Source organism: Salipaludibacillus agaradhaerens (genome assembly GCF_002019735.1).
GTDB lineage: Bacteria > Bacillota > Bacilli > Bacillales > Salisediminibacteriaceae > Salipaludibacillus > Salipaludibacillus agaradhaerens.
On record NZ_KV917378.1, the window covers coordinates 3236355 to 3294025 of the forward strand.

Consider the following 57671-nt stretch of genomic DNA (forward strand, 5'->3'; position numbering starts at 1 on the left):
TTTTACATTAGCTTTACTAGACCATCTCGAGTATTTGGTTACGTCTTATTCTGTTTCCTTGTTCTTTGTGGGCTAGGGGTAAAAGTGCAAGCAGAAGATGATTCAGTCCCTGTATTCCCAGAAAGGCCAGAAATTTTAAGTACAACACCGAGTGAACAGCCATCTATCTATATCGTGGAAGCTGAAACTGATGCAGAGCTTTTAGCAAAAAGGCTGGAAAATCAAGTGGAGGGTGTAACATTAAGGAAATTATTTTCGACCCTTTATAATGGTTTTTCGATAGAAGTACCTATAAATAAAGTGGATGAGGTTCGTGATATGCCAGGGGTAGTAAGTGTTGATGAACTAGCTTTCTATGAACCTTATGTAGATGAGAGTATTCCTTTTATAGGAGGAACATCAGGTGAAACAAACAGTTTATTTACTCGTGAAGATGACACTTTAACTGGAAAAGGAGTGCAAGTTGCTGTCATTGATACCGGTGTAGATTATAATCATCCTGATTTAAAGCATAGCTTTCAAGGTGGCTTTGATATAGTGGATCAAGATGATGATCCAATGGAAACTGTCAAAACACAAGGTATGCCAACGCTACATGGCACCCACGTAGCAGGGATCATTTCAGCGAACGGAAAATTAAAAGGAGTGGCTCCTGAAGCAGATATTTATGCCTACCGGGCATTAGGGCCATCAGGGATGGGGACTACCGAGCAAGTGATCGAGGCGATTGAAAAGGCGGTTGTTGATGGGGCGGAAGTCATTAATCTCTCCCTTGGTAATACTGTTAACGGTCCAGATTGGCCGACAAGTAAAGCGTTAGATAAAGCAGTAGATAAAGGAGTAGTAGCGGTAACCTCAAACGGTAATAGTGGCCCGAGTCTTTGGACGGTAGGGTCACCAGGAACATCTGCAAAAGCAATATCAGTTGGTGCTTCCACCCCACCTCTATCAATTCCATATCTCATTACGGACACCAATCGTCATCATGAAACGCCTGTCCAGCAAATGCAAAAAGCATCATTGTGGGATATGAAACGGGCCTACCCTGTTGTGGATGTGGGGCTTGGTAGAGAGGAAGACTACGATGAACTGGATGTGAATAATCACATCGTCCTTGCAAAGCGGGGACTTATTAGCTTTACGATGAAGGCTAAAATTGCTAAAGAAAAAGGAGCGAAGGCGCTTATCGTTTATAATCATCTCCCAGGTGAATTTGCTGGTAGACTTGAAGAACCTGTAGATTTACCAGTCGTCAGTATTGAGAAAGAAGAAGGGGAACGTTTAGCTAAACAATTAGAGACGAATGATAACGAATATATAAGAACGATTTATCGCAAAGAGGAAGATCAAATTGCGCCTTTCAGCTCACGTGGCCCTGTGACGCATACATGGGATGTAAAACCTGATATAGTAGCCCCAGGCGTCCATATAGACAGTACTGTTCCAAGTGGTTATTTAGATTTAAACGGGACGAGTATGGCGGCCCCACACGTAGCAGGTGCGGTGGCTTTGATTAAACAAAAATATCCCGAATGGACGCCAGATCAAGTGAAAGCAGCTTTAATGAATACGGCAAAGCCTTTGAAAGATAAAAAAGGAAAAAGCCATCCACCACATGTTCAAGGGACAGGAAGAATACAAATAGATGAGGCTCTTTCAACGGAAACACTCGTATATCCTGGGCAGGTGAGCTTTGGCCAATGGTTGAGAACGGATAGCCGCTTAGAGAAACACGTGACATTCACAATAGAAAATTTATCAGATAAACGAAAAAAATACACTGTGGAACCTCCTTTTGAAGCGCCTGACGGAATCCAGTGGAAAGTCCCATTTTCAACTTATGTAGAACCGGGTGAAAAGAAAGATGTGACGGTGTCAATAGATGTTTTCCCTGCTGTTTTCGAAGAAGGCGTTTACAATGGCGAGATTATAGTGAAGGAAGGGACAGAAGAAATACGTGTTCCTTATATTTTTTTTGTGGAAGAGCCAGAATACCCTCGGCTTATGTCTTTTATGTTTGAGCGTGTGACAGCACCAGATACGTATCATTATGAGGTCTACCTACCAGGGGGCGCTGACGAAATGGGTATTGCCTTATATGATCCCGATACTTTTCGCTTTATCAGTTATTTAGATATGGAAAATGACTTGCACAGGGGAATGTTTGAAAAAAATATTGAAGTAGAAGGCGTGCCTGGCGGTATTTATAAAGCTTTAATCTTTGCTAGTAAAGGCAATAGAGAAGACACGATAGAGCAAATGATTTATTTAGGAGATTGAAGCAGTTTCTCAAGAGGGACTGCTTCTCTCCCTTGTGTAAAAAGATCTTAGAGATTTCTTTAAATTTAGAAAGACAGGACAACCAGATTTATGTATAATATAAAACGTGCGCAATGTCACAGTTTGTAGTTTTTGTGAAATGGCCTGAAAGCGTTTTATTCAATCGTTTCCAAAGTGCTGTTAGACCCCTATCATATTGACACGACCCTTTGCCTGTTGTACGATGACTAAGGATATTAGGCGCCTAAATAATCAGTTATACCAATGAAAAAATGAGTAAAAAGGTGGGGGACAATGACACGACCTTCCAAACAACGCCAATTCATAAGGGCTTTTGCACTAATGTCCACATTGACATCATACATTGTTGGTGCGGTTTTATTGAGTGTGTTTGGTGGTAGATGGTTGGACCAGCGTTTCGATGGAGGTGGGCTGTACCTCGTAATAAGCCTTCTTGCCGGTTTTATTACAGCGGCATATGGAATAGTGAAAGCTGTTCAGCAATTTATGGGAGACGATTCGTCATGAATGAACTGGAAAGCCTTTTAAAGCGCTATACGATCTACTCGGTTATTATAATCGGAAGCTTAATTTTAGGGACTTTGTTCATTTCAGACGCAACGTTTCTTGCTGGTATGGCTGTGGGGGCTATATTCAGTCTGTTGAATTTGTATAGTACATATTTCCAAGTGAAACGTTTGACCTCATCAGTCATGGATAGCAAAGTACGATTCTCGTTTGGGACGATAGGAAGAATTATTGTGGTTCTTTTAGCATTACTCATTGCTGAAGAATTTCCTCAGTACCTCGACCTTACCGGGGTGATCATAGGACTGGCTTTCAAATATTGTATTTTGTTAATTGATCCTATTTTCTACTTTAGAACGAGATCCACAGGTTAGAAAGAGTGCACTGACTGTTAATTCAGAGTACTCTTCGCATATGAGAAAAGAGGTGAAAAGATTGGATAGTCACTACTTGAAAGTTGATCTATTTGGTATTCCATGGATGACTTTAAACGTTCCAAATATGATCATGACCACTGTAGCGATGGTAATCGTTTTCTTCGTCTGCTTTTTTATGTCGAGAAAAATCCAGATGTATCCTAAAGGCGCCCAAAATGCATTGGAGTATCTCGTCCAATTTATTAAAAATATTATTAACAGTACGATGGATTGGAAGCAAGGGAAGAACTTTGTTATGTTGGGTATCACGATCATTCTTTACGTGTTTGTGGCGAATATGCTCGGTGTACCGTTTGAGCTTGCCACTGCTGATCACGATGTGTGGTGGAGTTCACCGACATCGAACCCCGTGCTTACCATCTCTTTAGCAGCGTTTGTTATTGTACTAACCCATATTTATGGTTTGAAACTGAAAGGACCAAAAGAATATGGGAAGGACTATTTTCGACCAGCACCATTTATGGCACCTTTTAAAATTATCGAAGACTTCTCGAACACACTGACATTGGGAATGCGTCTTTACGCCAATATATACGCTAAGGAAATGATTATGGTGATGCTTGTAGGTCTTGGTGTATCAAGTGCTTTTTGGGCCTTTGGTGCATTTGTACCGTTGATTGTTTTCCAAGCATTTAGTGTCTTTATTGGTTCATTACAAGCATTCATCTTCTGTATGCTGACGATGGTTTACATGTCGCATAAAGTAAGTGAAGATCACTAATAAACGTGTCTTCATGAATTTTGTTAAAGTAAAATTCAAACTATTTTTACAAGTGTTATGACTCTAGTGAATAAGAACTCTTTACATCATTTAAAGAGTCCTTTATTTCATAAAAAAACTATCATTTTCAAATATTTAAAGGAGGATTTTATTATGGGTATTGTCGCTATTGCAGTCGCTATTGTAGCAAGTTTTGCAGCTATCGCTGGAGCATTTGGGGTGGCTATCGTTGTTAAGAGTACGTTACAAGGAATTACACGTCAACCGGAGATTCGTGGTCCGCTTCAAACAATTATGTTTATCGGTGTACCACTTGTTGAGGCCCTACCTATCTTCGCGATCGTTATTGCCTTCTTACTTCTTGGTAACATTTAAGACAGAATGTCCTGAATGAACAAATGGCGAAGAACGTAGTTCATACAATCTTCGCCTTTCCTTTTATATTAAATGTGAGCAAAAGGAGGCGAATCCGGTGTTTGACATATATGAAATTGAGTGGATGAATGCAGTGTATCAAATTTTGGCCTTCCTCGTTCTCTTAATGCTTTTGAAAAAATTCGCGTTTGGACCAATCATGGATATGATGGATAAGCGTGAACAGCATGTGGCTGATGAGATTGCCTCTGCGGAAAAAAACCGTAAAGAGTCAGAGAAGTATTTAGCAGAACAACGAGAAGCCATTCAAGCTGCTCGTGAGGAAGCCAAAAAAATCATGGAAAACTCGAAAAAAATGAGTGAACAGCAAGCAGAAGAAGTATTGGCAAACGCTAGAAAAGAAGCAGAGCGAATGAAACAATCTGCTCTTGCTGAAATTCATACAGAGAAAGAACAAGCTGTCTCCGCACTTCGTGAGCAAGTTTCGACCTTGTCTGTCCTCGTAGCTACTAAAGTCATTGAGAAAGAACTTGATGAGAAGGAGCAGGAAAGACTTATACAGGATACGCTTAAAGAAGTGGGCGAAGACGTATGAGAAGGCATCCAGTAGGTTATCGTTATGCCAGTGCTTTGCTTGAGCTTACGCAAGAACAGGGTATATTGGAAACCGCGGTAAAAGAGCTTGATGAGGTGTTGGAAGTTTTCAAGGATACGAACCTTCTTGACGAAGTGTTCAAGCACCCGAAAATGACAGACGATGATAAAAAGTCTATTCTCAGACAGGCTTTTTCTGACAAAGTCAGTGCGGCTGTCTTAAATCTGTTACTACTATTAGTCGATAATAAACGTCTCGATGTTTTTCACGCCATTGTGGATAATTTTAAACAATTGGCTAACGAAGCACGAGGGGTTTCTGAAGCGATCGTTTATACGGCAAAACCTCTTAGTGATCAAGAGCAGGAAGCGATTGCTAATGTTTTTGCTAAAAGAGCAGGTAAAGCCCAACTCATTTTGATTAATGAGGTGGACGCTGATATTATCGGTGGATTAAAGGTTCGTATTGGAGACACCGTATACGATGGTAGCGTGGCCAATCAATTGGCACGGATTCAATCACAAATGATACTAGGAAACGTTAGTAGATAGGGGTGAATGATATGAGCATCAGAGCGGATGAAATCAGCTCTCTGTTAAAAAAACAGATAGAAGGTTATCAATCTGAAATTGAAGTGAATGATGTAGGAACCGTCATCCGTATCGGAGACGGAATTGCAGTGGCCCATGGCTTACAAAACGCGATGGCTGGAGAACTGCTTGAGTTTCAAAACGGTGTCATGGGAATGGCACAAAATTTAGAGGAAAATACCGTGGGGATTATTATACTTGGTCCGTTTATCGATATTCGCGAAGGTGATGAAGTACGACGTACAGGCCGGATCATGGAAGTACCCGTAGGAGAAGAATTACTCGGTCGGGTAGTTAATCCGTTAGGCCAGCCCCTTGATGGTATGGGCCCAATCGAAACAGGCAAAACGCGACCAATTGAGGCTCAGGCTCCAGGCGTAATGGATCGTAAATCTGTACATGAACCGTTACAAACGGGAATTAAAGCGATTGACTCTCTTATTCCTATTGGTCGTGGTCAGCGGGAGCTTATTATAGGTGATAGACAAACGGGTAAAACCGCTATTGCAATTGACACAATCATTAACCAGAAAAATGAAGATATGATATGTATTTACGTGGCAATTGGGCAAAAAGAATCAACTGTTGCTGGTGTGGTAGATACACTTCGCCAACATGGAGCACTTGATTACACTATCGTTGTGACAGCTAGTGCGTCGCAACCGGCACCATTGTTGTTCCTTGCACCATATGCAGGGGTAACGATGGGTGAGGAGTTTATGTATGATGGCAAACATGTCCTTGTCATTTATGATGATTTGACTAAACAGGCAGCAGCCTATCGTGAACTTTCCTTGTTATTAAAACGTCCACCAGGTCGTGAAGCATTTCCAGGGGACGTCTTCTATCTTCACTCACGTCTTCTTGAGCGTGCCGCAAAGCTCAGTGACGATAAAGGAGCAGGCTCTTTAACAGCCCTTCCATTTATTGAAACACAAGCAGGAGATATTGGAGCGTACATTCCGACAAACGTTATTTCCATCACTGATGGACAGATTTTCCTTCAATCTGACTTATTCTTCGCAGGGGTTCGTCCTGCTATTGACGCTGGTCTATCTGTATCACGTGTAGGTGGCTCAGCACAAATTAAAGCGATGAAGAAAGTTGCGGGGACACTGCGTCTTGACTTGGCCTCTTATCGTGAGCTAGAAGCTTTTACCCAATTCGGTTCAGATTTGGATGCAGCAACACAAGCCAAGTTAAACCGGGGAGCACGAACTGTTGAAGTGTTAAAACAAGGTCTGCATCAGCCATTAGCTGTTGAAAAGCAAGTATTTATTCTTTTTGCTTTAACGAAGGGCTTTTTAGATGATGTTGAGGTGGAAAGTGTCAGCCGTTTCGAAACGGAAATGTATACTTTCTTAGAGCACAATTATAAAGAGTTATTGTCTCAAATTAAGGATACAGGGGCGCTTGCAGATGAGGACGCGATGAGGAACGCGATTGACGACTTCAAAAAAACGTTCCAAGGATAATACGGTGTCAATAACTTATTCGTCCAGTTTCATAGTGAAGGTGGTGAAGAACGATGGCTTCTTTAAAAGAGATTAAAACACGCATAAGCTCGACTAAGAAAACAAAACAGATTACGAAAGCCATGGAAATGGTATCTGCTGCCAAACTTAATAAAGCTCAAAGTAAGGCAGAGGCCTTTCAGCCATATACAGATAAAATCCGAGAAGTGGTGACTAGTATTGCGGGTGGTACAGAAGGCTTAAGTCATCCAATGCTTGAAACGCGTGATAAAGTAAAGAAAACAGGGTATATCGTGATAACGTCCGATCGAGGGCTTTGTGGTGCTTATAACAGCGGCCTTCTCCGGGAAACGGTACGCCTCATTAACGAACGCCATGCCTCGCCTGATGAGTATGGAATTGTCGTTATGGGACGTATAGGACGAGATTTCTTCAAAAAGAGAAATATGCCGATTTTTCAAGAAATTACTGGCTTGGCAGATCAGCCGGATTATAATGATATTAAAAATATCGCGTCAACAACTGTTGAGATGTTCGAAGATGGTGTGTTTGATCACGTATACATCCATTACAACCATTTTGTCAGTGCGATTAGTCAGCAAGTGACGGAAACGCAATTATTGCCGCTCACAAGCTTCGATACTACTGGTGAGGCAGAAAAAGAGCCTAATAATTTGGAGTACATTTATGAACCGAATGCGGAATCCATTCTTGAGGATCTGCTACCTCACTATGCAGAATCACTTATTTTCGGTGCGTTGTTAGATGGGAAAGCAAGTGAATTCGGTGCAAGAATGTCTGCTATGCGTTCAGCTACTGATAATGCTGATAATATGATTGATGATTTAACCTTAGTTTATAACCGTGCACGCCAAGCGGCGATCACACAAGAAATTAACGAAATTGTTGGTGGTGCAGCAGCTCAAGGTTAGAATGCTTGTATTACGAAAAATGAGTTCTAATGGCGATACATACAGCGTATCAGGCTCATTTAGAAGGAGGAAAGATGATGAATAAAGGACACGTCACGCAAGTAACAGGTCCGGTGGTGGATATTCAATTCCAACGCGGGCAATTACCTGAAATTTACAACGCGATAAAAATTCAACATAAAGCCCAATCATCTGGGGAAGTAGACGTTGATTTGACATTAGAAGTGGCTTTGCACCTCGGTGACGATACTGTGCGTACGATCGCGATGGCTTCAACAGATGGGCTTGTTCGTGGCATGGAAGCTGTTGATGCAGGTGGGCCGATCTCCGTACCTGTTGGTGATGCTACCTTAGGTCGTGTTTTTAATGTCCTAGGTGATAATATTGATTTAGATGAAGCAATTGGTGCTGAAGTCCAACGTGACCCGATTCACCGAGAGGCGCCTGCCTATGATGAGCTTTCTACACAGACAGAGATTCTTGAAACTGGGATTAAAGTTGTTGATTTACTTGCTCCTTACGTAAAAGGTGGGAAAATTGGTCTATTCGGTGGTGCTGGCGTAGGTAAAACCGTTTTAATCCAAGAGTTAATTAACAACATTGCCCAAGAGCATGGTGGGATTTCCGTATTTGCTGGTGTCGGAGAAAGAACACGTGAAGGTAATGACTTGTATTATGAGATGAAGGACTCTGGTGTTATTAATAAAACAGCTATGGTATTCGGTCAGATGAATGAGCCGCCTGGGGCGCGTATGCGAGTTGCCTTAACAGGGCTTACAATGGCAGAACACTTCCGTGATGTAAAAGGAGCAGACGTCCTTCTTTTTATTGACAATATTTTCCGATTTACTCAAGCTGGTATGGAAGTTTCGGCCCTTCTCGGCCGTATGCCATCAGCTGTAGGTTATCAGCCAACACTATCCACGGAAATGGGTCAATTACAAGAGCGAATTACATCGACGAAAAAAGGTTCTGTTACGTCTATTCAAGCTATTTATGTACCGGCAGATGACTATACTGACCCTGCACCAGCGACAACTTTCGCTCACCTTGACGCTACAACCAACTTGGAAAGAAAGCTTTCGGAAATGGGGATTTATCCAGCGGTGGATCCGTTAGCATCAACGTCACGAGCGCTCTCACCAGAAATAGTAGGAGAAGAGCATTATGAGGTGGCAAGGGAAGTTCAAGTTACGTTACAGAAATACCGTGAATTACAAGATATCATTGCAATTTTAGGTATGGACGAACTATCTGAAGAAGATAAACTAACGGTTAGCCGTGCTCGCCGAATTCAATTTTTCTTATCGCAAAACTTCCATGTGGCTGAGCAATTTACTGGACAGCCTGGTTCGTACGTGCCGGTTAAAGAAACAATTAAAGGATTCCGTGAGATTCTTGACGGTAAGCATGATGATGTTCCAGAGGATGCTTTTAGACTGGTTGGCCGTATCGAGGATGTCCTCGAAAACGCAAAGCAAATGCAATAAATTAAACGATCAGCCTAAAAGTCAGGATGTGAGAGTCATTAGCTCGTCTATGCTAATGACTCATACCACTGACTCCCGGTAAGTCGTCCCATTGATAAGGAGGATGAACCATGAAGACGATGCATACGAATGTCGTCACTCCTGATGGCAGTGTTTTTAACGGAGATACCGAAATGGTGAGTGTAAGAACTTCGGAAGGCGAATTGGGTATCCTCCCTAGTCACCTTCCGCTAGTGACGTCTTTAACGATCGGAGCCATCCGGATAAAGAAAGACTCCAAAGTTCAACTTATAGCTGTCAGCGGTGGATTTATGGAAGTTCGACCTGACGAAGTCACTATTTTAGCAGAGTCGGCAGAATTACCATCTGATATAGACATTACACGAGCTCGGGCAGCAAAAGAACGTGCTGAACGCCGTCTTGCTGAAGCCAAAAAAGACAACATTGATTTCAAACGGGCTGAATTAGCGCTTAAACGCGCTATTAACCGATTGGAAGTGTCCGAGAATAGAATGTAATATGTCTTAAAACAGGTTGAATAGAAAGCGTTACAGTATTTATGTAGTTGCTAATATATGTTGAGAAACGAGACGGGATATTTATCCTTGTCTCTTTTTTTTATGTGATTCTTATAAATAGTAAGACTTATATCTCCTTTATCACAGGATAATCGTCCGAAAATTCTCGCATCAAAAATAGAGAGGAGAGTTAAGTCTATATAGGCGGGAGATAACAGATACTAAAGTCCCGCTTCACTCAACAATCAATAAGTGGGAGAGAAGATTTGTTTTATCCCACTCTTAAGGAGCAGTAAAACCCCCCGCCTCAAAACTTAAGAAGATCGAAAAGTTAAGGTGAGGGATAAACTGCTCCCTAAAGGCCCGATAAGTTAAACTAACAATCAGTGGGGATGAAGGAAAACGCCCACTGATTGAAGCTTAGTTTTATTTTAGATTAATATTAACTAGTATGGACTTTGAAACCCCAACATAAGTATAGAAGAACACTGTTATAAAAGGAATATCAAACTGTTATAGTCATTGTGTAGACTAACACATAAATTAGAAAGTAGAAAACATTACTCCCTCATCGCTTCTCCAACTGAAACTTTTGTAATTTAATATGAACAGTAGAGCCGGCTAGCTATAACAACTATTCACATATTTAAATTTCATTTGTTATTAGGAGATATTTATTATAAAAACAAACAACATTTCAAATGATATAAAAACCTTAATAAGACACACCTCATAACTCATATGGATAAAAAAGGGTTAGTTTAAGCATGTAAAAACGTTAGTTACAGTGTATACTTGGTAATGCAGAATAATATAGACAGTTTTTTAGCAGTTTTGATATAATTTTAGTGAGCAATGGATGGACAATCTTATATTTTAGGAAGGGAGTGAAAGTATGGGGCTTCAAGCCTATTATGACAATTACATTCTCGTTCTGATCTTTATGTTACTTGGTGTGGCGCTTCCTGTTGCTTCGCTTACATTTGGACGGCTATTAAGGCCAAAAAATCCTTATGCAGAGAAGATAACCACATATGAAAGTGGGATTCAACCAGAAGGTGACGCTCAAGTACGCTATCATGTGGCCTACTACATTGTAGCGCTAGAGTTTATCATTTTTGATGTTGAAACCGTTTTCTTAATTCCGTGGGCCGTTGCTCTTGAGCATCTTGGCTGGGTTGGCCTTAACATGATGCTTGTTTTTATTGTTATTCTAGCGTTAGGTATTGCCTATTCTTGGAAAAAGAAGGTGTTAGAATGGAGTTGAGGGGATTTCAGGATTCAGAGAAGTACGATCCGCGTATGATGGAGGATGTGAAAAAAAGTGTTTTCTTTACTAAAGTGGATCAATTAAAGGCGTGGTCCCGGACGAGGTCATTTTGGCCATTGAGTTTCGGGCTTGCTTGTTGTGCCATTGAAATGATGGGAACAGGTGGATCACGTTATGATTTTGATCGGTTTGGGGTTATCTTTAGAGCTTCGCCAAGACATGCTGACGTCATGATTGTAGCGGGAACTGTGACAGGGAAGATGGCGCCTATTTTAAGAACACTATACGATCAAATGCCAGAGCCAAAATGGGTTATTTCCATGGGGTCGTGTGCAACCTGTGGTGGTCCTTACAAGGAGGCTTATAGTGTTTTAAATGGCGTTGATAAGATCGTACCGGTAGATGTGTATGTATCTGGTTGTCCACCAACACCACCGGCACTGTTAGATGGGATTGAAAAGCTTAGAGAAAAAATACGACTGGAAGCAAAGGGAGAGAGGGTGTCAAACACATGAGTCAGGATGTGCTGGATCTTGTTCTGAACAAACTACAAGCGCAACTCGGCCCAGATGCCATAAAAGACGGGAAGCTCAATTTTGAGAAGCCTATGGTAACTATCTCTAGTGACCATTGGGATGAACATACAGGCCGTTTCCTTCGAGATGACAAGGCTCTACAGTTTGACTTTCTTTCATGTGTCACAGGCGTTGACTATGACGAACATATGGAAGTAATATACAACCTTTATTCCACAACTCATGACCATTATTTATATTTAAAAGTAATTGCGTCCAAAGAAAAGCCAATAGTGCACTCAGCAGAGCCTGTTTGGAAATCAGCGGATTACATGGAAAGAGAGACATATGATCTACTAGGCATCGACTTTCCAGGCCATTGGCGCTTAAAACGTATATTACTTGATGACGAATGGGAAGGTCATCCACTTCGTAAAGATTACGTCACAGATAAAAAAGCGCTCGGCTTAGATTAAGGGGGTGACATAATGGCAGAATTAAAAACAGAAACGATGACGCTCAATATGGGACCACAGCACCCAAGTACGCATGGCGTTTTTCGTTTACAGCTGAAAGTGGATGGGGAAACAATTGTAGAAGCAGTACCCATTATGGGATATCTTCATCGAGGTTCAGAAAAATTAGCTGAAGGCTTTTTGTACTCACAATTTATTCCTTATACTGATCGCCTCGATTACTTAAATGCTATGACGAATAATTATATTTACTGTGCGGCTATTGAAGAATTATTAGAGTGGGATATTCCAGAGCGAGCAGAATATTTACGTGTTATTACGATGGAATTAAATCGCATTGCGAGCCATCTTGTTTGGTGGGGAACGTATTTGTTAGATATAGGAGCCATGAGTCCTTTCCTTTACGCTTTCAGAGATAGAGAGACGATACTGGACCGATTAAATGAAATTAGCGGAGCAAGAATGACATTTAATTACCACCGTATCGGTGGTGTTAAATGGGATGCCCCAGAGGGCTGGATTGCGAAAGTTCAAGAAACGGTGAAGGAGCTGTACGAGAATATTCAAACATTTGATACGCTCGTGACAGGAAATGAAATCTTTCAAGCACGAACGATTGGTGTCGGAAGATTGTCAAAAGAAGATGTAATAAATTGGGGCTTATCAGGACCGATAGCGAGGGGAAGCGGGATTGATATTGATATAAGAAAAACAGAGCCCTACTCTCTGTATGACCGTTTTGATTTTGATGTTGTGACGGAAGAGGAGGGGGATGTTTATGCAAGATATAAAGTCCGTATTGGTGAGATGTTTCAATCCTTGAAAATCATTGAACAGGCCTGTGACCAAATTCCTGACGGAGATATTATCACAAAAAAAGGAAAGCGAATTATGATGATTAAGCCACCGGCTGGTGAAGTGTATAAACGGGCAGAAGCTTCCAAAGGGGAGATTGGTGTCTATGCCATTAGTAATGGCAAAAATAAGCCCTACCGCATTAAACTTCGTCGTCCCTCCTTTGTAAATGTCTCTATTTTACAAGCGCTGTTAGTAGGGGAGTCGATCCAAAATTTAGTTGCCATTTTCGGGAGCCTCGATGTGGTGCTTGGAGAGGTTGATGCTTGATGGATTATTTACTGATGTTTTTATATGCTGTTGCCGTTTTGATTGTCTTATTAGGTGGCGTGACATTTGCCATATTAGCTGAACGAAAAGTCATCGGTTACATTCAACTAAGGCCTGGTCCAAATCGTCATGGACCATGGGGGACAGCACAAACGATTGCAGACGTTGTTAAATTATTGCTAAAAGAAGATATTATACCTGCTAAAGCAGACAAAAAAATCTTTGTATTAGCCCCAGTTTTAGCTTTTGCACCAGCATTCTCAGTGATGGCTGTACTCGTATACAGCAGTTCAATAGGTGGAGCAGATATCAATATCGGTGTGTTATATTTTCTTGGTGTATCGTCCATCACAATGCTTGGTGTCTTAATGGGAGGATGGAGTTCTAACAACAAGTATGCCCTACTCGGTTCAATTCGAGGGGTCGCCCAGATGGTCAGCTATGAATTACCTCTAATACTCTCCATTGTCGGTATTATCATTCTCGTTGGTTCACTGAATATGACGGATATCGTCAATTATCAGGCAGATATGGGAATGTGGTTTATCGTACCGCAATTTCTTGCTTTCATTGTCTATATGATTTCCTCTATTGCAGAATTGAATCGTTCACCTTTTGATTTACCTGAAGCAGAATCGGAGCTTGTGGCCGGCTATTTTACTGAATACTCAGGTTTTCGATTTGCTATGTTTATGCTAGCAGAGTATACCTATGCCATTGCCATAGCAGGACTTGCCACAACCTTGTTTCTCGGAGGCTGGCTTGGCCCGGCATTTTTGCCAGGGATCGTATGGTTTTTACTTAAAGTATGTGCCGTTATGTTCATCTGGTTCTGGCTTACAGCTACGTTGCCGCGGGCTCGGGTGGATCAACTCATGAACTTCGGCTGGAAAGTACTTATACCTTTGGCGCTTCTTAACATCGTAGTGACGGCGATTATTAAAGTGTGGATGGGGTGATAAAATGTTTCGATTATTAAAGGGATTTGGTGTGACGTTAAATTATTTAACAAAAAAGAATATCACCGTTCAATATCCCGAGGAAAAAGTTGTGATGCCCGAGCGCTTTCGAGGGATCCATCGCTTCTTTCCAGAGAAATGTATTGTCTGTAATTTATGCGTACAGGCCTGTCCCACCGATGTCATTTCTCTTACAGGCAAAAAAAGTGAAGAAAATCCTAAAAAGAAAGTCATTGAGACATATAATATTGATTTTCAGGGGTGTATTTTATGCGATTTTTGCACTGAAGTATGTCCAACAGATGCCATCGTGATGACAGCGAGGTATGACAACTTAAGTGAATATAATCGCTCGGCTCATTTTAAGGACATGGATTGGCTTACGAACAATCATGTTTACGGAAATTATACAGAAGAGACAGATGAGCCAAAAAAAGAGGAAAAACCGAAACCACATTCTGAAACTAGTAACCCAACTAAACGAAGTGCGAGTGATACCTCCTTAGATAAGGGAAATGAGAACCAAGAGCTAGGGACAACACGCTCAAAGGACACAAAAACAGAGGGAATTGTAGAAAATCGTGAGGCTGTATCGACGCCCAAACCTAAAAAAACAAACTTAAGTAAAGAAGAACCTTCTCATGGGGATCATTCCAAAGATGGGGCAGGAAGAGGTGACCACGTGTGAATGGCCAAATGATATTCTTTACACTATTTGCTGTTATTGCTATTTCAGGGGCTGTGTTAATGATAGCTTTGCAAAAAATTTCACACCGCATTGTGTCTATGGTATTTAGTTTTTTTGCTGTTGCAGGGCTCTATTTTCTTTTAGGTGCTGAATTTATCGGTATTGTCCAGATCATGGTTTATGTAGGGGCAATCACCATTTTATTTGTGTTTGGGATGATGATGACAGAGCACCGCAATATTGGTTTTGGACCGGATCCCCATAAGTGGCAACGGGGGCTAAGCTTTGTGGGAGTTTTAACCTTACTCATTATCATGCTTTACGGCATCTTTAATATGGACCTTCCTAATACACCACAGCCATATATTGGCACGGTAGAAAGCATAGGTATTGAGCTTTATGGTCATTACTTTATCGCATTTCTCGGCTCAGCTTTTCTGCTAACCGCAGCTCTCATTGGGGCTGTCGTCATTGCGAGAAAGGAGGCCGAATAATATGGTTCCTATCACACTATTTTTAGCACTTGCAGCCATTTTATTTTGCGTTGGATTATATGGCGTTTTAACGCGACGCCATCTTGTCATTGTTCTTGCTAGTATTGAACTGATGCTAAACTCAGTCAATATAAATTTGGTAGCTTTCTCAGCTATAGGGCCATTTGCGAACATATCTGGGCAAGTGTTTACTTTGTTTGTTATTACGGTTGCTGCGGCTGAAGCTGCTGTAGGACTTGCCATTCTCATTGCCCTGTATAGAAACCGTCACACAATTGATGTTATTAAGCATGATTTATTGCGGTGGTAAGCGAATAATTCTACTTACTAAACGTTTACTGACTTACTAGTATAGCGTGCATATTCGTTTATAAAACTATGTAAAGAAAAGGTGATGACATGCTACAAAGTGCCTGGTTAATACCGGTTTTTCCACTTATCGCCTTCCTCATTTTGCTATTTGCTGGACGGCTACTTAAGGAAAAGTCGCCATATGTCGGGATAGCAGCTTTGGCTCTTTCATTTATCCTATCCGTAAGTGTTCTAATCGAACGGATAGGCGGAGAAACTTATACGTATGTTGTAAACTGGTTAGCATTTGGTGACTCCTTTGTCACGATGGGATTTGAGGTTACCCCATTAAATGCTATGATGCTGATCATTGTCACTCTCGTCAGTCTAGTCGTGCATATTTTTTCAAAGGAATATATGCATGATGACAGTAGAATCCATATCTTTTATGCTTATTTAGGTTTATTTTCTTTTTCAATGTTAGGTCTAGTTCTTGCTCCAAATATTTTACAGTTATTTATATTTTGGGAGTTAGTTGGCCTTTGCTCGTTCCTGCTTGTTGGATTCTGGTATTTTAAGCCTGAAGCTGCTGCGGCGGCAAAGAAAGCCTTTTTGACTACTAGAATAGGAGATGTTGGGCTTTTAATAGGTCTCGTTTTACTATTTAACGAGACCGGAAGTTTTGATTATAGCCGAATCTATAGCACGATTGAGAACGGTTTGATTAATGACACCATGCTGACTGTTACCGCCCTTCTAATTTTCATGGGGGCTGTTGGGAAATCAGCACAATTTCCACTTCATGTCTGGTTGCCAGATGCGATGGAAGGCCCTACTCCAGTCAGTGCCTTAATACATGCGGCAACGATGGTAGCAGCGGGTGTTTACTTAGTAGCTGTTATGTATCCTCTTTTCTTAGCATCACCTACAGCCTTGACAGTAGTGGCGTATATCGGTGCTTTAACAGCTTTTCTAGCAGCTACCATGGCAATTGTGAAAACAGATATAAAACGAGTATTGGCCTACTCGACCATCAGTCAATTAGGATTTATGATGCTAGCGTTAGGTACTGCTGGTTATGTGGCTGGCTTATTTCATCTAATGACGCATGCCTTCTTTAAAGCCTTACTTTTCCTTGGTGCAGGTAGTGTGATTTATGCGGTTCATCACCGACAAGATATTCGCCATATGGGTGGTTTGTGGCATAAGATGCGTCTGACGTCCATTACATTTTTGATCGGTGCTTTAGCTATTTCAGGTATATTTCCATTGGCTGGTTTCTGGAGTAAAGAAGAAATTCTGGCTTCTACCTTATTAAATGGAAATGGTCTTCTGTTTGGTTTAGCTCTCGTAACCGCTTTTATGACAGCCTTTTATATGTTTCGCCTCTTTTTTAAAACATTTACAGGGGAGTACCGTGGCGGGGACCATGATGATTCAACAGCTAACGATCCACTAGTTGACACGTATGATGCAGCTGACGTGGCAGAAGCTGATAATCCGCGTGATGATACCTCACAAAAAGATGTGACATCCTCCCCTGATGTAGGGCAAGAACATTATGAGGCGCCGAAGGAAAATTCACCACTCATGACGTACCCATTGATTATCCTTGCCCTTTTAGCTGTCGTGGCAGGTTTCGTCAATTTACCTGTATTAGGGCACCCATTGGAAAACTTCCTTACGTCCGGTTTGAGTATAGGTGTTCAACCGCATGGGGAATTGTGGCTTGCTGCATTATCATTGTTAGTGGCTTTAGGAGGTATCGGCCTTGCGTGGGCGATCTATTATAAGGGTCTTATTGCTGAGACATTTTTTTCTAAAAAAGCTCCTTACCTTCATAAGCTTCTTTTAAACAACTACTACTTAGACAAAATTTATGCCGCCACTGTGATTAAACCAATCGTTGGTTTAGGACGATTTTTATGGGAAGTGGATAAGATGGTTATTGATGGTCTCGTTAAGCTCGTAGGTTACTCATCAGTTGGGATCGGAAAGAGACTTGGACGTGGTCACAATGGCCAACTACAAACGTATGGACTAGTTTCTGTATTTGGTGGAATTATTATTATCGCGGCTGTCTTTTTGCTAAGGGGGTATATCGGATGATAGGAAATAGCTTAACATGGCTCGTATTTGTACCTTTAGTGGGGACGCTGCTAATCGTGATGATTCCTCGAGAGCAAGTCAATGTCATTCGCTCAATTGCTACAGGGACATCGGCAGCCGTACTTCTTTTCTCACTCTTCATTTTTGCAGGATTTGACAGAAGTACGTCTGATATACAGTATTACACCGTAACAGAATGGTTTAATATTGGTTTCTTACAAATTAATTTTGAAATTGGGCTTGATGGTTTATCTATGCCGCTCATACTTCTTACGACACTTGTAACAACGTTAGCCATTGTGGCCTCTTTTTCAATAAATGACCGGGTAAAAGAGTTTTATATTTGGATACTCATACTTTTAAGCGGCATGTTAGGGGTATTCGTAGCGCTTGATATGCTCCTTTTCTTCTTGTTTTTTGAATTGACACTCATACCAATGTTTTTCTTAATTGGTATTTGGGGAGGTAAATGGCGGGCATATGCTTCCTTTAAGTTTTTAGTCTATACGGGGCTTGGGAGTGCCGTCATGTTTATGACGTTTATCGCCATGTTTGTTAAAGGAGCAGAAGCCATGAACTACCAGGTGCTCTCGTTTAGCTTGCTGACGATGGCGGATATTTATGCAAATCCTTTAAATCCAGATGTATTAACAGGGACAGTTAAAGGTGGCCTGTTTCTAGGGCTATTTATTGCATTCGCTATAAAATTGCCAGTCTTCCCATTTCACACATGGCTGCCAAATGCCCATGTGGAAGCACCTACTGCTGCAAGTATGATACTGGCAGGTGTGCTGTTAAAAATGGGAGGTTACGGATTATTGCGGGCAGGTTTCGGTGTATTACCTGATCAAGCAGCTAGGTTTGCCACATTAATTGCCCTTCTCGGGGTCATTAATATAATATATGGGGCTTTATTAGCCCTTGTGCAAACCGATTTAAAATCTCTCGTGGCTTATTCGAGTATTAGTCATATGGGGATTGTCCTTTTAGGAATGGCCTCCTTTACAACAGCAGGGATGCAAGGGGCAATTTTTCAACTCGTGTCTCACGGTTTTATTTCAGCTCTTCTTTTCTTCATGGTGGGAGCCATCTATGAGCGGACTAAAACGCGTACTATTGCTGAATTAGGTGGGTTATCGAAATCGATTCCCATATTAGCTGGTTTTATGCTGGCAGCTGCCATGGCATCGATAGGTCTTCCAGGCTTGTCTGGGTTTGTTAGTGAATTATTGGCCTTTATCGGTATTTTTGGAGCATCTGAAGAATTAATTCCAGCTGCTGCTACTCTTGGGGTGATAGGAGCGATAGGCATTATTTTCACTGCTGGATATCTTTTGTGGGCTATGCAAAGGACGACTTTTGGACCAATGAAGGAAAAGTACGGTGAATTAATAGATGCAAAACCTATGGAATACATCCCAATGATCGGTTTGCTTGGTTTAAGCTTAGCCATTGGTGTTTATCCGCATCTCTTGAGTGATGTCATTAATATAACAGTCATCGACTTAGTGTCGCGAATAGGGGGGGGATGACATGACTGTTTTTGATACTAACTGGGCCTTACTAACACCAGAGATTGCGTTAGGCACACTGGCTCTACTTATATTTACAATTGATTTTATGACCGGAATTCATGGAAGGAAACCTTTTATTGGGCGTCTTTCAGTTTTAAGCTTAATTATCACAGGTGTTTTAGTTGTCATGACTAACCGAACGAGTGGATCAATTGCAGATGTTTTCATCATCGACCCATATGCGATGATATTTAAGCTTATTATTTTAAGCGGTGTCGTCGCTGTCATTCTCATTAGCATGAGTTATTTAGAGAAACATAAAGACGTTTATCAAGGTGAATATTACTCATTAATGTTGTTTTCCGCACTAGGTGGCATGCTCATGGTCTCATCGGCGGACCTTATTACGTTATTTATTGGTCTTGAGATAGTAAGCATCTCCTCCTATTGTTTGGCTGGGTTTAAAAAGCATCATCGTCATTCAAGTGAGGCGGCTATCAAGTACGTCATTCTAGGTGGAACAGCTTCAGCGTTTATTCTGTATGGCATGTCCTTTCTATATGGATTAACAGGATCAACAAGTTTAGTTGAGATCGGGGCATCGATGCCCCAGTTATTTCAAGATTACACTTTCATGATTTATTTAAGCTTTTTCTTCATGTTAGGTGGTTTTGGTTTTAAAATAGCCATGGTACCATTCCATATGTGGGCGCCAGATGTCTATGAAGGAGCACCAACTCCTGTAACAGCTTTCTTGTCAGTCGTTTCAAAGCTAGCTGGCTTTGGACTCGTGTTGAGAGTACTAGTTACAGGCTTTGAAGGGATATATCAGGAATGGGCATTTATTATCGCAACGATGGCAGCCTTAACGATGATTACTGGTAACTTGATCGCACTGCCACAGCGGAATGTTAAGCGATTAATGGCTTATTCAGGAATTGCACAAGCAGGCTATATCCTTGTACCGATTGCAACGATCATTACGAATGTTGGGGTAAACGTATTAATGTTTTATAGTGTGGCCTATCTTTTCATGACAATCGGCGCCTTTGCCATTATTCTCCTTGTCACTGAAGATACTGGCTCTCATGACTTAAACAGTTTTGCCGGGCTGTTTAGTCGCTCTCCGTATATGGCAGTAGCGATGACTGTATTTCTTTTGTCACTTGCAGGAATGCCGTTAACAGCAGGATTTGTAGGTAAGGCTAATATTTTCATCCTTGCTATTTCAGGTGATATGCTCTGGCTGGCAGTTGTGATGATTGTGACCAGTGTTATCTCCTTTGTCTATTATTTTGGGATTATTAAACAAATGTTTATGGTGGAACCGAGAGCGAATGATAAAACATTGTCACCGAGTCTAGGGACAAAGGTAGTTGTGACAGTAGCATTTACATTCACATTAGTACTAGGCTTTTTACCAGGGTGGTTAATGGACATATTTACAGCTTTTGACTGGATGCGTCTTTTATAAGATCGAGGGAAATTGGCGTTGAAACCAATAAGTTCGACACTATCATTACTCGTGTCCGTGTCCAAATCACATGTTTTTTGTAAAGGAATTACAACATAAACATCTTTAGAATAGATAACTGTTTCTTAATTAATATGCATAAACAGAACCATGGTTGCTGTTATAGGATCATGGTTCAATTTATTTATCACAGATAACCGTCCATAAAACGCCTATTGATTGAAAATACGTTATATTAGACGTCTCAACGTTGCCTGTTCATTTGATAAAAAATAGCGGCTTTTTTACATAGATGATTTATTTTTAGTATGTCCCAAAAGATAAAAAAAATGATACTAAATTCGTCAATAACGGTCATAAAACGCTTAAAGATGCCGTATATAAGTGAAGATCGAAGGGTGTCAAAATGAAGCTATTCTTTAAATGAGAGCAAGAAAGACAACACTGTTAAGTTAAGCAAAATAAATAGGTTTGACAGGTTTTATAATGGTGAACTGTAAGAATAGGGGTCCAAACTTAGTCGTTAAAAAACTTCCCAATAATGGCACTTTTAAAAATGATTCTTTTGACCTACTTCTTTTTACAAAGAAAGGGCAAAAAAATTGTGGCATTACCACATCTTTTCAGTTATTATTATCATTGTGCCTGTTTATTAAGTTTTTTCACTTATTCGTTCTTGGAAATACTTACAGGCAAACAATCTGGATTGACTTAGTTAGAAGGGCTTGGAGGACGAGGAAATGATCGATTTACTACCGATGGGACAGCAATCCTTATTTGGGATTATGATAAGTTTGATGGTGCTTACTATCGTTTGGTGGTCGATGCAGTCGTTTAAATTCGACTTGTTTCTCAAAAATCCTGATGGTGTGAAAGCGAAAGTGTTGATGATTTTGGTGACAATAGCATTGACACACATTATCACACGCTTTTTACTGGATTACTTAGAATGGTCAACAAATCTTAGATACCTTTTTTAATACTTATAACTAAGCGTATTATCCAGAAACAAGTCTATCTATTATTTCCAATCAAGAAACACCCAGCAGCTATTGTGTTACTAGCACATTAGCGGATACTTCCATGTATGGCACCACCGTTAAGGGTAACAATGCTATTAAGAGCATTCATTATGTCTAAGCGGTGAAAGATCTGACATTCCCAGAATTAGGATCTGTAGTATAAGGCATACTGGTTCGGTTAAAACGTACTGACAAATCATGACACGAAATGACAAATTTTAGCTTTAAAAATAGTTATTGAAATTAATACAGACACGACGTTCGACTTTAATACGTAAGATGATCTTGCCCGAGACTTTTTCATTGCAGTTATTACCCTTTTGTGCAAAAGACTCCGGCCTATCTTACAGGTAACCATAAATACATTAGGCGGTTTAGGTGTAAAGCCACTCTGCAATTGGCACAGGAATGGTTACTTATGAATATGAATGAAATAAACAATCTGACGCGGAGGGGAATACATTGGAAAAAATCATCGTCCGCGGTGGCAGGCGCTTGAGCGGCACTGTCCGAGTTGAAGGAGCCAAAAACGCTGTTTTGCCAGTCATCGCTGCATCAATTTTAGCCAGCAAAGGTAAGAGTCACATATATGATGTACCAGCCTTAGCTGACGTATACACAATTAACGAAGTTTTACGGAATCTTAATACAAATGTGGAATATGAAGAAAGTGGCCATATCGTCGTGGATGCTGAGAAGGACCTCGCTGTTGAAGCGCCATTTGAGTATGTAAGAAAAATGCGTGCCTCTTTTTTAGTCATGGGACCATTGTTAGCACGTGTAGGGCACGCCCGCATAGCACTTCCGGGAGGCTGTGCTATTGGTTCTCGACCGATTGATCAGCACCTCAAAGGCTTTGAAGCCATGGGAGCAACAGTTGAAATTGGCAACGGCTTTATTGAGGCTAAGGTTGATGGACGTTTATATGGTAATAAAATTTATTTAGACTTTCCAAGCGTAGGGGCTACAGAGAATATTATGATGGCTGCGACTACTGCTCTTGGAACTACTATTATTGAAAATGCAGCAGAAGAGCCAGAAATTGTCTGTTTGGCTAATTATTTAAATGCGATGGGTGCTAAAGTCCGTGGGGCCGGTACAGGGACGATTAAAATTGAAGGTGTGGATGAACTAACAGGTGCAGACCACACGATCATTCCTGATAGAATTGAGGCAGGCACATTTATGGTTGCTGCAGCTATATCAGGCGGTAATGTGCTCATTGAGAATGTAATGACGGAGCACTTACGTCCGCTTATTGCAAAAATGTCGGAAATGGGCGTTATCATTATAGAAGAAGATAATGGTGTACGTGTTATTGGGCCTGAAAAATTAAAAGCGGTAGATGTTAAAACGATGCCTCATCCTGGTTTCCCGACTGATATGCAATCGCAAATTATGGCATTAATGCTGAATGCTGAAGGAACAAGTGTTATTACTGAAACAGTCTTCGAAAATCGATTTATGCATGTTGAGGAATTTCGCCGTATGAACGGTAATGTTAAAATTGAAGGCCGAGCAGCAATTATTAACGGTCCTATGAAGCTTCAAGGGGCTGAAGTGGCTTCTACTGATCTTCGTGCAGGGGCAGCTCTTGTACTTACTGGATTGGTGGCAGACGGCTATACACGAGTAACTGAACTCCAACATATTGATCGAGGATATGTTGATTTTGCAGGAAAATTACGTTCGCTTGGTGCAGATATTGAGCGTATCACAGAAGAGCAAGTAGAGATGGAAAACTTAGAAGCGCCAGCGCCGTTAAAGTTAGATCCTAATTTTGCTTCTTGATCTTATAGTGCACTATTAAAAATCATAAGATGACCCAAGCAGGTCTCCTTTTCCTAAAGGTGACTTGCTTGGGTTTTTAATCGTATAAAAACCTTTAAAGATCGAAATGCGTCTCCTCGGATAAAGGGACGGTTCTATAGATAGGAGGAGTTTTAAACAATGCGTTCATATGAGGATAAGGCCTTAATTGTCCTCTGGCATCTTGGTGGCACAATTAATAAAAGCTAAAACTATCAAATTTTATAAGGGATGTTCTAATCGATCCATAGAGTTCATAGACTAGGAATAAATAGGGGGGAGGATAAGAGCTAATGGATATTTTACATAGTGAAACTACTAAATTGAAGAACAGGAGGAAGAGTAGGTGATAAAGAAGATAATTTTTTCGGCGCTCATTTTTGTTGGAATTGTGTTACTTGTACCTACGTTGCTGGTGACAACGGGTGGGAGTGCTTTGGAAGAGTTTAATGAAGAGCTTCCGGTTGTTGGGAATACTAATAAGAATCTCGATGAGGAGGAGGGGAAGGAAGAATTGTCAAATTCAATTGAGCATATTGAACAAGTGGCAGTGTTTAGAGCCGGGACTGAAGTGATAGAAAATGTTCCTCTGGAAGAATATATTGTTGGTGTTGTGGGGTCGGAAATGCCTGCCTCTTATGAAATAGAAGCATTAAAAGCTCAGGCGTTAACAGCACGGACGTATTTAATTCGACAGCTGTTAGAGGGAGGCGATCTTAATTTGCCAGAGGGGGCCGATGTTACAGATACAGAACTTCATCAAGTTTTTCAAAATGAAGCAGAGTTAGAAGAAGCGTGGGGCGGTGATTTTGATTGGAAAATATCCCGTATTAGACAGGCTGTTTATGAAACAGAGGGGCAGGTCATAACATATGAAGGTGAGCCTATTACAGCAACCTTTTTCTCCACAAGTAATGGTTATACTGAGAATTCTGAAGAGTATTGGGAAAATGAAATACCTTATTTAAGAAGTGTGGAAAGTCCGTGGGACACAGAATCTCCAAGATATAAAGATGAGAGGGAATTTACGATTGACGAAATAGAAACGCTTCTTCAAGTTACCATTCGTGATAAGGATATAGGAGAAATAAGTTCACGTACAACAGGTGGGAGAGTCGCGGAGCTGATTATTGATGGTCATACCTTTTCTGGAAGGGAAATAAGAGAGACGTTAGAGTTAGATTCAAGTGATTTTACTTGGGAGATTAAGGGAGATAAAGTGGTAGTAGAAACACGCGGTTGGGGCCATGGAGTAGGGATGAGTCAATTTGGTGCAGACGGAATGGCGAGAGAAGGCTACTCATATGAAGACATTATTAACTATTATTATAAAGGTGTGACTATTGAGGAAGCAGAGTCTGTTCTCGTTCATCATAAACATACAGATAAACCAGTATAAAGAATGAGGAAACGCATCGCGAATAACAATTGATACTGAAAATAGGTAGATTACTGCTAAATGAGATAAGCTTGACTTTATAAATCTAGGTAAAACGCTACTATCAAATAATGCGTCCTTCAAGTTGAAGTGATAGCTTTAGAGGAAGCATTATCTAGAAGGAAAAATAAATTTTCAAAATAATGTATATATTCTCGGCAATTTGTTCAGAATGGTTGCTGAGGTGGTGATTAAATGAATAATCAAGAAGAAAAACAAGCTTCCAAGTGGGGGCAGTTGCAGGCTAAAATAAAGCGCCTAATGAAAAAACGCTGGGCGTTGCCAGCATTGTATCTCACAATGTCAGCTGTGGTGCTAACGACGTTTTTATGGATGACATCAACATCAGAGAATTTAACAGAAGAAAAAGACTCTCAGTTTAATATAGAGTCTGAACAAAATAATCAACGTTTTAATGTTGCTGAAGATGCAGAAACAAACGAAGAGGCAGTACCAGCCGTTTCCCATGACGAGGTGTTTGAATTACCTGTCTTGGAGGAAAATGAAGTAGCAGTTGTAGGTATTTTTCATGACTTTGACACATCCTTAGAAGATCAAGAGCAAGCGTTCATTCGTTACAACAATTATTTCTATCAAAATAGAGGTATTGATTTAGCGAAAGAAGACGGTGAAACATTTGATGTGGCAGCTGCCATGAGTGGTACAGTTGTAAAAGCTGAAGAAGATGCTCTATTTGGTCAAGTGGTTCATATTGAACATGATGAAGATATTTTGACAATCTATCAAAGTCTTGATGGTGTATCGTTAGAGCCTGGTCAAACGGTTAAACAAGGAGATGTTATCGGGCAAGCTGGTAGAAATCTCTACAATCGCGAGGCAGGCGTCCATGCTCATTTCGAAATTCGTAAAGCAAACGTCCCGGTTAATCCTCTTGACTATCTTGATCAAGGATTGACAGCTTTACCAGACATGTCAGATGAAGACACTGCGAAACAGAAAGAGCCTGAAGAAGTACCTGAAGCAGAAGAGAATAGTTCTGAGGATGAAGATAGGGACGAAAATGGTCAAGAAAATAATCAAGATAATAACGAAGAAAACGGAAATAGCTAATTTCTAGTAAAGTCGAGGAGACCCTCGACTTTTTTTATTGTTAATGAAAAAATGAGAGGCATTTCGACGACCCTCGTTAAGTTACTTATATGACTAAAATACTTAGTTTAATAACATTGTGAGAGAAAATTCTAACATTATAAATGTGTAAAGAAGGTGAGAAATATAAGTGAGGTGGCGAACCCTCATCATGTAGAGACTACCTTAGTAAGGACATGTTATTGATAAAAGTGTACTATGCGTTGATTTTGAACTTGGTCAAGTCCTCTTTGCACCTTTTAGGCATATCTTCCCCATTCGTCTAATAAAATTTAACAAACCTTAGCACAACACAGCAAGAGAAGGTCGGTTCAAACAGGATGAGGGTGGCAGACGAGCGGTAGTGGGTCTATATATGATGATATGTAAGTATATAGATCATGAAATAAAAACGCACGCTGCATAGAAAGCCTCTGTAAATCAGTCGCAAAGATGTTAGTGACTGGTTGCGTTGCTTCCAGCAAAGGCTGTCTTTTTCTTCGTCTTTTTGAACTCCAGAATGATAAGGGAGGCGAGAGATGTGCACGATTACATCAAAGAGAGGACCATCAAGATAGGCAGGTACATCGTAGAGACGAAAAAAACAGTCAGAACGATTGCAAAAGAGTTTGGTGTCTCAAAAAGCACCGTTCATAAAGATTTGACGGAGCGTTTACCAGAAATTAATCCGGACCTTGCTACTCAAGTTAAAACGATTCTAGATTATCACAAATCTATTAGACATTTACGGGGAGGGGAAGCAACGAAAGTTAAATATAAGCAATCGACTGAAAAATTACCAGTACCTGAATCGAAATTGACAAAAATTTAGATAGTAGTTAGTTTGCATAATGACCCTTAAGGAAGCACTTAGTGACAAAGAGTTAAAAACGTAAATCGGCTTCATAAATCATGGCTGTATCGTTATTTTTTTCACTAGAAATGGATGTTTTCTATGGGGCTTGGCTTGTCTTTAACTCATTCTGCCTTTGCAAAGGACAGTCAGAATGAATCTTCAGACGGCGCTCCTTCGCACAGGATTCGACATCTATCGTTTCAATTGTTCATTTCTAATGGTGAACACTTTAATATTAATTTACAATTAAATTCGTTATATTGAGCGTGACATGGCATTATGACATTTATTCATGTTAAGACATGGTAAAAGCAAGTAAGGTGACATAAATCAGGGAGGAAGGCTTTTCGCCAAGATACTAGGCGTTAAGCCACTTCTTCTAAGCAACATTGATAATACAGGGAACAATGTAATAAAAGGGACTATCAATACAAGTAATTTATTAGTGAGTGACTTAGCCATTTTTTAAAATTTGGACTTACATGAAGTTGCTGCCTGCTGCTATCGAATCCCTCTTCTTCCCTACAGGTTGTCTCTTCCTCTTACAAATTCCAATTGCACAAAAAAACGCCAAAATCCGTTACCCTTATGACGACAATTTATGATAAAATATTATAATGGATATGAAAACTCTACATTCTTCATGCTACAACGTTAAATGTAAGTTTGTAGAGTAGCGGCAGAGTAATAGATACAAACAGAACGTTGCATAATTATAATCATATGGATAAATACTCCCGAGCTTGGCTAAATAACTAAATATTCCTTAATGGAACATAAGTTTTAATCTATAAGTTAATTTAAAGAATCTTTTAGCCTATATGTTGTTAGTAACACTTCTTGGAGTACAAACCGTATCTTATGTAATTGTGCTATTCTGAACAGGAATGCCAAACATCAAGACCTATCAGATTACATTAAAGCAACCGTTACTTAGCCTTGTTCACACTATACAATAACTACTCGGGAGGAAAGAAGCATGTTTGGAAGGGATATTGGAATTGATTTAGGTACTGCAAATGTATTGATCCATGTAAAAGGGAGAGGAATTGTATTAAACGAGCCTTCTGTTGTTGCCATTGATACGACTTCAAAAAAAGTTCTTGCTGTGGGAGATGAAGCATTTAAAATGGTTGGAAGGACACCGGGCAATATCGTGGCGATTAGACCACTTAAAGATGGTGTTATTGCTGATTTTGATACGACTGAATCAATGCTTAAACACTTTCTGGACAAAATTAAAGTTAAGGGACTCCTTTCAAAACCAAGAATTCTAATTTGTTGCCCGACTAATATCACGTCAGTGGAGCAAAAGGCCATACGTGAAGCGGCTGAAAAAAGTGGTGGGAAAAATATTTATCTGGAAGAGGAACCTAAAGTTGCAGCTGTAGGAGCTGGGATGGATATCTACCAACCAAGTGGTAATATGGTCGTTGATATTGGTGGGGGTACAACAGATATTGCCGTGCTTTCTATGGGGGACATCGTGACAGCAGCCTCCATTAAAATGGCAGGGGATCGGTTCGATAGTGATATCTTACATTACATTAAAAAGAAGTATAAATTGTTGATTGGTGATAGAACATCTGAAGATATAAAGAAAGAAGTGGGAACTGTGTTCCCTGGAGCGCGAAACGAAACAATCGATATACGAGGAAGAGATATGGTAAGTGGCCTACCACGAACGATCACGATAAACTCAGAAGAAGTTAGATTAGCTATGGAAGAGTCTGTTCAACATATCGTGCAGGCTGCTAAAAACGTTCTTGAGCAAACACCACCAGAACTTTCAGCTGATATCATTGACCGGGGGATCATTATTACTGGTGGAGGAGCCTATTTACATGGTATCGATCAATTATTGTCTGATGAATTGAAGGTACCAGTGCTTATTGCTGAGCAACCAATGGATTGTGTAGCTAATGGGACAGGCCTCCTTTTAGAAAATTTAGACCGAATAAATAAAAATAAAGTGAAATTGTAAAACATTTTAAGGGTGCCTGCCGATATAATGTTAGAGACCAAATTTCTAAAGAGGTGAAGACAATGCTTCGTGGCTTATATGCAGCCGGCTCAGGGATGATTGCCCAACAGAGACGCCAGGAAATGCTTACAAATAATTTATCAAATGTTAATACTCCAGGTTTTAAAGCAGATCAAGCTTCACTAAGAACATTTCCTAATATGCTGATCAATGCGCTTGGTACGGATCACCAACAAGCATTTGGAACAAACCGTGTCGGGGAGCTAGCTACGGGTGTCTATATGCAGGAACAAACACCAAACTTCCGTCAAGGAGATATGCAAGAAACAGGCAATAATACAGATATTGCTCTTCTCCAAGGTCTTGTGCCACAAGACGATGATACAGGTCAAGATGCTCTTCTCGTTTACGAAATTTTAAATAATGATGGCGAGATTAGATATACACGAAATGGTAACTTTACTATAGATGGTCAAGGCTTTTTGACGGACTCACAAGGCCACTACATTCTCGGTGTAGATGGGGACCCGATCAATGTCCAAAATGAAAATATCCGGGTTGAAGCTAACGGACAAATTTTTTCAGATGCTAACGAATTACTTGGTCAAATAAATGTGGCGGTAGTGGCTGACCCATCTCAACTTGTAAAAGAGGGTAACGGCTTTTTGCGATATGATGGTGAAAATGACGTGATAACAGCTGTAGGTAATGCAGCAGTAACATATCAACTGCAACAGGGTTTTATTGAACGCTCAACCGTTGATACAGCACAGACGATGACTGAAATGATGAATACATTGCGGACATTTGAAGCTAACCAAAAAGTTTTACAAGCTTATGATCAAAGTCTTGAGAGAGCTGTAAACAATGTGGGACGATTAGGATAATGGGTAGACATATGAAAGCAGGTGGCCATCAATGAACCAGTCAATGATTAATTCAGCAGTAACAATGGGACAAGTTCAACAGAAACTTAATACAATTGGTCATAATTTAGCCAATGCAAATACAACGGGTTATAAGCAACGTGACACAAGTTTTGCTGACCTTTTGTTTCAGCAAGTGAACAATCAACCAAATGTAGCGCGAGAAATCGGACGGCAAACACCTAATGGCATTCGTGTAGGGTCCGGTGGGGCTGTTGTTCAAACTGCTGTTAGATTTCAGCAAGGGGCGATTCAAGAAACTGGTCGACAGTTAGACGTAGCGTTAACGGAGCCAGGCTACTTCTTTGAATTGGCGCCAACTGAAACTGGTGAACGACGATTTACACGGGATGGCGCTTTTTACTTAAGCCCTAACCCGAATGCCCCTGGGGAAAATAATCTTGTGAACTCAGAAGGTGAGTTTGTGTTGGCGGCTGACGGGAATCCTATATCTATTCCTGGTGGTTTTGAGGAATTTACGATTACTGATAATGGGACGATTCAAATTGCTTTACCTGACGGAACTTTTCAAGATGTGGCCCAATTACAGCTTGTAAATATTACGAAGCCCCAACTTCTCGTCAATCTAGGAGATAATAATTTTACATTCCCAGATTTAGGTGAACTTGGTTTTGGGATTGACGATGTTTTAGAAGAATCTGCTGGAATGGGTGTTTTTCAACAGTCTGCACTTGAAGGATCGAATGTAGACCTGTCAAAAGAAATGACTAATATGCTGGAAGCTCAACGTTTTTATCAATTTAATTCCCAGGCGATTAGCATTACTGATCAAATGATGGGTCTCGTCTCAAATTTACGTTAATTTAATGCAAGTTTTTAATTCCTCACTGGAATCATGGTAAGATAAACATGTAAAACAGAAGTGACGAGGAGCCTGACATGAGTGAAAAGAACGAGCATAATAAGCATTCGAAGCAAAGAACTGAGGATGCTAGCAAAAATGTAGACTTACAACCTAATACTGAACGTACTAGTGCTCCCCGCTCTTGGAAGAAACCAAGGGAGGACGAGGACAATCTATTGAGTCCATCCGAAAATGCACTGAAAAATAACGTTATGTCACAGAGGTCATCGTCACCTCGTAAGAATAACAACCAATCAACAGAAAATGACGTGTACGGTGATGTCACTAACGTGCATCACTCGGTTTATGTTGCCAGTGATGCACCTACTGACATGCCGCCAGAAAGAGAAAGGTTTATTGAACAGACGAACGATTTCCAAGAAAAGCACATTGAAGTAGACGAACTAAATGTTGATGAGACTGAACCAACACAGAAAAAGACTAAAAAACAAAAACGGCGTGAAAAGAAGGGGCGTATTAGGCTTATCCCTATCTGGGTAAGACTCTTAATCATAGTAATTGCTATGGTGATCAGCCTCGTCCTTGGAGCGATGGTAGGCTATTGGTTGGTTGGAGATGGGGGAGCCCCGACAGACGTGCTAAAACCGGAGACATGGTATCATATTTATGATATTATATTTGACGGAACAGATCGACAACGGACTCAGTAATATAGCTATAGACCGAGTGAGTAATGTTATAAGTTACTCACTCGGTCTTTTTGTTGTTTATAGAAGGAATATGATTCGTCCTTGTGAAGGAGAAAAAAATAGCGTACACTAAGAATAGAAATATGACATCTCATATTATGAGGAGGTACTAATTGGTGCTTAATCTTGAAGAAATTAAAGAAATTATTCCTCATCGTTATCCTTTTTTACTTATCGATCGTATTTTAGAAGTGGAAGAAGGAAAAAGAGCTGTAGGAATTAAAAATGTGTCGGCAAACGAAGAGTTTTTTAATGGTCATTTCCCTGACTATGCTGTTATGCCTGGTGTGTTAATCATTGAAGCATTAGCACAAGTAGGCGCTGTGGCCATGTTAAAGAAAGAAGAAAATCGCGGTCGTCTTGCTTTTTTTGCGGGTATTGATGGATGTCGATTTAAAGGGCAAGTCCGGCCAGGGGACCAGCTTCACTTAGAAGTGGAAATGACAAGGTTGCGTGGAAAAATAGGTAAAGGCAAAGCGATAGCTTCTGTGGACGGAAAAACCGTTGCTGAAGCAGAGCTTATGTTTGCTCTTGGTGATAAATAATAAGAAGCACTGTGCATGCTACGTCATGTGACAGTGTTTTTTTCATTAGTATTGGCTTTTCTTGCTTGTTAAAGAGCAGATAAGCTTTTGCTATATTAAGGATTTTGTTTTGACAATGAATTAAGTGATAGACCCTATTTGATCAAAGATAACCGTTCGTAAAACACTTGCGTCAAAAGAGAGAAGAATATAGGCGTGAGCTACCGGGTGCTCAGGTCCTTATTGGTTGGTTATATTTTATACTAAACACATGTGTAAAAACGTTTTGCACTACAGATGGACACTTTCCAGTGACTCGTCTTTAGCTAAATGACGCGACCTCCCTTTTTTCACCCCATTTTATCCAATATCGCTATTTTCTCCGAACGTCACCGTATTTTCTTGCAATTGTTTAACAAACGAGCTGTGATAGAGAATATTTAGCACAGCTCGTTTGTTTGTTCGTATTGGAGGAAATTTAATAATGAAATCCATTAAACAAATACAAGCATTAAACGTGATGGCAAGTTACTTTTAATTAGTAAACACGAAATCTTCAGCGTGTAGATATAAGCGTGAAATTTTGTGACATTGTGTGAAAAGTATGGGAGATTATCTAAATGTAACGGCTTACGTTTGGATTTAATCATAGCGGGAAATAAGGCACATAGAATGAGTGCTAGAAAGTTTAATTAGCACAATCCATATCATTAGGAGGTATTTTCTTATGAAAAAGACATTTATATTAACAATAGTAACCGCAATGTTATCTCTAGGTGTTCTGGTAGGTTGTGGAGATAATGACAATACAGATATTAATAATGGCGGTATGAACGGAGATAATGTGAATGGTATTGATAACAACGGGTTAGATAATAACGGAACTGATAACACGGATGTGGATATAAACGATGATGCCAATCATGGATTAGATGATAATGATGGATTGGATAATAATATGGGAGAAAATGATGGTGGATTTAATAATGATGAGATCAATAATGATACAAACAACGATCTATAAAACGAGCCTTTAATCCACGGGTATTTTCTTTCGACTAAATAGATTAGCTTTCCCCTCTATTTTTAAATGGAGATTTTATGGAAGGTTTTCCGTGATAAAAACGATATTCCAAAGTAAAGACATAACAAAAAAGGAGGGATGTTTACATGAAAAGGAAGTTAATATTGACAGCTTTGACTAGTATGTTTGTAGTGGGTGTTTTAGGAGCTTGTGGGGACATGGAAAATCAGCCTATGAATGATAATGGTGGTTTAGAGAACAACGGGATGAATGACGGAGACATTTAACTAAAACTTTAATCTTTATGAGGAGGAATTTAAAATGAGAAAAAAACTAGTGATGACGGCGTTAACTAGCATACTTGCTTTAGGTGTACTAAGTGCGTGTGGAGATGTGGAAAATGACCCATTGAATGACAATGGTGGGTTTGAAAACAATGGTGTCAATGATGATATGAACACCGATACAGATATGTAATGTTATGAGTGAAAAGTATACGATTCCTTCAATGATAAAAAGAGTGCGAATAAAATCACTTGAAATAACGCATATCTATAAAGAGTGACAGCGTGTTTAATATGGAAAGGAGGAATGACTAATGAAGAAGTTCATGTTAACTGTATTGGCAAGTGTCATGGCTTTAGGTGTACTCGGTGCATGCGGTGATGCAGAGAATGACCCTGTGAATGATCCTGTCAATGAACCAGTCAATGACCCAGGGATGGAGAATAACGGGGGAATGGATGACAACGGAATGAACGAGGAAGACAATATGTAATGATAAAAAAGTCTGGGGCCTAACCAGCACTAGCCAAAAAATTTTTTAAGGTGGTATCAATCAGTTAACTTCCATGATTGATACCATTTTTTGTTGAATTTATATCATGAGCTATTCGCTTACTGCTCCTGACTTTTCCAAAACAGATATTTCTAATTCACAGCTAGTATGTTATGATAGATGCGTTAATAAATTAATAAGAGACAACCACTAGGGGTGCTATTGAGCTGAGAGAGACAATGTCTTAACCCTACAGACCTGATCTAGATAATACTAGCGGAGGAAAGTGGTGTGAGCAGTTAACTTGAGAGTTTTATTGTTTTTAAAGTGAGATATTCTGTAAGTCCTACTGTTGCCACGACCACTTCAATTGGAGTGGTCTTTTTTGGTTTTCTTAACTCGGTCAGAAGGGAGTAGAAGCTGATGCAATTAGATGATTTACTTACACAGGTGGATAATCACCGCGATGAGTTGTTGACCCTTGTTAAAGATCTCATCCGTTTTCCCACGGAAAGTCCTCCTGCAAGAAATACAGAAGAAGCCCAGTCTTTCATTGCTGAAAAATTAAGAGAGATAGGTTTTTCTATTGACCAATGGGATGTCTTCCCACATGATCCGAATGTTGTAGGAACATTGAAAGGGGAACAATCTGATGTCTATCAAAGCTTAATCATTAATGGTCACATTGATGTAGCAGAGGTGGAAAACAATGTAGGATGGACACAGAATCCTTTTGAACCGGTTGTGAAAGATGGGCGAATTTATGGAAGAGGGACAGCAGATATGAAAGGGGGGCTGGCTGGCGCTTTATTCGCCTTACAGTTATTGAAGGACAATGGGATTGTCCTTCCAGGAGATGTAATTTTTCAATCTGTTATTGGTGAAGAGGTTGGAGAAGCAGGGACATTGGAATGCTGTGAAAAAGGATATAAAGCCGATGGAGCTATTGTGGTGGATACGAGCAATCTCGCTATACAAGGTCAAGGGGGCGTCATTACAGGATGGGTAACGATTAAAAGCCCGACAACTTACCACGATGCTCTTCGCCGCAATATGGTTCATGCTGGGGGCGGTTTATATGGAGCGAGCGCCATTGAAAAAATGGTCAAGCTTATCGAAGGGTTAAAAGAGCTTGAACAACATTGGGCTGTGACAAAATCCTATCAAGGTTTTCCGCCAGGTATGTCGACCATTAACCCAGCTGTCATTGAAGGAGGGCGACATGCAGCCTTCGTTGCAGATGAATGCCGTTTGTGGATAACGGTCCATTTTTATCCTGATGAAAACCATATGGAGATTGCGAAAGAGGTTGAAGACCATTTATTAAAGGTGTCAGAAGCTGATCCATGGTTAAGACATCATCCTCCCGTTTTTAAATGGGGAGGAAAATCAATGATTGAAGACAAGGGCGAAATCTTTCCATCCCTTAATATTGATCAAGAAGGGCCATTAGTTCAACAATTAACGCATGCACATTCGCATATACTCACAACAAAACCTCAAGTGGGTATGTCACAAACTGTGACGGACGGTGGTTGGCTGGGAGAGGCAGGAATTCCAACCGTAATATACGGCCCTGGTGATTTACGAAACGCCCACAGCACGAACGAGTCTGTAGAGATTTCACAACTAATAGATTTCACCAAAGTTATGCTTACGTTTATTTATCAATGGAGTCATACGAAGAAGGAGGAACTATAAGATGTCATTTACGAAACACTTATATGACAAGCTTCAACCTATTTGGAGGAAAAATCATGATCATCCATTCGTAAAAGAGTTGGGTGAAGGCACATTACCAAAAGAGAAGTTCCGTTTTTTTATGATACAAGATTACTTATATCTTATTGAGTATTCGAAGTTATTTGCTATCGGTGCTACGAAAGCAAAAGATGTGAAGACGATGGGGGAATTTGCGAAACTTTTAGATGCCACACTTAATACAGAAATGTCGTTGCATCGCCAATATGCAGCGAAGTTCGACATCTCTGAGCAAGAGCTTGAAAATGCTAATCCGGCTCCAACAACATTAGCTTACACTCACTATATGCTTCATGTTGGCAATCAAAATGGACTAGCTGAATTAGTTGCAAGTGTACTGCCATGTATGTGGAGTTACGCGGAAATTGGAAAAATGCTTGATGAACGGCACGGTAGACAAAATCATGATTATCAAGAATGGATAGATATGTATGCTGACAGCGAATTTCAAGCGCTTGCTTCGTGGACGATTAATTTGCTTGATGAACTAGCCGCAGGTAAACCTGAGCACGAATTAGCCCACTTAGAGGAGATCTTTTTAACGACCACTAAATTTGAGTATATGTTCTGGGATATGGCTTATCATGGGACTGGGTGGCCGGAAGGGTTATGAAAAGTGCCCCATCATTAGCTTTTAAAGATGTTTCCTTTGGTTATGAGGAGAAGCACCATGATTCCCCGCTAATCTTTGAAGAGATGAGTTTATCTGTTAACGAGAATGAATTTGTGGTGATTTTAGGACCGAGTGGATCTGGAAAGTCCACATTCTTTCGTCTCGCTTCAGGGCTTGAGCAACCAGATAGTGGTCAAATTAGTATCCGTGGTAAGGAAATGAAAGAGCGACTAGGAGAAGTGGGGTACATGCCCCAAAAAGGTCTCTTACTCCCATGGCGAACGGTCATGGAGAATGGCCGACTCCCCCTTGAAATTAAGGGGGTACCTAAAAAAGAAGCTGAAGAGAAAGTCAAAGATTATATAGACAAGTTTGGTCTTAAAGGGACAGAGAACAAGCTCCCCCACCAACTTTCTGGTGGCATGCAACAACGTGTTTCTTTTTTACGCGCAATGCTTTCAGGAAGTGATATTCTCTTACTTGATGAACCGTTTAGTGCATTGGACTCATTGACAAGATTTATGATGCAAGAGTGGTTGTTGACGCAATGGCATCAATGGCCAAAAACAATTATTTTTATCACCCACGATATGGAAGAAGCGATTTTTTTAGCTGATAGAATTTTGGTACTTACCCAAAAAACGCGTAAAAAAGAATTAGCTGAGATTCCTGTACCGTTACCACGCCCGAGGACTGATGAAGTACGGATAACACCTACTTTTATGAAGCTAAAAGAGAAGCTGTTAAAAGAAATGAGAGGGGAAGTATGAACAGGATTAAGGGGATATGGCATTATAGTACAGCGATACTTTTAGGGTTGATGGTACTAGCAGGTTGGGAGGTTGGCGCCAGGGTGTATGATAAACCCTTTATTTTACCATCACCTTCAGGGATCATGCTTAAATTGTGGGAGCTAAAAGACGTGCTTTTCACTGTTCATTTGTTAGCTACGTTAGAAGTCATCCTACTCGGATTAGGTATCTCGATTGTGTTTGGCGTCTCATTAGCGGTACTCATGAATCGTAGTCAATTGGCTGAACGAACATTTTTTCCATTTGTTATTGCCTCCCAGACGATACCGATCATTGCTTTGGCACCTATTTTTGTTATTTGGTTTGGGTACACCATCTGGAGTAAAGTGGCTGTCACTGTTCTAATTACATTTTTTCCAATTACAGTGAGTACATTTGATGGATTGCGGGCTGCAAGTAAAGAATTGCAAGATTTGTTAAAAACGATGGGCGCATCGCCGGCCCAAATTTTTCGTAAAGTTCAACTCCCATCTTCATTGCCCTACTTTTTTTCTGGTTTGAAAGTAGCTGTTACATTAAGTGTTATTGGAGCGGCCATTGGGGAATGGCTTGGCGCAAGTAAAGGCCTTGGGTACTTTAGCCGTCGTATGATGACGCAGATGGATGGTGCTGGGGTTTTTGCCCCAATCGTTCTCTTGTCCGTATTAGGTATCATCCTTTTTCTACTTATTAAATTAATTGAAAATATACTAACGAATAAATGGAGGCAATAAAAATGAGATACGCTAAAGAAATATTGTTAGGTTTGTCACTCGTTTTACTAGTCGCATGTAGTCAAACAGAAAACGAGGCAGGTGCTGAGAAGACTGACATTGGATCAGATGACTTAACAGACGTACAAATTATGCTAGACTGGTACCCAAACGCCGTGCATACCTATCTCTATGTAGCGCAAGAAAAAGGGTACTTTGCAGAAGAGGGGCTGGATGTAGAGATAATCTTCCCCGCTAACCCAACAGATCCAATCAATTTAGCAGCTACTGGGGATGTCACGTTTGGTATAACGTATCAACCAGATATTATAACGGCACAACAATCAGGCATTCCTATTGAAGCGGTGGCGCCAGTCGTACGATCCCCTCTGAATCATATTATCTATTTAGATGAGACAATCGAAACACCAGCCGATTTAGAAGGGAAAAGGGTAGGTTATCCTGGTATCCCAGTAAATGAAGTTCTCTTAGAGACAATGGTCACTGACGCAGGTGGGGATATTGATCAGGTTGAACTTGTAGATGTAGGTTTTGAATTGGGCTCCTCTCTTGTAACAGAACGCGTGGATGCTGTTATTGGTGCTTATATTAATCATGAGGTACCAGTTTTGAAACATGAAGGATATGATGTTCAGTATTTTAACCCTGTGGACTTCGGTGTGCCAAGTTTTCATGAATTAGTGATCGTCACAAATGAGACGATGATGGAAGAGGACCCTTCGACAGTAGAGGCCTTCAATAGAGCTATTGTCAAAGGCTTTAATGATATGAAGGAAAACCCAGCTGAGAGCTTAGACATTTTGTTCGAGCATGAAAATCAAGAAAACTTTCCTCTTATTCGAGAAGTGGAAGAGGAAAGTTTGGATATTCTCTTAGCTAAAATGGAAAGTGATGAAGAATCATTTAGCAGTCCAAATGAAGATGTTTGGGAAGAGACGGTTAAATGGTTAACTGATACAGGATTTTTAGAAGAATAACCGGTTGACTAATTTGGTACTAAAAGGAAAACATGTATGAGCACCTTTCTCGTGTTAGACAAACTTCTAACATAAGAGAGGTGTTTTTATGTGACATACAAGGACAAAAATAGATGGCTATCTTATTTAAAAAGAAGATTATAATTCAGGTGCTATATAATTTAGAACTCCCCCAAAATATTAACTTTTTGGGGGAGCAATACTTTTCTTCACTTATAAATTTTTTCATAAAAAGTATCGAATAAATCTTATAGTTTTAAATTTCTCTCTAAAAGAAACTACTACCTTATTAGTTTATATAAGTACATGCAAAGGCAAAGAAACAAAAAACTAATAAAAGAAACTATTGCTCCAAACAAAGTAGATGCTATGAAAATCATTATAATACTTTCATCTTCACCACTACTAAATAAAAAAGCTAAAGTAGACAGTAAGAAGATCATAATTGTCACTGTTTTTATATTACATTTCATTGACTGAATTTTTAGTGGAAATACGTTCATGACTTTCTCCTCCTTATTTCAACGATGAACTTTTAGTGATTTTACCATTATGATTACTTTCAACATTAACTCGTATATATGTAGATTGAAGAACTATCCCATTTCCTTTATAAGTTAACCCCTGAGTCCATTCAGCCTCTTGATATGCTTGCTATTCGTCGTTTGTTACTAGGTTTTTGAACACCACTTTTTTTATTTTTAATTTTCCATGTCCCTAATGATCCTAAATGAGTTTTTGTATAATTATGGGTTCTGCTAGCCGTAACTTTAGAACCATTATAGGTAAACTCAGCCTCAATACCTACTGTAAGTACCATATTTAATGAAAGTAGTATACTCCTAAATATAGATAAAAGCAACGCTTTTAAACCAATAAGTTGAAATTTTTTAAATAAAATGTATATTAGATTATTATACTAAGAAATTAACAACAGATTTATTTTTAAGTTACTCCTTTTAGCGCAAATTGTAAGAAAAGAAAGCCTTCATGCATTACAAAGATCACTTTTTTCAAAGTGGAAATTACCTTAAATCGATTAGTGTTCTTAGCTATTAACAGGATTAAAACAGAGTAAATACAGACTTGTTTCAACGGCTTTTTCTTGATTTAAAAGGACAAATACATGCCTAGAAGCTTGAAAAAAACTTGTGATGCCGTTGAAATCGATGATACTAGTATATTACCACTTAATTTAATAGCCATAGGTGAGCGACTTTCCATAAACGGCTCAAAATAGAGAACAGAGCTAAATGTATATAGGCGAGAGAGGACGGCTGCTAATGTACTAGTTCGCTCAACCTTCAATCAGTGGAAGAAGAAAGAAAACCCCACTGATTGAAGGTTTGTTTTATGTAGGTCATAAAGTAAATGAAGAATGGATAACCGATTTCTTCAAAATACATTACAATAATATTAATGTTCTTGTTAATGTGTTAACGTTTTAATTAATTTATGTTAAAATGAAAACGCTTTCCGGAATAAGTAGTCTGGGACAGGGGGTGACGAGTGGTTCAGTTAGGACAATTTTCATGACCCTTTATTTTGATAGCCTTACGAAAAAAGTAAAGCCAATTATCAAGTTAAGGAAAGGGGAATTTAAATGAATGATTACGTAAAATCTTTTTTAATATTAAGCATAATTTTCATGTTGTTAGTCATTCCTACTAAAGGGGAACAAGGGAATGCACACTCCAATAAGAAGGCCTCTAAATCACCACCCATTAGTGAGAACACCCCTCCGGAATTTGAGGAAGTATCTGTTCATGATCCATCAATTATTAAAGTGGATGATATGTTTTATGTATTTGGTTCGCACATTGAAGCTGCAAAATCGTCTGATTTAAAAAGTTGGACGAATTTTACGAACGGTTATACAACACCTGGTAATACACTTTATGGTGATTTGTCGGAAAATTTAGCAGAATCTTTTGCATGGGCTGGAGAAGATGATGCAGATAGTCGCGGTGGTTTTGCTGTGTGGGCACCGGAAATAGTTTGGAATGAACATTATGTCAAAGAGGATGGATCTAAAGGTGCTTATATGATGTATTACAGCGCTTCCTCTACGTATATTAGATCAGCCATCGGGATTGCTGTTGCTGATGACATTGAAGGGCCATACACATACGTTGATACCATCGTTTATTCTGGTTTTACTGAAGAAGAAGCCTATGATAGTAATAGTGAGATTAATAAAAAATGGACAAACACCCACCTTCCTTCTTTAATAGAAGCAGGGGATTTAGAAGAGGAAAATAGCGATTGGTTTAATGAGAATGGAAGTTATAACAATTTACACTATCCTAATGCCATTGATGCTAACGTTTTTTTTGATGAAGAAGATCGGTTGTGGATGACTTACGGCTCTTGGTCAGGTGGTATTTTTATCGTTGAGCTAGATAAAGAAACAGGGTTAATAAACTACCCTGGTGAGGATGGGAAAACGTCTGATGGCCGACAGATAGACCGGTATTTTGGCACAAAAATTGCCGGGGGGTATGGTCGATCAGGTGAAGGGCCTTATGTCACTTATGATGAAGAAACAGGTTATTACTACTTATACGTCACTTACGGTTGGTTAGGTGCTGATGGCGGCTATAACATGCGTGTATTTAGAGCTGAGTCGCCTGTTGGGCCTTATGAGGATGTTGCTGGACAGGATGCCGTTCTCCCGTCAAATACGGATAACGCACCTTATGGTAATAAACTAATGGGGAATTTCCTCTTTGAAAGAAAAGTAGGAGGTGAAGGCACAGGCATTGGGCACGGTTATGTGTCACCAGGTCATAATTCGATATACACAGATGATAAAACAGGTGATAGGTTCAATGTCTTTCATACCCGCTTTCCTGAAACAGGGGAAATGCATGAATTGCGTGTGCACCAGCTCTTTATGACAAAAGACGACTGGCCTGTCTCGGCGCCTTACAGGTATGCCGGCGAATCGCTAGAAAAAGTAAAGCGGAAAGATGTGATAGGAGATTACAAGTTTATTGATCACGGTAAAGAGAATACTGAGGGGTTAGAAACGTCTGTCTATATAACACTTGAAAAAAATAATAAAATATCAGGAGACGTTGAAGGAACGTGGAAAAGAACTGGACATTATTGGATAGAGCTTTCAATAGACGGAAACACCTATGCTGGTGTGTTTGTAAAGCAGTGGAATCATGTGGCCGAGCGTGAGGTGATGACATTTACGGCATTATCTGATGAAGGGGCATCAGTTTGGGGCACACAACTGCTAAAGAAAACGGACGAAGAAGTGGTCTCAGATATAGTGGAAGATCTCACCCTTGGGGATACTGATAATGTTATCTCAAATCTTGACCTTCCAGTAGAAGGGACGAGAAACGCTACGATTAGCTGGGAGACATCTAATGCAGAGGTGATCACTGAGTCGGGAGACATTACCCGCCCTGATGTTGGTGAAGATCCTGTCTCAGCTGAATTGACAGCTACAATGACTAAAGGGGATGTGACAGATAACAAATCGTTTACTATAACCGTTTTACCTTATCGAGAAGCGGGTGAAATTGCTCATTATGCTTTTGATGGTGACTTACAAGACAGTTTAGGGGAGCAAGATGCTGGCCAGGTCACAGGAGATCGGATAAATAACGAAGGTGGTGAAATCACTTTTACTGATGGAAAGCATGATCAAGCGGCTGTTTTTGACGGTTTTTCTGGCATCAGACTTCCTGATGGCTTAATTGCCGGCGATTCTTATTCTGTTTCTTTGTGGGTGAACCCATCGGAATTGACCCAGTTTACAACCGCATTTTTCGGAGCGAGAAACGAAAATAACTGGATAAGTATGGTTCCGCAAGGGCCTGTCAATGGAGAAACAATGGTGTGGGCAGGGAGCTCTGCATGGTATGATGCATCAGCTGGATATACAATTCCTACTGGGGAATGGTCACATTTAGCGATTACCGTTCATCAAGGAGATGTAGAGATGTATATAAACGGGGAAAAGGTGTTTACAGGTACTAATTTTCCAGATGTTTTTACCACGACAAATGGTCAATTTAGTTTAGGTGTCAATTGGTGGGATCCACCGTTTCAAGGAGAAATGGACGAGTTGCGTATTTTTGAAGGTGTGTTAACAGAAGATGACATACATGATTTGGTGAAAAAAACTAACTAATTAAGAGTTTCTAGTGGGGCAAAAAATGGTTATATTTTCTTGCCCCTGATTATTTCTTTTCTCACAATTTAATCTGAATGTTTCTTTGTTCTAGCATAAAAGTTTTTTTTGCTTTATACTATAGTTAATAATTTTATTAATTAATTAACAATTAATAACGCATTCGATTTGTTTAATGGCATCATTCTTTTTCTAATTTTGAAGTCATATTTAAATGTGACATAATCTATCTTTAGCAAACATAACAATTATGATCGACTGACTCTCTAAAGCTTTGTAACTAAGAGACTAAGTTCTTATTCTTTCTATAGAATGAAAGCGGTTGCTTATACTGCTTCAGATAAAAAAGCAATGCGTTTAATTTTTAATAAGGGGATGATGGTGTTGGCACAGCAAAAAGCTAGTATAATTATTGACAAATCATTTACAATTTCAGAAGTAGATGAGCGCCTGTACGGCTCGTTTATTGAACATCTTGGAAGAGCGGTCTATGGCGGGATATATGAGCCTGAGCATCCAGAAGCGGATGAAGAGGGATTTCGGAAAGACGTTATAGAGTTAGTTAAACGTTTAAATGTTCCTATAATTAGATATCCCGGTGGTAATATGGTATCTGCTTATAATTGGGAAGATGGCATCGGGCCGCGCGAAGAAAGGCCGAGGCGTCTCGAATTGGCATGGCGTACGATAGAGACAAACCAAATGGGTACAAATGAATTTGTGGCTTGGTCTAAAAAAGTTAACGCCGATGTCATGATGGCCGTGAATCTTGGGACACGTGGTATTGATGCGGCAAGAAATTTTTTAGAATATTGTAATCATCCAGGTGGTACGTACTGGAGTGATTTAAGAAAAGAACATGGCTATAAAAATCCGCATAACATTAAAGTTTGGTGCTTAGGAAATGAAATGGATGGATCGTGGCAGGTTGGTCATAAAACGGCCCATGAATACGGTCGATTAGCCTTAGAAACAGGGAAGGCAATGCGACTCGTTGACCCAGACATCGAGCTTGTAGCTTGTGGCAGTTCTAATACGAATATGCCTACCTTCCCAGAATATGAAGCCACGACATTGGAACATACGTATGATGTGGTTGATTACATTTCATTACACCAATACTACGGAAATCGGTCTAATGATACAGAAAACTATTTGGCGAAAACGATGGATATGGATCACTTTATAAAAACAGTTATTGCCACATGTGATTATATAAAAGCAAAAAAACGTAGTAAAAAGACGATTAATTTAAGTTTTGATGAGTGGAATGTTTGGTATCACTCAAATGATCAGGATCGTCAAATTGAACCATGGTCGATTGCACCTCCCCAATTAGAGGATGTTTATAATTTTGAAGATGCTTTATTAGTTGGTTCTATGCTTATGACGATGTTGCGTCATGCTGATCGTGTCAAGATGGCATGTATGGCTCAACTCGTTAATGTTATTGCACCGATCATGACAGAAAATGGAGGGGGAGCTTGGGAACAAACTATTTTTTACCCGTACATGCATGTCTCCTTATATGGAAGAGGTGTGTCATTACAGCCAGTTGTCTCTTCACCAAAATATGATAGTAAAGACTTCACTGATGTCCCGTATATTGACTCAGCTGTTGTTTATAATGAAGAAGCAGAAGAGTTAACGGTCTTTGTTTTAAACAGACATCTAACCGATAAGATGACACTAACAATTGATGTGAGGAGTTTTGAGGGTTATCAAATATTAGAACATATCGTATTAGAACATGACGATTTAAAAGCCGTAAACACTTTAGGTAATCAACGAGTAAAGCCTCATTCAAACGGTGATGCTTCATTAACGTACGATGGCCAGATAGAAGCACTCGTCAATAAAGCGTCTTGGAATGTTATACGTCTAAAAAAGAAAGCGTAACATTTGGGAAGAGTGAGTGGAATAAAACCTACTAAAAAAGTTAAATCAATGAGCTAGGAAGCCATTTCCTAGCTCGTATTTTGGCTTGAATTTTAAAGATAGCCCCTTTAAGTGATAGTTGACTTTCACTCTGTCTTTAATGTCATTTAATTATCTTGCTTTTCTTCTGGGTGCTTTTCATAATAAAGCCGAAATAAAATATCTTGATTATAGTTACCGAACTCTTTCCCAAAGATAGTTAAACCACCTACATGTTTGGAATCGGGGAGAACAGCAAGCTTAAAACTCCAAAGCGGTGAGCGGACATCTATATCATGGATCGTTACATCCGAAATTCTACCGTTTTCAATAAATGTCCCTTCTTCATTAATACGAAGACTTTTTAATAGCCCATATTGATTAATAACTTTTGGCCACCAATCTGGTGTGTACTTCCCTGGACTGTCCCCGAAATCTCCTGGACTCGTCCATATACCGAGTTTTTGAGAATTTAAATAAAAGGTGATGTCAGATGGCCAGTCTTCATTCGTAAAAGGGGCTTCTGAAGACAATTCTAGTGAAATTTCCAACTCTTTAGGGGTCTCATTGTGGTTCAGGAAATTAGGTATTTTATACTCAACATGTCCTTTTGAAAACCAGAGAATTTTTGCATTAACCCGCTCTGGATCAAGAAAATACCTTGGTTCGTCAAATTGGCCTATTATTTTTTCCTCGGTAGCAAGGCCACATGTAGGTAAGACATTAAAATCTGTATAATGCCCTACAGAGAGGGTGGATTGATGGTAATGACTAAGCTTTTCTTTATTAGATGGAAAGAGAATATTGATTGAGTCAATAACTAAAATGCAGAGCTTTTGGATACCGGCTTTACCAGGTACCATTTCCGTACGAATAATGTTAGCCTTCTCCAATTTTTTAATGTGCATGGTCATAATAGCACTGCTTACCCCGACTGCTTCAGCTAATTCTCGAATATTCATAGGTTTTTTTGTTAGTTCCTGTATGATCGCGATTCTGACTTTACTAGCTAGTGCTTCATACACAGGTAAAGATTCAGTGGAAATATCTAATTGCATAGTTTTCCTCCAATGATGCTTAATCAGCTTAAAGTAGAGCACATATCCATATATTAATGAAAGAAAGTATATACCCTACTCTAAGGCAGCCTATAATCACGCTGTCTGTGATTATATTAACATCTATATTTATGAATTGAAAGTTCATCCCTTTGTGGTATGAATTTTTTTAATTTTTATCACAGATAACCGTACGTAAAACGTCTGCCTCAAAATAGAGAGCAGAGAAAAGATATTTAGCTGGAAGATAACAACGGATGCTAATGTCCTGATTCACGCAACTACCAATCAGTGAGAGAACGGCGAAAACGTCTACTGATTGAAAATCCGTTTTATTCAGACTCTAGGTAAAACAGTAAAGGAGCGTCAGGGGAAAAAGGGGTTATGTTTATTGAAAGTTTTTAAAATATCCATCATCCTAGCAATTATGTACGTACAAGTCATGGGGATCTATAAAAAATAAAATAATATAGAATAATTCATTTTAATTGTCACAAAACGAACACATATGAATCAATATCTATTTATAAAAAAATAATTGAAATACATACGTACAAGTGTATAATATTAAGTAAGCGCTTCAACCAAATGGAAAGGGTGATGAACGTGTTAGAACAATTAAAAGAGGCCGTCTATAAAGCCAACCTTTATCTCCCTAAGTATCAGCTTGTCACACTGACGTGGGGAAATGTCAGTGGGATTGATAGGGAAAAAGGTTTAGTGGTGATTAAACCAAGTGGTGTCGAATACTTTGACATGAAAAGCAAAGATATGGTTGTTGTAGATTTAGAGGGCAATATTGTAGAGGGTGACTTGAAACCATCATCTGATACGCCTACTCACCTTGCCCTATATCGCGCTTTCGAAAATATCGGAGGTATTGTTCACACTCACTCTACGTGGGCGACTGCTTGGGCTCAAGCTGGAAAAGATCTTCCGCCTTTTGGTACCACTCATGCTGACTATTTCCATGGTCCTGTGCCATGTACTCGCAAACTGACTAAAGCAGAAATAGAAGGGGACTATGAACTAGAAACTGGTCACGTCATTATCGAAACCTTTCAAGATAAAGATCCTGTGAAAACACCTGGTGTACTTGTTCATTCACACGCCCCGTTTATTTGGGGGAAAGATGCTATGAAAGCGGTACAAAATGCGCAAGTTTTGGAAGAGATGGCTAGTATGGCGCAAAAAACGTTAGCTATAAATCCTAAAACGCCTCCAATGGATAATGTATTAATGGATAGACACTTTTTTAGAAAACATGGCGCAAAAGCTTACTATGGACAAAACTAGACTGATAGGAGGAATAACGGATGTCAAAGAAATATACTGTCGGGGTTGACTACGGAACGGAATCTGGAAGAGCCGTCTTAATTGATTTATCTAATGGGAAAGAAATTGCAGATCATGTGACACCGTACCGACATGGTGTCATTGATGATAGATTACCAGAATCGGGGATAAAACTGGAGCATGAATGGGCCCTTCAACATCCGCTTGATTATGTTGAGGTTCTGACTACTTCTGTACCGGCTGTTATGAAAGAGACTGGCATTGATCCGAATGATGTGATTGGCATTGGCGTCGATTTTACAGCTTGCACGATGCTCCCGATTGACGAAAAAGGGCAGCCTCTTTGCTTGAATGAAAACTATAAAGATAACCCCCATAGTTGGGTGAAGTTATGGAAACACCACGCAGCACAAGATGAAGCGAATTTAATAAATGAGATAGCAGAAAAGAGAGGCGAAAAATTTTTACCACGGTATGGAGGGAAAATTTCGTCTGAGTGGATGATAGCTAAAATATGGCAAATATTAGATGAATCTGAGGACATCTATCATCAGACAGATCAGTTTTTAGAAGCGACAGACTGGATTGTGTCACAAATGACGGGCACTATCACAAAAAATAGCTGTACCGCGGGCTATAAAGCCATTTGGCATAAGCAAGACGGGTACCCATCTAATGATTTTTTCAGATCATTAGATCCACGATTAGAAAAGCTAACAGAAACAAAATTACGTGGAGACATATTACCGTTGGGAGCGAAAGCTGGTCAGCTACAGCCTGAGATAGCAGATAAGATGGGCTTAAAAGCAGGGATAGCAGTCGCAGTAGGGAATGTAGATGCTCATGCTGCTGTTCCGGCAGTAGGAGTGACAACACCCGGGAAACTTGTCATGGCTATGGGCACGTCTATTTGCCACATGTTATTAGGGGAAAAAGAAAATAAGGTTGAGGGTATGTGTGGAGTTGTAGAAGACGGCATTATCCCTGGTTACTTAGGATATGAAGCCGGTCAATCGGCTGTGGGTGATATTTTTGCTTGGTTTGTTAATAACAGTGTGCCTCAATCCATTTTCAAAGAAGCTGAAGACCGAAAAGTCAATGTCCATACGCTATTAGAAGAAAAAGCAGCAGTCTATAAGCCAGGTGAATCAGGGCTAGTGGCTCTCGATTGGTGGAATGGCAACCGGTCGATTCTTGTAGATACAGAATTGTCAGGACTGATGCTCGGCTATACACTCTCTACAAAAACTGAAGAAATGTATCGAGCACTTCTTGAAGCAACAGCCTATGGTACCCGAGCGATTGTAGATGCTTTTCATAATAATGGTGTGTCTGTAGATGTTCTTTATGCGTGTGGGGGGCTTCCTCAAAAAAATAAGTTACTTATGCAAATTTATGCCGATGTCACGAACCGCGAAATCCGTATTGCGGCCTCTAAGCAAACCCCCGCCCTTGGAGCAGCGATGTTTGCAGCAGTTGCTGCTGGGAGTGCAACTGGTGGATATGACACGATTACAGAAGCTGCAGCCCACATGGGGCGGGTGAAGGATGAAAGTTACAAGCCGATCCCAGAAAATGTAGCCGTATATGAAAAACTCTACCGCGAATATGAAGCGCTCCATGACTATTTTGCCCGTGGTACTAATGATGTCATGAAACGTTTGAAATCGTTAAAAGCAGAAATGAGCAAATAAAGGAGAGGATGTCAGTCATGTTAAAGACAAAAAATTATTCGTTCTGGTTTGTAACGGGAAGTCAACATTTGTATGGACCTGAAACTATTAAACAAGTAGAAGAACACTCAAGAATCATCGTTGAAAAATTAATTCAGGAAGCTTCTTTACCTTATACGATTGAGTTAAAAGAGGTATTAACAACACCTGATGCCATTGGCAAACTGTTATCTGATGCTAACAATGATGATAGTTGTGGTGGTGTGATTACATGGATGCATACATTCTCACCGGCAAAAATGTGGATAAACGGTTTGAAGAAATTGTCTAAACCACTTCTTCACCTGCATACCCAGTATAATCGTGAAATTCCATTTGACGATATTGATATGGACTTCATGAACTTAAATCAATCTGCCCACGGAGATCGAGAATACGGACATATTGGAGCGAGATTAGGGGTTAAACGAAAAGTGATTGTTGGTCATTGGCAAAATGAGGACGTACAGATACGACTAGCTTCATGGATGAGAACGGCAGCGGCATTTAGTGATGGTGAAAACCTTAAAGTCGCTCGTTTCGGTGATAACATGCGTGAAGTGGCAGTGACCGAGGGTGATAAGGTTGAGGCGCAAACAAAGTTTGGCTGGTCCATTTCTGCTTTTGGGATTGGAGATCTTGTGGAGTCCATGAATACTGTTTCTACAGATGACATTGAACATCTATATAGTGACTATAAAGAGCTTTATAAAATCGATTCTGCAGTGGAGTCAAATGAGGACAAAAAAGCGTCTATTTTAGAACAAGCAAAAATTGAGTTAGGATTAAAAAGATTTTTAGAAAACGGTGGTTTTACAGCGTTTACAAGTAACTTTGAAGACTTGCATGGCATGAAACAATTGCCAGGACTTGCTGTACAACGTTTAATGGCGCAGGGGTACGGATTTGGTGGAGAAGGAGACTGGAAAACTGCTGCTTTGCTTAGGATGATGAAAATTATTGCAGACGGTAAAGGCACTTCCTTTATGGAGGACTATACGTATCATTTAGAGAAAGGTCACGAGTTAGTACTAGGTTCTCATATGCTCGAAGTATGTCCAACAGTAGCAGCGACACAACCTGACATTCAAGTGCACCCCCTAGGAATTGGGGGAAAAGAAGATCCTGCCCGTCTTGTCTTTGATGGCGCAGCAGGTTCAGCGTTAAATGCTTCACTTGTTGATCTAGGAAATCGCTTCCGTCTAGTGGTGAACGAAGTAGAGGCGGTTCAACCTGAACGAGCAATGCCGAAGTTGCCAGTGGCTAAAGTGTTATGGAGGTGTAAGCCGTCATTGAGTGAAGCGACAGAAGCATGGATTCATGCGGGAGGCGCACACCACACAGTATTTTCATTTAATGTAACACCTGAACAACTTTATGACTGGGCAACACTCACTGACATTGAAATTGTTTTTATTAATGATAAAACAGATGTGCTGCAATTCCAACAACAGTTGCAATGGAATGATGTTTACAGACGATTAAAGGTTTCGTTCTAACTCTGAGTGGTTAGTGTTCCGAATCTTCATGAGATGACAAAGTATGCACTTCATAAATGAATGGTAGTTGTAATTTAGCATATGGAAGCGTTTAACCTTTTAGAAAAGTGAGGGGATATAGCAATGAGTATTAACGTGAACGTCTATACGGACTTTAATGAAGGGAAGATTAGTAAACATATATATGGGCATTTTTCTGAGCATCTTGGACGTTGTATTTATGAAGGGATTTGGGTTGGAGAAGATTCAGAGATTCCTAATATAGACGGCATTCGTAATGATGTTTTAGCGGCGTTAAAGGAGTTAAATATTCCGGTATTACGATGGCCAGGCGGGTGCTTTGCTGATGAATACCATTGGAAAGATGGTATAGGACCGAGGGAAAAACGGAAGAGAATGGTTAACACGCATTGGGGCGGCGTCGTAGAAAACAATCATTTTGGCACCCATGAGTTTATGAGGCTGTGTGAGCTTTTGGACACTGAACCGTATATTTGTGGAAATGTAGGAAGTGGTACGGTACAGGAAATGTCAGAATGGGTGGAATATATGACATTTGGTGGTGAGTCCCCAATGTCCGCTTGGCGTCAGGAAAATGGGCAAAAAGATCCTTGGAAGCTTAAATATTTTGGGGTCGGCAATGAAAATTGGGGTTGTGGTGGCAATATGCGTCCTGAGTATTACGCAGACCTTTACCGTCGCTATCAAACATATGTGAGAAATTATGGTGATAACAAGATTTATAGAATTGCCGGTGGTGCTAATGTAGATGATTTTAACTGGACAGATGTTCTCATGAGAGAAGCGGCTCACCTTATGGACGGTCTAAGTTTGCATTATTATGTTGTTCCAGGTGAATGGTCAAATAAAGGATCGGCATTAGATCCCAAGGAAGAAGCGTGGTTCAGGACGATGAAAAAATCCTTCCATATGGAGACACTCATCTCAAAACATGCCACAATTATGAATAAATATGATCCGGAAAAACGCATTGGCATGATTATTGATGAGTGGGGAACATGGTTTGACGTTGAACCAGGCACGAATCCCGGCTTCTTATTTCAACAAAATACCATTCGTGATGCACTGGTGGCGGGTTTACATTTTAATATATTCCATGAACATAACGACCGTGTTCATATGGCTAACATTGCTCAAATGGTTAATGTGCTACAAGCAATGATTTTAACAGAAGGCGATAAAATGATCAAAACGCCGACTTATCATGTGTTTAATATGTACAAAGTCCATCAGGATGCAGAGCGCTTAGCAATAAAGCAGCCAGAGGACACCTATGAGTTTAACGGAGAAGCATTACCGCGAGTGAGTACGACGGCTTCCCAAAATAGCAACGGCGAGATTAATGTCAGTCTCTGTCACATTAATCCTCGTGAGGAAACGACAGTTTCTCTCAATCTACAAGGGTTAACTGAGCTTAACCACGTGACAGGGAGCATTATTACAGCATCTGAATTGAACGCTCATAACACATTTGAACAACCTCATAATGTGAGAACAGAAGCGTATAGCAATTTTACACAACATGGAACAAGCTTGGAATTAACGGTACCTCCAGCTTCTGTTTTGACGTTGACTATCAGCTAATCAATTTAAATGTACATGAAGCGGGGGAGAGTGTTCTCTCCTGCTTTAAAAACGTGCTAGCAAATTCTCCGTTGTACTATGAGAAAGGTGATTTTATCCCATTTTTAAGGGGCAGTAAAACCCCATCTCAGAACTTAAGAAGATCGAAAAGTTAGGTAAACTGCCCGTAAAGGTTCGTTAAGTTAAACTAACAATCAGTGGGGGATGAAGGAAAACTTCCATGATTGAAGCTGAGCTTTATGAAATACTATATGCGTCCTTCAGGAATGAAAGGAGTTCGTCATCGTGCCTCAACAAAAGTGTAAGAGTTGCCTTCAGAGTGTCAAGCTAACAAAAGTTGAATTGGCTCAAATGATGCAAAAACAAACGGAAGAAATCGGAGACTTACTCGTACCTATTGAAGTTTACTTCAAACGTCTGGCTACCTGTGAATTATGCGAGGACTTACAATATGAGACGACATGTCGTTATAACGGTATGCTTGTTCAATATATGACCCGTTTAAAAAATAAGCAATGTCCGCGCCCTGGTGGGGGAAATGGTTCGAATAGATGGCAATCGTTTCTATAATATTATTTACTAACGGCATTAACGCAGACTGATTTTTGAGACAAAACACCTCCCTCTCTTAGGCGTTTCCAAAACCCAGTTGACAACCAATCGAACATCCTTAAGTTGAGATGGGGAAAAGGGCCGATCCGATGAGGTGGAGTGGATGGTTAGGTGAAAACAGTCGAAGTTGGTAGTGGTAAAGGCTGTTTTGAGGACTGAAAATTGATATTAGAAGTTTTACTAAAAGGAAAGAAGGGATAAACATGCTTATATTTCAAGATTGGTATGAGAACCATCGATCTTCCTGTGATTGTCCTAACATTCACTATCCTTTAACAATGGAAGAGGTGGTTATAGATCAAGATGCCATCATGCACTTATATCGTTTTTTACGGAGGAAAGAGTATAGCCATGCCTTGGTCGTGTGTGATGATCAGACAAAATCGATGGCCGACACGATTATCTGTGATGAGCAAATGCCTTGCCGCTTCACGAAGTCTCTTCTTTTACCAGATAACCAAGGTGACGTTTTGGCTGATGAAAAGGCGATTGTTCACGTCCTCATTGACCTCCCAGCAGATATTGATGTGATGATTGCTGTAGGATCAGGTACAATTCATGATATAACACGCTTTGTGAGCTATAAGGTAGGATTACCCTTTATTTCGTTTCCTACTGCTCCATCAGTAGATGGATTTAATTCGATGGGTGCCCCTATCGTCGTAAATAAAAAGAAGATTACGTTTCAAACTCACGCTCCTATTGCGCTATTTGCCGACCTTACTATTTTATGTGATGCACCACAGGGCATGGTTGCCGCTGGTTTTGGGGATATGCTTGGCAAATATACGTCACTGGTGGATTGGGAATTTGGACATAACATGGCTAATGAGCCCTACTGCCCCGCTGTAGCTAGGATGACTAGAGAGGCATTGAATAATTGCGTGGCGAATAGTGAGTTGATTAAAGAGAAAGACAGAGAAGGAATACGTGTCCTAATGACTGCCTTAATTCAATCAGGTATGGCAATGGCTATGTTTGGGCGGTCTCATCCGGCCTCAGGGGCAGAGCATCATCTTTCCCATTTTTGGGAAATGACATTTATTGAAGAAGAAAGAAAACAATTGCTACACGGTGCGAAAGTAGGGGTTGCTGCAGGTGTTATTGCTGACCTTTATCACAATGAAGTGAAAGATCTTTTTAAACGGGATCCGAACAGTGACACTGCGTTCTTAACAAGACTGATAGACAGGATTCCCTCCGGAGAAGAATTACGCCAGTTCATTTATCAGGCTGGCGGGAAGGCAACTCCTAATGAATTAGGTATTGAAAGCAACTTGCTACAAGAAAGCATTCATAAAGCACATAATATCCGCGATAGAGCGACATTGCTTCGGTATCGGAATAGACATACGCTAACTTCTTGAAGGTAAAAAGCCGCTTAATGTGTAGTGAGCCGAAGCTGGTCTTTTACTCTAACGTGTCAGATTCTACACCTTAAGTGGTATTTTTTTAATCACAGATAACCGCCCATAAAACTCCCTGCTTAAAATAGAGCAGAGATGAATCGACATAGGTGTGACTAATGACCGATAATGTCCTGATTGACTAGACTTTCAATCGGTAGAAGAAGTACAAAACGCCGACTGATTGAAGGTTCGTTTTATGGGCTTTAATAGCTGAAACAAACATTAAATATACTTGGTTTAAAAAAATGAGTACATAAACAAATTTAGACGTTAAATGGCTTTTTAATTAGGCTGCCATTTAAAGCAGGCGTAAGACAGGATTAAAGTCAGTGTAACAATATCAAAGTGAGAAAACGATGCGAATTAAAACATTTAACATGTGTTTTTAGCAGTAATATGGGGCAGCTAAAACTAATATAGAAACGAACTCATGGTTTCACATATTTTGCCCACATACTTTAACAAACACCTAATAAAGTATGGAAGAGTTCAAAAAAGTTGTTGAAGATATTGTCAATCAACGTTATTCGCGTTACGATGAACTGGCAGTTGAACAGAGGAATGTTCAAGCTGGTGGGTAAACATGATATCATTTTACTCACATCAAATATGAGTTTTAAAAACAGGAGGTAATTTCCATGAAGAAGAAACTAACTCTTTCAATTTTATCAAGTGTCCTTGCGGTAGGTGTTTTAGCTGCATGTGGTGATGCTGACAACAATGATGGTTTAAACAACAACGGTGGTCTTAATGACAACGGGATTGAGGACAATGGCGGCTTAGATAATAATGGTGGTTTAGAAGATGACGGCGGCCTAAACAATGACGGTGGTTTGGAAGATAACGACGGTTTTAATAATGACGGTGGTTTAGAAGATAACGATGGTCTAGAAGATAATGATGGTTTAGACAACGATGGTGTTGGTGAAAACGATGAATTAAATGACGAGAATAATGACGGTATCTAATGTATGTTAAAAAGAGGTGCGAAATTGCACCTCTTTTTTTATTGCTTATTATAAGGCATATAGAAAGCTTAAAGAAAATTAAGGTGATGTTGCGTAAGAAAGAAGGATAATTGCTGAAAATCCAGTTAGAGCTGCGTGAAAAATCGAGGTTGATGCTGAAAAACGAGAGGTTATTGCTGAATTCAAGGTGAAGTAAAAGATTACCTCATCATAATAAAACGACCGCTCCCTGGGACGGGGGAGGGTCGTTTTTTGTTTGTGAAAGGAAGCTACCTTTAACAAACAAATCTATCAAAATGATAGGGGGAGAGATGAAAGTGGTGGATTTCAACTCTTAGTTTTAATATACCCACTTGAGGAAAGTTAAAACATATTTTAGAAAAAAATATATAAAAAATTTAATTGAAGTACAAAAAAGGCGACGTCCCTCCGATATTAATAATAGTATCATTTTCCTTTTCGTTCATTTAAATAAACGAAAAGGTCTTATGCTGTAATGGGGAATATAGTACAATAGAACCTATCATTTCTTCTGTCAAGTTGATAAAATTACCTTTAACGATAGATTTATAGGATTATAGTCCTTGAATATAGTAGTGAAAATAATGAAAGAGGTGTAATTATGTCTTTTTTTGAATCTAAAGTCCGATCCGGATTGCTAGTTTCTGCAGTGGCGGCGGGATCTGTGCTAGTGGCACCGAATTTAACAGAAGCCTCGTTCGGTGAAGAGAATTTGCGCTACGGAATGAAAAGCGATGATGTGAAAACTTTACAAGGAATTTTACAAGAAAAAGGGTATTATGAGCAATTAGTCGTTTCGGGAAGCTTTGACGAGACGACTCGCGAAGCTGTAAAAAAATTTCAAGCAGATCACAACTTGTCATCTGATGGAATTGTAGGTCCGTTAACATTTAGTGTGCTCAAAGGTCAAACGATTCCAAAAAAATCGTCTGAAAGCATAGAAGAAAATAGAGCAGTCGACATCATGGATAGTACATATAATGACGATGCCTTAATGTCAGTCTCTCCTATTAGCAACCCATCTCAATTAATGAAAGATGGGACTAGAAACGACGATGTGTCTAACTTGCAGGCTTACTTAAAAAAAGCTGGTTTTTACGACTATCCTGTTATTACTGGTAACTATGGCAACTTGACAAAACAGGCTGTGACGACTTTCCAAACAGCGCGTTCTCTTAAAGCTGATGGATTAGCTGGACCTATAACGTTGACTAAAGTGAACGAAGAGATTAACGGATCGTCTTTTTCAAAAGAAGAAGAGATAGTGGCTACAACTGTTTCTAGAAGTACTAGCTTATCAGGAGTTGTGCTTAGACAAGGTTCTAGCGGTGCTGCTGTTCGAGAATTGCAGAGTGAGTTAAAAAACCTTGGCTATTATACGTCTACTGTAGATGGTGTTTATGGACCGTTGACGGCAGAAGCTGTGAGGAAATTGCAACGCGATAAAAATATTGCCGTAGATGGCATATTCGGGCCGCAAACTTACAGTAAACTTAGCGGAACCTCATCGTCATCAAATAATTCAACACAAACATCTACAAGTAGTTCTAATTCATCGAATTTATCAGGTGTTGTGTTACGTCAAGGATCACGTGGTAGTCAAGTCAGAGAATTGCAGACACGTTTGAAAAATTTAGGGTATCTTACATCGTCAGTGGACGGCGTTTACGGCCCCTTGACAGCAGAGGCCGTGCGGAAGTTGCAACGCCAAACCAATATTTCTGCCGATGGTGTGTTTGGTCCCCAAACGCTTGCGCAATTAAACAGAAATATTTCAAATAATCAGTCAACGAGTTCAAATAACTCAAATAATTCATCTAATAACAGTTCAGCAACAGTTTTAAAACAAGGAAGCAGTGGTGCAGCTGTTAGAGAACTTCAAAATATGTTGCGGGCAACAGGGCATCATACGTCTAGCGTAGACGGTCAATTTGGTCCATTAACAAAATCAGCAGTACAGAGGTTCCAACGTGAGTGGGGGCTTATTGCAGACGGGATTGCTACACAGGCTACACTAGATAAGCTAGAGGAAGTAGCAGCTGTCCACATGAGCGATTCAAATTCTAGTTCAGGCTCCGGCTCTAAAAGCTTCAACGCTATGAATCTAATTGCTGATGCGTCTAATTATGTTGGTGTCCCATACGTATGGGGAGGCACAACCGCCTCAGGATTCGATTGCAGTGGGTTCGTTCAGCATGTCTTCCGAAATAATGGCGTGAATCTACCACGAACAGTCGCACAACAGTGGAATGCAACAACGTCTGTATCCAGTCCTTCTGTCGGAGATATCGTTTACTTTGAAACATATAAATCCGGTCCATCACACAATGGGATTTATATTGGAAACAACCAATTTATTCACAGCGGTTCCTCAACAGGTGTTACTATAACGAGTATGAATAACAGCTATTGGAAAGAACGATATATTGGAGCAAGACGGGCGCGTTAGAGAATAAAGCAGTCATCCCAAAGGGGTGGCTGCTTTATTGATTAGCCATATATTACGTGATCATTAGCAACTTAATTTGTTAGTCACATTGGCACAAAAGGATGATTGAAAAGATATAATCAGTACTATAATATTAGTCATATAGTCTTAAAAATACAATAGGGGGTAGTTTGATGGAAGGTAGAAAATATTTAGCTTTATTTATTTCTGTTATT

General features: G+C 39.9%; 52 protein-coding genes, 1 pseudogene and 1 riboswitch (2 of these 54 cut by a window edge). Of the genes and pseudogenes, 52 read left to right on the top strand and 1 reads right to left on the bottom strand.

Going from position 1 to position 57671, the window contains the following annotated elements; translation table 11 throughout:
* The 43 genes and pseudogenes from BK581_RS20465 to arfA form a co-directional block, all read left to right on the top strand.
* Positions 1-2280, top strand: partial view of a S8 family serine peptidase gene (locus BK581_RS20465; protein WP_276327425.1) — the 3' portion only. Its footprint begins 24 nt before the window's first position; 2280 of the gene's 2304 nt are visible here — the last part of the coding sequence; its start codon lies beyond the left edge, outside the window; the stop codon is at positions 2278-2280.
* Between the two features lie 294 nt (positions 2281-2574).
* On the top strand, positions 2575-2808 hold the full coding sequence (locus BK581_RS15090; RefSeq protein WP_078578938.1) for an AtpZ/AtpI family protein: 234 nt from the start codon (positions 2575-2577) through the stop codon (positions 2806-2808).
* A complete protein-coding gene (locus tag BK581_RS15095; protein WP_078578939.1) occupies positions 2805-3182 on the top strand; it encodes an ATP synthase subunit I in 378 nt (125 codons plus the stop codon). The genes BK581_RS15090 and BK581_RS15095 overlap by 4 nt, the downstream gene beginning before the upstream one ends.
* Before the next feature lie 61 nt (positions 3183-3243).
* Positions 3244-3966 carry a F0F1 ATP synthase subunit A gene (gene atpB / locus BK581_RS15100; RefSeq protein WP_245829227.1) on the top strand — a complete coding sequence of 241 codons (723 nt, stop codon included), beginning with the start codon at positions 3244-3246 and terminating at the stop codon, positions 3964-3966.
* A gap of 153 nt (positions 3967-4119) precedes the next feature.
* On the top strand, positions 4120-4341 hold the full coding sequence (gene atpE, locus BK581_RS15105; RefSeq protein ID WP_078578940.1) for a F0F1 ATP synthase subunit C: 222 nt from the start codon (positions 4120-4122) through the stop codon (positions 4339-4341).
* Between the two features lie 124 nt (positions 4342-4465).
* Entirely contained in the window at positions 4466-4936 is a 471-nt protein-coding gene (gene atpF, locus BK581_RS15110; RefSeq protein WP_169837839.1) for a F0F1 ATP synthase subunit B, read from the top strand.
* Positions 4933-5487, top strand: coding sequence for a F0F1 ATP synthase subunit delta (locus BK581_RS15115; RefSeq protein WP_078578942.1), 555 nt, complete (start codon positions 4933-4935; stop codon positions 5485-5487). Before atpF ends, BK581_RS15115 begins: the two co-directional genes overlap by 4 nt.
* Positions 5488-5498: 11 nt before the next feature.
* Positions 5499-7001, top strand: a complete 1503-nt coding sequence (gene atpA, locus BK581_RS15120; RefSeq protein WP_078578943.1) for a F0F1 ATP synthase subunit alpha — start codon at positions 5499-5501, stop codon at positions 6999-7001.
* A gap of 53 nt (positions 7002-7054) precedes the next feature.
* Positions 7055-7933, top strand: coding sequence for an ATP synthase F1 subunit gamma (gene atpG / locus BK581_RS15125; RefSeq protein WP_078578944.1), 879 nt, complete (start codon positions 7055-7057; stop codon positions 7931-7933).
* A gap of 77 nt (positions 7934-8010) precedes the next feature.
* The gene (atpD, locus tag BK581_RS15130; RefSeq protein ID WP_078578945.1) at positions 8011-9423 is read left to right on the top strand and encodes a F0F1 ATP synthase subunit beta; all 1413 of its coding nucleotides are present in this window, start codon (positions 8011-8013) and stop codon (positions 9421-9423) included.
* Between the two features lie 110 nt (positions 9424-9533).
* Positions 9534-9941: a F0F1 ATP synthase subunit epsilon gene (locus tag BK581_RS15135; protein WP_078578946.1), complete on the top strand. Its 408-nt coding sequence runs from the start codon at positions 9534-9536 to the stop codon at positions 9939-9941.
* 895 nt (positions 9942-10836) lie between these two features.
* Entirely contained in the window at positions 10837-11208 is a 372-nt protein-coding gene (locus BK581_RS15140) for an NADH-quinone oxidoreductase subunit A (RefSeq protein WP_078578947.1), read from the top strand.
* Entirely contained in the window at positions 11199-11726 is a 528-nt protein-coding gene (locus BK581_RS15145) for a NuoB/complex I 20 kDa subunit family protein (RefSeq protein ID WP_078578948.1), read from the top strand. The genes BK581_RS15140 and BK581_RS15145 overlap by 10 nt, the downstream gene beginning before the upstream one ends.
* Positions 11723-12202 carry an NADH-quinone oxidoreductase subunit C gene (locus BK581_RS15150; RefSeq protein ID WP_078578949.1) on the top strand — a complete coding sequence of 160 codons (480 nt, stop codon included), beginning with the start codon at positions 11723-11725 and terminating at the stop codon, positions 12200-12202. The genes BK581_RS15145 and BK581_RS15150 overlap by 4 nt, the downstream gene beginning before the upstream one ends.
* A gap of 12 nt (positions 12203-12214) precedes the next feature.
* Complete coding sequence (locus BK581_RS15155) at positions 12215-13327, top strand: NADH-quinone oxidoreductase subunit D (protein ID WP_078578950.1); 1113 nt, start codon at positions 12215-12217, stop codon at positions 13325-13327.
* Positions 13327-14286, top strand: coding sequence for an NADH-quinone oxidoreductase subunit NuoH (gene nuoH / locus BK581_RS15160; RefSeq protein WP_078578951.1), 960 nt, complete (start codon positions 13327-13329; stop codon positions 14284-14286). The genes BK581_RS15155 and nuoH overlap by 1 nt, the downstream gene beginning before the upstream one ends.
* Before the next feature lie 4 nt (positions 14287-14290).
* Positions 14291-14677: pseudogene (locus BK581_RS20355) on the top strand (NuoI/complex I 23 kDa subunit family protein); the annotation flags it as partial.
* 293 nt (positions 14678-14970) lie between these two features.
* Entirely contained in the window at positions 14971-15468 is a 498-nt protein-coding gene (locus tag BK581_RS15170; protein ID WP_095995559.1) for an NADH-quinone oxidoreductase subunit J family protein, read from the top strand.
* A gap of 1 nt (position 15469) precedes the next feature.
* Entirely contained in the window at positions 15470-15778 is a 309-nt protein-coding gene (gene nuoK, locus BK581_RS15175; protein ID WP_078578953.1) for an NADH-quinone oxidoreductase subunit NuoK, read from the top strand.
* Between the two features lie 89 nt (positions 15779-15867).
* Positions 15868-17868 (top strand): NADH-quinone oxidoreductase subunit L, encoded by a 2001-nt coding sequence (nuoL, locus tag BK581_RS15180; protein ID WP_078578954.1) that lies wholly within the window; start codon positions 15868-15870, stop codon positions 17866-17868.
* Positions 17865-19400 (top strand): complex I subunit 4 family protein, encoded by a 1536-nt coding sequence (locus tag BK581_RS15185; protein WP_078578955.1) that lies wholly within the window; start codon positions 17865-17867, stop codon positions 19398-19400. The genes nuoL and BK581_RS15185 overlap by 4 nt, the downstream gene beginning before the upstream one ends.
* Position 19401: 1 nt before the next feature.
* Positions 19402-20856, top strand: a complete 1455-nt coding sequence (locus BK581_RS15190) for an NADH-quinone oxidoreductase subunit N (RefSeq protein ID WP_078578956.1) — start codon at positions 19402-19404, stop codon at positions 20854-20856.
* 740 nt (positions 20857-21596) lie between these two features.
* Positions 21597-21836 (top strand): DUF1146 family protein, encoded by a 240-nt coding sequence (locus BK581_RS15195; protein WP_078578957.1) that lies wholly within the window; start codon positions 21597-21599, stop codon positions 21834-21836.
* 504 nt (positions 21837-22340) lie between these two features.
* A complete protein-coding gene (gene murA / locus BK581_RS15200; protein ID WP_078578958.1) occupies positions 22341-23669 on the top strand; it encodes a UDP-N-acetylglucosamine 1-carboxyvinyltransferase in 1329 nt (442 codons plus the stop codon).
* Between the two features lie 364 nt (positions 23670-24033).
* On the top strand, positions 24034-25086 hold the full coding sequence (gene spoIID / locus BK581_RS15205; protein WP_322788440.1) for a stage II sporulation protein D: 1053 nt from the start codon (positions 24034-24036) through the stop codon (positions 25084-25086).
* Between the two features lie 234 nt (positions 25087-25320).
* A complete protein-coding gene (locus tag BK581_RS15210) occupies positions 25321-26196 on the top strand; it encodes a M23 family metallopeptidase (RefSeq protein ID WP_078578959.1) in 876 nt (291 codons plus the stop codon).
* Positions 26197-26755: 559 nt separating this feature from the next.
* Positions 26756-27046 carry a sporulation transcriptional regulator SpoIIID gene (gene spoIIID, locus BK581_RS15215; RefSeq protein ID WP_095995560.1) on the top strand — a complete coding sequence of 97 codons (291 nt, stop codon included), beginning with the start codon at positions 26756-26758 and terminating at the stop codon, positions 27044-27046.
* Between the two features lie 1003 nt (positions 27047-28049).
* The gene (gene mreB / locus BK581_RS15220) at positions 28050-29054 is read left to right on the top strand and encodes a rod shape-determining protein (RefSeq protein WP_078578960.1); all 1005 of its coding nucleotides are present in this window, start codon (positions 28050-28052) and stop codon (positions 29052-29054) included.
* A 62-nt stretch (positions 29055-29116) separates the two neighbouring features.
* On the top strand, positions 29117-29941 hold the full coding sequence (locus BK581_RS15225) for a flagellar hook-basal body protein (RefSeq protein ID WP_078578961.1): 825 nt from the start codon (positions 29117-29119) through the stop codon (positions 29939-29941).
* 31 nt (positions 29942-29972) lie between these two features.
* Positions 29973-30803 carry a flagellar hook-basal body protein gene (locus tag BK581_RS15230; RefSeq protein ID WP_078578962.1) on the top strand — a complete coding sequence of 277 codons (831 nt, stop codon included), beginning with the start codon at positions 29973-29975 and terminating at the stop codon, positions 30801-30803.
* A 77-nt stretch (positions 30804-30880) separates the two neighbouring features.
* Positions 30881-31516, top strand: a complete 636-nt coding sequence (locus BK581_RS20360; protein ID WP_245829075.1) for a DNA-directed RNA polymerase subunit beta — start codon at positions 30881-30883, stop codon at positions 31514-31516.
* Between the two features lie 155 nt (positions 31517-31671).
* Positions 31672-32100 (top strand): 3-hydroxyacyl-ACP dehydratase FabZ, encoded by a 429-nt coding sequence (gene fabZ, locus BK581_RS15240; protein ID WP_078578963.1) that lies wholly within the window; start codon positions 31672-31674, stop codon positions 32098-32100.
* 706 nt (positions 32101-32806) lie between these two features.
* Positions 32807-33103, top strand: coding sequence for a hypothetical protein (locus BK581_RS15245; protein WP_078578964.1), 297 nt, complete (start codon positions 32807-32809; stop codon positions 33101-33103).
* A 146-nt stretch (positions 33104-33249) separates the two neighbouring features.
* Positions 33250-33390, top strand: a complete 141-nt coding sequence (locus BK581_RS20170; RefSeq protein WP_169837730.1) for a hypothetical protein — start codon at positions 33250-33252, stop codon at positions 33388-33390.
* A 34-nt stretch (positions 33391-33424) separates the two neighbouring features.
* Positions 33425-33580: a hypothetical protein gene (locus tag BK581_RS20175; RefSeq protein WP_169837732.1), complete on the top strand. Its 156-nt coding sequence runs from the start codon at positions 33425-33427 to the stop codon at positions 33578-33580.
* Positions 33581-33701: 121 nt separating this feature from the next.
* Positions 33702-33881 carry a hypothetical protein gene (locus BK581_RS15250; protein ID WP_078578965.1) on the top strand — a complete coding sequence of 60 codons (180 nt, stop codon included), beginning with the start codon at positions 33702-33704 and terminating at the stop codon, positions 33879-33881.
* A gap of 202 nt (positions 33882-34083) precedes the next feature.
* Positions 34084-34183, top strand: a riboswitch (TPP riboswitch).
* A 121-nt stretch (positions 34184-34304) separates the two neighbouring features.
* Positions 34305-35582, top strand: a complete 1278-nt coding sequence (locus BK581_RS15255) for an acetylornithine deacetylase (RefSeq protein WP_078578966.1) — start codon at positions 34305-34307, stop codon at positions 35580-35582.
* A gap of 1 nt (position 35583) precedes the next feature.
* The gene (gene tenA / locus BK581_RS15260; protein ID WP_078578967.1) at positions 35584-36255 is read left to right on the top strand and encodes a thiaminase II; all 672 of its coding nucleotides are present in this window, start codon (positions 35584-35586) and stop codon (positions 36253-36255) included.
* Entirely contained in the window at positions 36252-37025 is a 774-nt protein-coding gene (locus BK581_RS15265; protein ID WP_078578968.1) for an ABC transporter ATP-binding protein, read from the top strand. Before tenA ends, BK581_RS15265 begins: the two co-directional genes overlap by 4 nt.
* Entirely contained in the window at positions 37022-37780 is a 759-nt protein-coding gene (locus BK581_RS15270; protein WP_078578969.1) for an ABC transporter permease, read from the top strand. The genes BK581_RS15265 and BK581_RS15270 overlap by 4 nt, the downstream gene beginning before the upstream one ends.
* Before the next feature lie 2 nt (positions 37781-37782).
* The gene (locus BK581_RS15275; RefSeq protein ID WP_078578970.1) at positions 37783-38757 is read left to right on the top strand and encodes an ABC transporter substrate-binding protein; all 975 of its coding nucleotides are present in this window, start codon (positions 37783-37785) and stop codon (positions 38755-38757) included.
* A 1603-nt stretch (positions 38758-40360) separates the two neighbouring features.
* Positions 40361-42910 carry a LamG-like jellyroll fold domain-containing protein gene (locus BK581_RS15290; protein ID WP_078578973.1) on the top strand — a complete coding sequence of 850 codons (2550 nt, stop codon included), beginning with the start codon at positions 40361-40363 and terminating at the stop codon, positions 42908-42910.
* Between the two features lie 378 nt (positions 42911-43288).
* The gene (gene arfA, locus BK581_RS15295) at positions 43289-44809 is read left to right on the top strand and encodes an arabinosylfuranosidase ArfA (RefSeq protein ID WP_078579970.1); all 1521 of its coding nucleotides are present in this window, start codon (positions 43289-43291) and stop codon (positions 44807-44809) included.
* A gap of 146 nt (positions 44810-44955) precedes the next feature.
* Here arfA and BK581_RS15300 read toward each other — a convergent pair whose 3' ends face one another.
* Entirely contained in the window at positions 44956-45885 is a 930-nt protein-coding gene (locus tag BK581_RS15300; protein WP_078578974.1) for an ArsR/SmtB family transcription factor, read from the bottom strand.
* Between the two features lie 606 nt (positions 45886-46491).
* On the opposite strand from BK581_RS15300, the gene araD reads away from it, so the two are divergent.
* The 9 genes from araD to BK581_RS15345 all read left to right on the top strand — a co-directional run.
* Positions 46492-47181 carry an L-ribulose-5-phosphate 4-epimerase gene (gene araD / locus BK581_RS15305; RefSeq protein ID WP_078578975.1) on the top strand — a complete coding sequence of 230 codons (690 nt, stop codon included), beginning with the start codon at positions 46492-46494 and terminating at the stop codon, positions 47179-47181.
* Positions 47182-47201: 20 nt separating this feature from the next.
* Positions 47202-48875 (top strand): ribulokinase, encoded by a 1674-nt coding sequence (locus tag BK581_RS15310; protein ID WP_078578976.1) that lies wholly within the window; start codon positions 47202-47204, stop codon positions 48873-48875.
* Between the two features lie 17 nt (positions 48876-48892).
* The gene (araA, locus tag BK581_RS15315) at positions 48893-50392 is read left to right on the top strand and encodes an L-arabinose isomerase (RefSeq protein WP_078578977.1); all 1500 of its coding nucleotides are present in this window, start codon (positions 48893-48895) and stop codon (positions 50390-50392) included.
* 123 nt (positions 50393-50515) lie between these two features.
* Positions 50516-51997, top strand: coding sequence for an alpha-N-arabinofuranosidase (locus BK581_RS15320; RefSeq protein ID WP_078578978.1), 1482 nt, complete (start codon positions 50516-50518; stop codon positions 51995-51997).
* Between the two features lie 285 nt (positions 51998-52282).
* Entirely contained in the window at positions 52283-52567 is a 285-nt protein-coding gene (locus BK581_RS15325) for a hypothetical protein (RefSeq protein ID WP_245829078.1), read from the top strand.
* A 245-nt stretch (positions 52568-52812) separates the two neighbouring features.
* The gene (locus BK581_RS15330) at positions 52813-53976 is read left to right on the top strand and encodes a sn-glycerol-1-phosphate dehydrogenase (protein WP_078578980.1); all 1164 of its coding nucleotides are present in this window, start codon (positions 52813-52815) and stop codon (positions 53974-53976) included.
* Positions 53977-54656: 680 nt separating this feature from the next.
* Positions 54657-54986 (top strand): hypothetical protein, encoded by a 330-nt coding sequence (locus BK581_RS15335; protein ID WP_078578981.1) that lies wholly within the window; start codon positions 54657-54659, stop codon positions 54984-54986.
* A 622-nt stretch (positions 54987-55608) separates the two neighbouring features.
* Entirely contained in the window at positions 55609-57456 is a 1848-nt protein-coding gene (locus BK581_RS15340) for a C40 family peptidase (protein WP_078578982.1), read from the top strand.
* A gap of 173 nt (positions 57457-57629) precedes the next feature.
* A protein-coding gene (locus tag BK581_RS15345) for a peptidoglycan-binding protein (protein WP_078578983.1) crosses the window boundary here: on the top strand, positions 57630-57671 show its start. 3360 nt of this gene lie beyond the right edge of the window; 42 of the gene's 3402 nt are visible here — the first part of the coding sequence; the start codon lies at positions 57630-57632; its stop codon lies beyond the right edge, outside the window.

What these genes read in the sequence shown, in the direction of transcription:
- BK581_RS15195 (WP_078578957.1), top strand. Translation starts at nt 21,597, where the DNA reads ATGATCGATTTACTACCGATGGGACAGCAATCCTTATTTGGGATTATG.
- nuoK (WP_078578953.1), top strand. Translation starts at nt 15,470, where the DNA reads ATGGTTCCTATCACACTATTTTTAGCACTTGCAGCCATTTTATTTTGC.
- atpF (WP_169837839.1), top strand. Translation starts at nt 4,466, where the DNA reads ATGAATGCAGTGTATCAAATTTTGGCCTTCCTCGTTCTCTTAATGCTT.
- BK581_RS15245 (WP_078578964.1), top strand. Translation starts at nt 32,807, where the DNA reads ATGAAAAAGACATTTATATTAACAATAGTAACCGCAATGTTATCTCTA.
- atpE (WP_078578940.1), top strand. Translation starts at nt 4,120, where the DNA reads ATGGGTATTGTCGCTATTGCAGTCGCTATTGTAGCAAGTTTTGCAGCT.
- atpD (WP_078578945.1), top strand. Translation starts at nt 8,011, where the DNA reads ATGAATAAAGGACACGTCACGCAAGTAACAGGTCCGGTGGTGGATATT.
- BK581_RS20360 (WP_245829075.1), top strand. Translation starts at nt 30,881, where the DNA reads ATGAGTGAAAAGAACGAGCATAATAAGCATTCGAAGCAAAGAACTGAG.
- BK581_RS15140 (WP_078578947.1), top strand. Translation starts at nt 10,837, where the DNA reads ATGGGGCTTCAAGCCTATTATGACAATTACATTCTCGTTCTGATCTTT.
- BK581_RS15090 (WP_078578938.1), top strand. Translation starts at nt 2,575, where the DNA reads ATGACACGACCTTCCAAACAACGCCAATTCATAAGGGCTTTTGCACTA.
- BK581_RS15185 (WP_078578955.1), top strand. Translation starts at nt 17,865, where the DNA reads ATGATAGGAAATAGCTTAACATGGCTCGTATTTGTACCTTTAGTGGGG.
- nuoH (WP_078578951.1), top strand. Translation starts at nt 13,327, where the DNA reads ATGGATTATTTACTGATGTTTTTATATGCTGTTGCCGTTTTGATTGTC.
- atpG (WP_078578944.1), top strand. Translation starts at nt 7,055, where the DNA reads ATGGCTTCTTTAAAAGAGATTAAAACACGCATAAGCTCGACTAAGAAA.
- BK581_RS15275 (WP_078578970.1), top strand. Translation starts at nt 37,783, where the DNA reads ATGAGATACGCTAAAGAAATATTGTTAGGTTTGTCACTCGTTTTACTA.
- BK581_RS15225 (WP_078578961.1), top strand. Translation starts at nt 29,117, where the DNA reads ATGCTTCGTGGCTTATATGCAGCCGGCTCAGGGATGATTGCCCAACAG.
- BK581_RS15335 (WP_078578981.1), top strand. Translation starts at nt 54,657, where the DNA reads ATGAAGAAGAAACTAACTCTTTCAATTTTATCAAGTGTCCTTGCGGTA.
- arfA (WP_078579970.1), top strand. Translation starts at nt 43,289, where the DNA reads ATGGTGTTGGCACAGCAAAAAGCTAGTATAATTATTGACAAATCATTT.
- BK581_RS15310 (WP_078578976.1), top strand. Translation starts at nt 47,202, where the DNA reads ATGTCAAAGAAATATACTGTCGGGGTTGACTACGGAACGGAATCTGGA.
- BK581_RS15145 (WP_078578948.1), top strand. Translation starts at nt 11,199, where the DNA reads ATGGAGTTGAGGGGATTTCAGGATTCAGAGAAGTACGATCCGCGTATG.
- BK581_RS15255 (WP_078578966.1), top strand. Translation starts at nt 34,305, where the DNA reads ATGCAATTAGATGATTTACTTACACAGGTGGATAATCACCGCGATGAG.
- atpA (WP_078578943.1), top strand. Translation starts at nt 5,499, where the DNA reads ATGAGCATCAGAGCGGATGAAATCAGCTCTCTGTTAAAAAAACAGATA.
- BK581_RS15150 (WP_078578949.1), top strand. Translation starts at nt 11,723, where the DNA reads ATGAGTCAGGATGTGCTGGATCTTGTTCTGAACAAACTACAAGCGCAA.
- BK581_RS15230 (WP_078578962.1), top strand. Translation starts at nt 29,973, where the DNA reads ATGAACCAGTCAATGATTAATTCAGCAGTAACAATGGGACAAGTTCAA.
- BK581_RS15270 (WP_078578969.1), top strand. Translation starts at nt 37,022, where the DNA reads ATGAACAGGATTAAGGGGATATGGCATTATAGTACAGCGATACTTTTA.
- BK581_RS20170 (WP_169837730.1), top strand. Translation starts at nt 33,250, where the DNA reads ATGAAAAGGAAGTTAATATTGACAGCTTTGACTAGTATGTTTGTAGTG.
- BK581_RS15115 (WP_078578942.1), top strand. Translation starts at nt 4,933, where the DNA reads ATGAGAAGGCATCCAGTAGGTTATCGTTATGCCAGTGCTTTGCTTGAG.
- BK581_RS15290 (WP_078578973.1), top strand. Translation starts at nt 40,361, where the DNA reads ATGAATGATTACGTAAAATCTTTTTTAATATTAAGCATAATTTTCATG.
- mreB (WP_078578960.1), top strand. Translation starts at nt 28,050, where the DNA reads ATGTTTGGAAGGGATATTGGAATTGATTTAGGTACTGCAAATGTATTG.
- BK581_RS15155 (WP_078578950.1), top strand. Translation starts at nt 12,215, where the DNA reads ATGGCAGAATTAAAAACAGAAACGATGACGCTCAATATGGGACCACAG.
- BK581_RS15265 (WP_078578968.1), top strand. Translation starts at nt 36,252, where the DNA reads ATGAAAAGTGCCCCATCATTAGCTTTTAAAGATGTTTCCTTTGGTTAT.
- BK581_RS15300 (WP_078578974.1), bottom strand. Translation starts at nt 45,885, where the DNA reads ATGCAATTAGATATTTCCACTGAATCTTTACCTGTGTATGAAGCACTA.
- BK581_RS15210 (WP_078578959.1), top strand. Translation starts at nt 25,321, where the DNA reads ATGAATAATCAAGAAGAAAAACAAGCTTCCAAGTGGGGGCAGTTGCAG.
- BK581_RS15340 (WP_078578982.1), top strand. Translation starts at nt 55,609, where the DNA reads ATGTCTTTTTTTGAATCTAAAGTCCGATCCGGATTGCTAGTTTCTGCA.
- BK581_RS15330 (WP_078578980.1), top strand. Translation starts at nt 52,813, where the DNA reads ATGCTTATATTTCAAGATTGGTATGAGAACCATCGATCTTCCTGTGAT.
- BK581_RS15250 (WP_078578965.1), top strand. Translation starts at nt 33,702, where the DNA reads ATGAAGAAGTTCATGTTAACTGTATTGGCAAGTGTCATGGCTTTAGGT.
- BK581_RS15135 (WP_078578946.1), top strand. Translation starts at nt 9,534, where the DNA reads ATGAAGACGATGCATACGAATGTCGTCACTCCTGATGGCAGTGTTTTT.
- BK581_RS15095 (WP_078578939.1), top strand. Translation starts at nt 2,805, where the DNA reads ATGAATGAACTGGAAAGCCTTTTAAAGCGCTATACGATCTACTCGGTT.
- BK581_RS20175 (WP_169837732.1), top strand. Translation starts at nt 33,425, where the DNA reads ATGAGAAAAAAACTAGTGATGACGGCGTTAACTAGCATACTTGCTTTA.
- BK581_RS15320 (WP_078578978.1), top strand. Translation starts at nt 50,516, where the DNA reads ATGAGTATTAACGTGAACGTCTATACGGACTTTAATGAAGGGAAGATT.
- araA (WP_078578977.1), top strand. Translation starts at nt 48,893, where the DNA reads ATGTTAAAGACAAAAAATTATTCGTTCTGGTTTGTAACGGGAAGTCAA.
- tenA (WP_078578967.1), top strand. Translation starts at nt 35,584, where the DNA reads ATGTCATTTACGAAACACTTATATGACAAGCTTCAACCTATTTGGAGG.
- nuoL (WP_078578954.1), top strand. Translation starts at nt 15,868, where the DNA reads ATGCTACAAAGTGCCTGGTTAATACCGGTTTTTCCACTTATCGCCTTC.
- BK581_RS15190 (WP_078578956.1), top strand. Translation starts at nt 19,402, where the DNA reads ATGACTGTTTTTGATACTAACTGGGCCTTACTAACACCAGAGATTGCG.